The organism is Bhargavaea cecembensis DSE10 (assembly GCF_000348905.1).
GTDB classification, from domain to species: domain Bacteria; phylum Bacillota; class Bacilli; order Bacillales_A; family Planococcaceae; genus Bhargavaea; species Bhargavaea cecembensis.
In genome coordinates, this window is record NZ_AOFT01000001.1 from 57,672 (window position 1) to 115,342 (window position 57,671).

Sequence of the window (57,671 nt, forward strand, 5' to 3'; positions counted from 1 at the left end):
AGCAGAGGGCCTGATCCTGGAATTCGGGGTGGGGACCGGCAATCTGTCGGAGCGGATTCTCCGCCAAGGCAAGGAATTGATCGGATATGAACCGTCAGGGGAAATGAGGAAAATCTCGGTACAGAAGCTGCCCGGACTGACTGTCTTCGAAGGGGACTTCATCGATTTCCCGGTTACCGAACGGTCGCCAGATACGATCGTGAGCACCTATGCCTTCCATCACCTGACCGATGAAGATAAACGAACTGCGATCTCCCGTTATCACGAACTGCTCAGTGCGCAGGGGAAAATCGTGTTTGCAGATACGGTGTTTGCCGATGAAGAGGCGAAAGAGAAGATGATCCGGGATGCCTCGGACAAAAACTATACCCGCCTGGCGCAGGATCTGAAGACCGAATACTACACGACCATCCCGGTCCTGACCGGATTTTTCGAAGAAATCGGCTTCGATGTTGAATTTACCCGGAAGAACGGCTTTGTCTGGCTGATCGAGGCAGTAAAAAAGAGCTGACGCCAGCCTGCAGAATCCCAAAGACCATCGCAGAAAGGAGGATCCAAATGAATGTCGCAAAGAATGTCCACGAGCTCATCGGGAATACCCCGCTGGTGGAAATCAATTCGTTCCCGCTGCCGGACGGCGTGAGGCTGTTTGCCAAGCTGGAATTCATGAATCCGGGCGGCAGCGTCAAAGACCGCCTCGGACAGTATCTGCTCCGTCAGGCTTTCAGGGAAGGGAAGCTGGAAAAGGGCGGCACGGTCATCGAGCCGACCGCCGGTAATACCGGGATCGGCCTCGCAATAGCCGCCATCCGCTACGGTGTCCGCGCCATCTTCGTGGTACCCGAGAAGTTCAGCGTGGAAAAGCAGACACTCATGCGGGCACTCGGGGCTGAAGTGATCAATACCCCGACTGAACTCGGAATGGAGGGCGCCATCGCCAAGACCGGGGAGCTGCTTAAAGAAATCCCCGGATCCTATTGTCCGGGGCAGTTCCAGAACGCCTCCAACCCTGAGACTTACTACGAAAGTCTGGGGCCTGAACTGGTGGAGGGCCTGGACGGCAAAATCGATGTCTTTGTCGCGGGAGCCGGGTCCGGAGGGACGTTTACCGGCACGTCGAAGTATCTGAAGGACCGTCTCGGAAATGTGAAATGCGTCATCGTCGAACCGGAAGGCTCCATCCTGAATGGCGGCCCGTCGCATTCCCACAAAACGGAGGGAATCGGCATGGATTTCCTTCCGCCGTTCATCGATCGGGGGCTGTTTGACGCGATCCACACCATTTCGGACGAGGAGGCGTTTTCCCGATTGAGGGAAGCCGCAAGAAACGAAGGGCTACTCGTCGGCAGTTCTTCCGGGGCGGCCCTTGCCGCCAGCTTGAAAGAGGCGGCCATAGCACGCCCCGGAATGAATATCGTCACCATTTTCCCGGACAGCAGCGAACGCTATATCAGCAGCGGAATATATGAAGAGGTGATTAAACATGAGGAAGAAAACGCAGTTAATTCATGGCGGAGTTAGCCGGGACCCTTATACCGGAGCAGTCTCGATCCCGATCTACCAGGCCAGCACGTTCAAGCAGGATGGAGTCGGCAACTTCAAGTACGAATACGCGCGCACGGGCAATCCGACAAGGGAAGCACTGGAACAGCTGATCGCTGATCTGGAAGGCGGCGCGCGGGGGTTCGCTTTTGCATCAGGGATGGCGGCCATCACGGCAACCGTCCAGCTGTTCAGGTCCGGGGACCATCTCCTCGTGACAGATGATGTTTACGGCGGGACATTCCGGGTGATGGACAAGATCTTCAGCCGTTTCGGAATTGAAGTATCGTTCGTCGATACAAGTGACCCGGAAACGGTCAGACAGGCAATCCGTCCGGAAACCAGGGCGATCTTCGTGGAAACCCCGACCAATCCGCTCCTGAAAGTGACGGACCTGGCGGCCATTTCCGGAATCGCAAAAGAAAACGGACTGAAAGTGATTGTCGACAACACATTCAGCACCCCGTATTGGCAGAATCCGATCGAGCACGGCGCGGACATTGTCCTGCACAGCGCGACCAAGTATCTGGGCGGGCACAGCGACGTCGTCGCGGGGCTTGTCGTCGCGAAAGACGAACAGCTTGGAGAAGAGCTGCACTTTGTCCAGAACTCCACCGGAGGGGTGCTGGCACCCCATGACAGCTGGCTGCTGATCCGGGGCATCAAGACGCTCGGCATCCGGATGGAGGAGATCGAGCAAAACACCGCACAGGTCGTGCGCTTCCTTACGGAACATGAGGCAGTCGGGAAGGTATACTACCCGGGGCTGACGGACCATCCGGGCCACGATGTGCATCAAAAACAGGCGGGCGGATTCGGCGGAATGGTTTCCTTTACGGTTGAGAGCCAGGAAAAGGCGCTGTCGCTGCTGGAAAAGGTCCGCTACTTCACGCTGGCAGAGAGCCTGGGAGCGGTCGAGAGCCTGATTTCCATCCCTGCCCTCATGACGCATGCTTCCATTCCTGTGGAGCGCCGCCATGAGCTGGGCATCGAGGATGGGCTGGTCCGGATCTCAGTCGGCCTGGAAGATCCCCTGGACCTGATCGAAGACCTGGAGCAGGCAATGGCCACCAGCGAAATCCATGTGTGAGTGAACAAAACAGCGGAGACCCTCCCCGGAGCGGTCTCCGCTGTTTGTATGATGGTCCGCCAACCGGGGCAGGTTGAAGTGGTATACTGGGACTATTCAATTCAGCAGACAAAGGGGTATGGACATGGACAACATGATTGCAACCGACTTGGACCGCGTCCGCGCGGATTTTGAAACGAGCGAATTTTTCCGGCATCTCGGCCTTCGGATCACCAGGCTGGATGAAGAGGATGTCGAACTGTACCTTCCATATAAAAAGGAGCTGGATAATGTCCAGAGCACGGTGCATGGAGGCGTTTATATGAGCGTTCTCGATACGATGATGGGTCTGAAAATCCGCCAGATGGGCTTTGAAGCTCCTGTGACGATCCAGATGCAGACCCAGTTCCTCAAGCCGCTCATCGGGGAATCCATGACCGCGCGCGCGGCACTGATCAACCAAAACCGGAGTACCGTCCTGATGGAAGGAAAACTGTATAACCAGGCAGGGGAGATGATCGGCTATGCCACTGCCACATTCAAAGTATCCACGACAAGGAAGTGATGTATATGAAAACGATTCTGCTCACGGGCTTTGAACCGTTTCTCGACTATCCTGTGAATCCGACGATGCGGATTGCGGAAGAGCTGGACGGGACCACAGTCGGAGACTATCAGATTTGCACCCGCATCCTGCCGGTCGACTTTGCCAAGGCGTCCGCCAGGCTGATCGGGGTCATCCGCGAAGTGGAACCGGACGTCACGGTTTCCCTCGGGCTGGCTGCCGGCCGGTACAAAATCACTCCTGAACGGATTGCAGTGAACGTGAAGGACGGGGCGGCAGACAATGAGGGGCACAGTCCGGTGGACGAGCCGATTGAAGAAGAGGCGGCAGACGCCTACTTCTCGACGCTTCCTGTCCGCGGCATGGCCGATGCACTGCTTGAAGCCGGTCTCCCGGCTGAAATCTCCAACACAGCCGGCACGTATTTGTGCAACAACGTCATGTACGCCGGGCTTCACTACGCCAAAACGGAGAAACCGAAAATGAAGTCCGGCTTTATTCATATTCCTGCATCGCACGAACTGGCCATCCGTCACGGGAAAATCCCGAGCTGGAGCCACGGGGACCTGTTGCGGGGAGTCAGGATCTGCCTGGAGGTTATTGCAGGGGTATCAAAGGTTGAATGAGGCTTGCAGCCGTATCTTTCATCATCTTGAATACCCGTTTTGGCTGGCTCATACAAATTGTTACCCACATGGCGCACCACCGCGGACAGCTTCATTCGATGCTTGTGCGGATGGGAAAAGACCCCGGTATCCAATTGTTTGAATAGCAAGAAGCGGCGTTCCCCGATCAGTGGGGAATGCCGCTTTTTTCAACCATTCACTTTGCTTCCGGGAGCAGTCTGTGCAGCGGAGATCACGATCGTTATTGCTGAACCAAGCGGACGAGAAGATGGGCGAGTGTGTGCTGCTGTTCTTTGTCGGCGACTTTCCACAGCTGCTGGAGCAGATGCTCCTCGCGGTTCCGGGGTTCTTCATGTTTCATGAGGTAATTGGCGACCATTTCGGCACCTTTTGCAAGCTGTTCTTCGCTCATTCCCATCTTTTCGCCTTTATCCACCTTGTGCGAGAGGAATTGCTTGAAGCGGTTAAAGTTCTCGAGAATCTGGTCTTTTTCCTCGTTATCGTAATCCTGCATCTGGTTTTCAATCTGATTCTTGAATTGGTCCATGAAGGGGCTCCTTTCAGATTTCAGTCTTCTAATCAGTATTTCCCGGTCCTGACCAACTCAAACTCTCGTATGATGCAGAATGAGAGTTATAGTGTTCTGACGTCCCGGAATGCTGTCCCGTGCCTTTTTTCCGTGTCTGAAAGTCATGAAAGTCTGTTCCCGACAATGGAATTACAAAATCTGTTATGACTAAACTACCATTTTTAACAGAATGATAAAAACCTTTTGAATATTTATTCCTCCTATTCTACAATGAACCTATTATTCCGATGGATAGAGAAGGAGGGAATCAATCATGAAGGTTGGAAGCGTTTACACCGAGGGGCAGGCTGTTCCGAAGGAGGAGCGGCAGAAAGCGCCGGACCGAAAGGCGGATGTTGACTTTGTACGGGTCGCAGAAAGCAGCAGGTTCAGGACGCTGCTGGAGAAGAAAAAGAAGTTCGTCTTGCCATTGACGATTTTCTTTATGGTGTTCTACTTTGCCTTGCCGATCCTGACATCGTATACAAATGTACTGGAGAGGCCTGCGATTGGTGACATATCCTGGGCCTGGATCTATGCGGTCGCCCAGTTCATCATGACGTGGGTTCTTTGCACGGTGTACGTCAGGAAGTTCCATAAATTCGACAAGGACGCGGATGAAATTATCGAGACAGAGATCAAGGGGGGATAAGCTTGAGCACAACAGTCATAGTCCTGTTTTTATCTATTGTACTTCTTACATTGTTCATCACGTGGTGGGCAGCCAAGCGCACGACCACCGCGGGCGAGTTCTACACGGCCGGCGGGGGACTCACCGGCTGGCAAAACGGCCTTGCCATAGCGGGTGACTACTTGTCCGCCGCTTCATTCCTCGGGATTGCCGGGATGATCGCACTTTTCGGTTTTGACGGATTCTTTTATTCCATCGGCTTCCTGATCGCGTATCTTGTCGTGATGTTCCTGGTGGCGGAACCGCTCCGGAACCTCGGGAAGTATACGCTGGCTGATATGATCAATTCCCGCTTCGACGCGAAAAAGGTTCGTGCGGCTGCGGCTTTCAGCACGATCACCATCGTCATTTTCTATATGATTGCACAGCTTGTCGGCGCAGGTGCGCTGATTCAGCTTCTGTTCGGAATTCCTTACTGGATCGCCGTACTCATTGTCGGTGTCATGATGACCATCTATGTCCTGTTCGGCGGCATGACGGCAACAAGCTGGGTACAGATCGTCAAGGCGGTCCTGCTCATGCTCGGTACCGTCGTAATCGCGGTGCTCGTCTTTGCCCGCTTTGACTTCAGCATCATGACGATGTTCAGCGAGGTCAAGACGGCCACCGCACACGGTGAAGCGTTCCTGCAGCCGGGCCTGAAGTATACGGTACCGCTTGATACGATTTCACTCATGCTGGCACTGGTCCTCGGGACAGCAGGCCTGCCGCATATCCTGATGCGCTTCTTCACGGTCAAGGATGCCAAAACGGCGCGCAGCTCCGTTGTCACCGCGACTTGGATCGTCGGGATCTTCTATATCCTGACCATCTTCCTCGGCTTTGGTGCGGCAGCGTTTGTCGGCCATGAGGCCATCGTGGCGGCAAACTCTGCCGGAAACATGGCCGCACCGCTTCTAGCGGAAGCGCTCGGCGGGGACCTGCTGATGTCATTCGTCTCGGCCGTGGCATTCGCAACGATCCTTGCAGTAGTGGCCGGCCTTGTCCTGACGGGTGCCTCGGCATTCGCGCATGACATCTATGGCCAGATCATCAAAAAGGGACAAGCCACCCAGCAGCAGGAGATGAAGGCTGCCCGCCAGGCATCCCTCTGGGTATCGGTCTTCTCGATTCTCCTGGCGCTTGGCGCACAGTCACTGAATGTGGCCTTCCTCGTGTCGCTGGCTTTCTGCGTGGCGGCCAGCGCGAACCTTCCGGTCATCCTGTACACGATCTACTGGAAGCGGTTCAACACAACGGGTGCCCTCACGGCGATGCTGTTCGGCCTTGTCTCGGCACTTGTGCTCGTGGCAGTGAGCCCGAACGTCCTGTCGCCGGAAGCCGGTGCCGCGATGTTCGTCGGCGAGCCGCTCTTCCCGCTGACGAACCCGGCGATCGTCTCCGTGCCGCTCGGTTTCCTCGGCGGCTGGCTCGGAACCGTCCTTTCGAAAGAAGCGGACGCACGCCGCTTTGCAGAGGTGTCGGTACGCGCGAACACCGGATACCGTGAATAACACCATACAAAACAAGCCGCTCCCGCCGGAAAATCCGGCAGGAGCGGCTTTTATCTTTGCGATTGTGAAAATAGGGAGCAGCGGACCGGACCGAAGAGGTCAGGCAATGAAATCTTCCTCCGGAACTTCTTCCGGCTGTTTTCTCATGTAGTAGCGGCCCTTGGTCGCAATCGCGAGCACGACAGTCAGGATAGCGGCAAGGATGGCCGCGAAGAACGCTGCGGTGCTGGCGAGGAACTCTCCCATGAAGCCGAGGGCGGCGATGGTGCCGAGGACACTCGCGACAATCAGGGAAACGGTTCCGACCGGGTTCCACTTATACAGGTATTGCTGACGGGCCTCGTAGTAGAGCGGCCCGATTTTCAGCATCTTCTTCACGATGAGCGCATCGGCGACAAGCACCGCTGCCCAGGCGAGAAGGAAGACGCCCTGGAATGTCATGACGGCACCAAGATGGTCCACAATGCCGCCAAGCATAAGTACGATGGCAAGGATGCCTGCCACGACCACCCAGAAACGGCGGCCGGGGGTGAAGCGGAACATGTTCTCGAAGAAGTTCGAGAGCGACAGTGAAGCACTGTAGATGTTCGTCACGTTAATGCGGAGTTGGGTCAGCATTGTGAAGAGCGCGCCCCCGAGTCCGAGAAGCGTGACGATATAGACACCCGGGTTGGCTTCGCCGAGGCGGACGCCGAACCAGATGCCGAGGCCGCCCATGACGCCGAAGCAGAAAATCTGAGGGACGAATCCGATGATGATGGATCCCTTTTTGATGTCCTTCGGCTTCAGGAAGCGGGTGTAGTCAGATGCAAGCAGGGCGGTGAGCCCCATGATGCCGTGGTGCATCCCAATGCACGCGAGAAGCGCTGTGCCGCCGACCTGGACGCCATCCGGCATATATGTCCAGAACGAGCCTTCATAAACGGAAGGGGTAAAGAAGGAGAATGCGATCGCTGCGACCAGGAAGATGAAGAAGATCGGAAGCGACCATTTCTGCAGCTTGTCCAGCTGCTTGATGCCAAACCAGTTCAGTGGGATGACAATCGTCCCAAAGAATACGATGAGCACCCATTCGGGGATGGAAGGGAAGAAGGTGTAGACGGCGGCGACCAGGATCAGTCCTTCAAACGCAACGTACAGGATAAAGTTTGATGCGTAAATCAGGGATGTGAGCGAGGCGCCGATATAGCCGAATCCGCCGCCCCGTGACATCAGGTTGACGTTCATGCCGGATTTCGCCGAGAAATAGGCGATGAAGGAACCGAGGATGCCGGCGACGATAATCGCGTAGGCTGAGGAAATCAGGGCGTTGATGGCGCCGAACTGCAGGGCCATGACACTGCCCATCTGGAAGTAGAAAATCGCAGTGGCGATTCCGAATGTGATATTCGTGATGCTCAGCCATCCCATTTTCCGTTCGGAACGGGGGACGCGGTCCAATGAATAGTCGTCAGTATGTGCTTCTTGTGCCGTTGTCTGCTTGTCTACGGACACTGAAGTCATTGAATCACTCCTTATTCTGTTTGAGTTATGGATTTGGGTAAGACCACTCTCCCTATGTGATGATTTTCACAATCTGCAACTTGTCTAGCATAACAAATATTTTGCATATCGGCAAGCTGTCCTAAATCAGAACACGGCAAGGAAGCGGATTCCCTGCCGTGTTATCGATCAGATTTAATTACAGTGCCTTCAGCATGCCGCCGTCGATGACGATGGACTGGCCGGTGAGATACGTGTTGGCGCCGGAGGCGAGGAAAACGACGGCACGGGCGAATTCGTCCGGCTGACCGTAGCGTCCGATCGGGATTCCCTGTTTGGCTTTTTCAGTGACTTCTTCCTGTGAAACGCCGATGTTCTGGGCTCTCGCACTGTCCAATTCAATGATCCGGTCTGTTTTAATCCGGCCGGGACCGATTGTATTCACCAGGATATTGGATGCGGCATACTCGCGGGCAAGGGATTTCGACAGCCCGACCATGCCGGCGCGGAATGTGTTGGACAGGATCAGGCCGTCGATCACTTCCTTTGTGGAAGACGAGGAGATATTGATGATCCGCCCCCAGTTGTTTTCCTGCATGCCCGGCAGGACTTCGCGGATGGTGCGCGTATAGCTCAGCAGGTTCTGTCCGAATGCCCGGATCCAGTCTTCATCCTGCACATCGGCAAATCCGCCGGCCTTCGGTCCGCCGGTGTTGTTGATGAGAACATCAATCCCGCCGAACGTTTCACGCACTTTACGGAAGAGGCCGGAAATCTCTTCTTCTCGCGACATGTCGCACGGGTGGAAATGGATATTGTCATTCCCGGATTCCCGCTTCAGTTCCCCGGCTGTCTGCTCAAGAGATTCAGGGCTCCTGCTCGTCAGGAAGACGGCTGCCCCTTCATTTGCAAACTCCAATGCGATAGCCCGGCCAAGCCCTTTGCTGGAAGCCATGACCAGCACATGTTTGTCCTTAAGTTTAAGATCCATGAAATTTCCTCCTTTATCCCCGATAACCCGATTGTACCGGAAAGCGGCCGTTTCAGTCAGGATTCGTTCCATTTCGTCAGGACTGCCTTGAGCGGCGGGGGGAGGAGGAGTAAGATGAAAGGAAGTGATTTAACAAAGCGGGGTGACCGGTGTCCATGAAAAAAATCGTTCAGCTCGCGCTGATCTTCCTGTTTTATTTCTTCGGGGTGCAGGTCAAAGAATGGCTCAGTTTGCCGATCCCCGGCAGCATCATCGGACTTCTTCTGCTGCTCGTGTTCATCATCGTGTTCAAAAACCTTCCGGTGAATGCCCATGCAGACGGTGCATCCGTCCTGATCCGCAATTTCACGCTGTTCTTCATCCCGACCACGGTCGCCATCATCCTGTACCTGGACCTGTTCAGGACGTGGAATGCGATATCGTTTGTGACGGTGCTCGCGAGCACGCTTCTCACAATCGTCCTGACTGCCTGGGCGGTTGAACGGTCAATCGGGAAGGGGGAAGCATGATGAACACCGCGATTATCTACCTGTTCGGCGCGCTGCTGACGCTTGGTACATACGCAATCGGAATCTATCTTTACAAACGGTACAAAAAGACTTGGCTGCAGCCGATGATCGTAGCGACTGTCCTGATCGGGGCGTTGCTGCTATTGGCGGACATTCCGTACGAGACCTATATGAAGGGGGGCGAACTGTGGAATTGGCTTCTTGGGCCTGCAGTTGTTGCGCTTGCTTATCCGCTTTACTTTAATCTGCCGATGGTGAAGAAGTACTTCGGCCCGATTCTTCTCGGCGTGTTTGGCGGAGGGCTGTTCGGCCTCTTCAGCGGCTACCTGCTGACGAAGTGGCTCGGCGCAGATGCAGCAGTGGCCACTTCGACGATCCCGAAAAATGCCACGACGCCGATTGCGATTGAATTGTCCGAGATGGTCGGCGGCATCCCGTCGCTTACCGTCGTCTATGTCATGATCGCCGGCATCGGCGGGGCGGTCCTCGGCATTCCAATTCTCGACAAGATGGGCATCCGCCATCCGGTCGCCCGGGGTCTCAGTGTCGGCATCGGCTCACACGGATTCGGCACCGCGAAACTCTTCGAGACGAGCGATCAGGAAGGCTCCGTGAGCACGGTCGCCTATATCCTGACCGCGATACTGATTACAGCTGTTTGCACGCTGTTTTTCAGGTGAACAGCATAAAAAGCTCCATTCCGTCATCATCCGGAATGGAGCTTTTCTCTGTTGCAGTGCCCGGGAGTCAGAAAGCTCCTGATCCTCCGCCTCCGCCTCCCGTTCCTCCGCCTGAACTGTGCGAGGATGCGGAGGCCGAATACGCGGCGTGTTCACCTGCGACGGCAAAGGAGCGGTTCATGATCAGCGGGTCATAGGCGAATACGGCAGGCGACGGATCAGAGGCAGGCTGCCGTGTTTTTGCGAATCGGGCAAATGGCAGGTCGATGTCTTTGTTTTTCGTGCCGATGGCATAAATGTATCCCCTCAGCCGGTCTTCGCGCGGCATGGAGGTCCATTCTTCGGCTCCCGCATTCTTGAACTGTCCGGTAAAGGCCTGCCACTGCTCGCGGAGCAGATGGCCTTTTTCACTGAGCGGCCGGTAGAACGCGGCTCCGATCAGTGCGGCCAGTGCCAGCGGGATGGCAACGGCCAGATGGATCCAGGCTTCCCCGATGCCAAAGTAGATGGCTGTGCCGGCGAGGATGCTGCCGGTGAGGACGAGAAGGACGGATGTGCCGGGACGGGATTTTTTCAGACCGGCTTCTTTGAGCTCACGCGAGACGGTGCCGCTCCATTCCGCAACCCTGTTAAAGTACTCTCCGGCCTGCTCATCATCTTCGGTCCGTCTTTTTAGTTCTTCCAGGTCGAAGCCTCCGGTGCCGTCACCGAAGCTGTCGAAAAGGAAAGAACGGAAGATTTCTTCATGCTGATGTTCCGGCGCCATGTCAGTCTCCTCGAACCGGGTTTCGGATACTTGCACTACCTGGCCCTTCCGGATGAGGTCGAGAAGCGCGGCAGAAAGGCGTTCCGCTCCGGTGTCAATGGCGGGGGACATGAACTGCATGGCGGCCGGCATGCTGATAATCTCTTCGGGTGTCCTGAAGCCCGAAGCCTCGGCTTTATGCCGTGCTTCCGCCGATTTTCTGCGCGAGAGGTTCCATTCTCTCCAGAAAACACCGAGGAGGAGAAGGAAGGCTGCGGGAATGACGATGTTCCCGGCCAGGACAGCATTCCGGTTCCGTGCTTCCGCAGCTTTCTGCTCATCGGCAAGCCGTGTCCGTTCATCGGCAATCGTGTCGCGGATGGTCCCGGGAACAGGATTCAGGGAAGGGAACAGGGAGGCATCGAAGACGACACGGATATCCCCGTTTTTCCCCGAGTCGACATGGCCCATGTTAAAGCGGGCTGTGCCATCCGGCTCGGCTGATCCGGTACCCGCAGCCTCATCATAACCGATCAGTTCCGTTGCGGAAGACGGTTCCGGCGGTGCGACGGTGATCGTCATGTTGCCGTAATCCGATTCATTGCGGTCATCGAAAAACGGCCAGTAGAATTCTGCCCCGTCCTCATAAAGGGTCACCGCATCTTCAATTGCATACCGGAGTTCAACCGTTACGGTTTCGTCATTGCCTCCGCGAAATACTTTGTACACATTCCCGTCTTTCTCAATGCGGAGCGGCTGTCCGTCCTCCGATGCACTGAAACCGGAAATGGCGGTGCCCTCTTTTGGGATGAGCATCCGGGTCACCCCATTGAAATTACCATCAAACTGGTAAGTGTGGGATTCGGTCACGCTGACCGTTCCATTTTTGTCTGTTATGGCTTCGATCCTGCTATCCGTAATTTCGAAGTCAACAGCCAATGCGGCCGCCGGAAACAGGAACAGCAGAAGCGTCGCCATCAGGATGGTTCTGATCAGTCTGGTCATCACACCGCCTCCGTTTCAGTTCGGTTATCTGTTTATACGGAACAGGCAGCGCACAGGTTTCAGGTGCGGCTGAATTGCGGCTGATTGATCAGGAATATTCCGTCAATCTGAACATTCTCCTCTGTTCGACTTGTTTGCGCTTTCTTTCTACTGCTATAATGGCTTCAATCGATAGTTCCAAAGAACGGCTGACAAAAAGGGGGATTTTGTATGAAGAAGAAAAAATGGACGGCACTCGCGGCAGGAACCATGCTGAGTGCAATGGTGCTTGCTGCATGCGGCAGTGATGACGGCGGTTCTGCCGGGGGAGAAGGAGAAGGCGGGGGAGATTCGGAAAGTCTTGATACCCGGATCGTGACGATTGCAACCGGCGGTGCATCCGGCCCTTACAACATCATCGGAACCACGCTGGCAAGCGAGTATTCAGACGCATACGGCGTCAACTCAAAGCCGCAGACAACGGGCGCTTCCGTTGAAAATATCAACCTGATCAAGGAAGGCAAGGTAGAGATGGCATTTGTGATGAGTGATGTCCTCACGGAAGCGGTGGACGGCACCGGCAACTTCAGCGAACCGGTCGACCAGGTCCAGCAAATTGCCGCGCTCTATCCGAACTTTGTTCAGATTGTGACCACGGCGGACTCGGGCATTGAAACGGTGGATGACCTGAAGGGCAAGCGTGTGGCGGTCGGTGACCAGAACTCGGGTGTCGAAGTGAATGCCCGCAACTTGCTGGAAGGACACGGAATCACCTACGACGATATTGAAGTCGACTACCTTGGCTATGCCGAGGCGGCTGACGGCCTGCGTTCCGGACAGATTGACGCGGCATTCCTGACAAGCGGCCTTCCGAATTCCTCGGTTCTTGAGCTGTCGAAGAGCCTGGATCTGAGCATGGTCTCCGTCGATCCGGCAAAAGTGGAAGAGATCGCAGAAGAACAGCCATATTTCATCTCTATGGAAATCCCGGCGGATACATACGGCAATGAAGAAGCCGTTCCGACTGCAGCCATCATGAACGCCCTTGTCGTATCGTCCGAGCTGTCGGAAGACGACGTCTATAAACTGACACAGGAATTCTTCGATAGTCTGGAATCACTTGAGAACTCCCACCAGGCGGCTTCCGACATTTCTCTGGAGGGAGCACAGGAAGGCATGGTCGCACCTGTCCATCCGGGAGCGCAAAAGTACTATGACGAGCAATGAAATCCAAAAGCTTCATCTTCGGGGGCATAGCGGTCGTTATGCTCCTTCTTTCTCTTTCAATACGCGTTTCCGCCATCCGTGTCACCACAGATGGCTGGCAGGAGGACATTCCCGCCGACCGGTTTGAAGTCGGCTGGATCCACTCTGTGGAAAAAGAGCCGTGGTTTGAGACCTATGAAGTGCGTGACGGGAAGCTCTATCTCACGGAAACCCGGTTTAAGACATTCGGGGCAGGCGTTCCATCGGACGGGGAAATCATTCCGTCGGATGATGGCTTTGTCCATATGGCTCTTGAGCAGGAAATCGGAGAACTGACTATTTCAACATCTGCCAACGTCCGGACGACCCTATACACGGAAAAAGGCGACCGTCCTCTTTATGATCCCGGAGGGGAACGGTGGACGGTCAGAATCACACATCATCAGGTGCCGCTTTGGCGGCTGATCGGAGGTGCCCATCATGAGCGAAACTGAGAAAAAAGGAATTGCCGCGGAAACGGAGTTTCTGGATGAACAAAAGCAGGAAGCGCTGTTGGAGAAATTTGATGCAGATTCCAGGACACGGAAAATCAGCAAACGGACGGTTGTGCTGTTTATTTCGATTGTCGCCATTTTGTATTCGGTTTTTCACCTGTACACGACGTTTAATCCGATACCGGCGCTGCAGCAGCGCGCGGTACACGTGGCAGTCGGGATCGGGCTGATCTTTCTGCTTTACCCGATGACCAAAAAGCAGAGCCGCAGCCGGGTTCCCTGGCTGGACTGGCTGCTGTTCATCGGGGCCATTGCGACTGCCGGCTATCTGATTTCGCAATACACGGCCATTGTGACGACGAGGGGAGGAATCCCGAACACGGCAGACATCGTCATGGCCGTCGTGACGGTCCTGCTTGTTCTGGAGGCGGCACGACGGGTAACCGGCTGGATTCTGCCTGTGCTCGCACTGATTTTCCTTGCTTATCCATTCTTCAGCCATATGCCATGGGTACCGATCAGCATGGCAACCCGGCCGTTTGATCTGGGAGACATCTTCGGTCAACTTTACCTGAAGACGGAAGGGCTTTACTCGACGGCCATCGGTGCTTCCGTGAATTTCATCTTCCTGTTCATCTTGTTCGGCGCCTTCCTGGCCAAATCCGGGATGGGTCAGTTGTTTAATGACTTGGCGCTCGCTCTGGCGGGCCACAAACAGGGCGGGCCGGCGAAAGTCGCCGTCATTTCCAGCGGCTTCATGGGCAGCATCAACGGCGCAGCCGTGGCGAACGTTGTCGGGACCGGCGCATTTACCATTCCGATGATGAAGAAAATCGGCTACTCGAAGAACTTTTCGGGAGCGGTTGAAGCGAGCGCGTCTGTCGGCGGGCAGATCCTGCCTCCGATCATGGGCGCGAGTGCATTCATCATGGCCGAAACGACCGGCGTCGAGTACGGAACCATCGCTCTCGCCGCACTGATCCCGGCTCTCCTTTACTTCCTGGGCGTCATCATGCAGGTCCACTTCCGTGCGGGCCGCAGGGGGCTGAAGGGAATTCCAAAGGCGGACCTGCCACGCGTGAAAGAAGTGCTGAAGGAAAGAGGGCACTTGCTGCTGCCGATCCTGATTCTCATCTTCCTGCTGTACCGGGGAGTCCCGGTCGGCCAGACGGCGATTTATACCATCGTTGCGACGGTCATCATCGCGGCGATCCGGAAAGAGACCCGGATGGGCTTCAGGGATATTCTTGCTGCGCTTGACAGCGGTGCCCGGCAGTCGCTTTCGGTCATGGTTGCCTGTGCGGTGGTCGGCATTATCATCGGTGTCGTCAGCCTGACCAGCTTCGGGAATGTGATGACTTCTTCCATCGCAAGCCTAGGAGCAGGCTCCCTGTTCCTGACCCTGTTCTTCACCATGCTGGCATCAATGGTTCTCGGGATGGGGCTTCCGTCGATTCCGGCTTATATCATCACTGCGACAATGGCGGCGCCGGCTCTTGCGGAATTCGACATTCCGATCATCGTTGCGCATCTGTTCGTGTTCTACTTCGGGATCTTTGCCAATATCACACCGCCTGTGGCGCTGGCTGCCTTTGCGGGAGCCGGGATTTCCGGCGGGGATCCGATGAAGACGGGTTTCCATGCCCTGAAGCTTTCTTCGGCCGGTTTCCTCATCCCTTATCTGTTTGTCTATAATCCGGCCATGCTGATGCTGGATACGGAAGGCATCGCCACGAATGCAAGGGAGTTCGGGATGGCTGCTCCGGTTGATATCCTGCTGATCACGGCAACAGCAGTGATCGGGATCACCGCTTTAAGCGCCGCTATTGAGGGTTATTTCCGGACAGATATGAATCTGATTTTCCGGATTCTGCTCGGGGCAGGGGCCATCGGGATGATTATCCCGGAAACCTATTCCGATGTGATCGGCATCGTGATTGTCGGTGCGATCTTCGTCGTGAACTTCCTGAAAGAACGGCGGGAAAGCAGCCCGGCCACAGCCTGAGAATAGAAAATCAGTCATTTAGATCAGAGTTCCCCGAAACCGTTTGTCCGACCCGGGCATAACGGTTCCGGGGATTTTTCGTATGCTCCCTCACTAAAGCGCTGAACATTCTTCCGATCGGGCTGTCCTATTTAAGCATTCATTGTACAATGGGGAAAAGGGAGGGGTTGGAATTGAAAGCGCATACAAACGATTCGGCGGAAAGAGTGATTGCCTATACCGGAACGGAGCTGCATACGAAGGGGTGGCTGCAGGAGGCGGCGCTACGGATGCTGATGAACAACCTCCATCCGGATGTGGCGGAGCACCCTGACCGGCTTGTCGTCTATGGGGGAATCGGCAAGGCGGCACGCAACTGGGAAGCGTTCGATGCGATCGTCGCCGCGCTGAAGCGTCTGGAAAATGATGAGACACTCCTCATCCAGTCCGGGAAGCCGGTGGCCGTGTTCCGGACACACCGGGACGCGCCGCGCGTGCTGATCGCCAATTCAAATCTGGTGCCGGCCTACGCGGACTGGGAGACGTTCCATGAACTTGATCGCCGCGGACTCATGATGTACGGACAGATGACTGCGGGAAGCTGGATCTATATCGGCTCCCAGGGCATCGTGCAGGGGACGTATGAAACGTTTGCTGAGCTGGCCCGCCAGCATTTCGGCGGCTCCCTTAAAGGGACGGTCACACTGACGGCAGGACTCGGCGGTATGGGCGGGGCCCAGCCCCTTGCCGTTACGATGGCAGGCGGTGTCTGCATCGCGGTCGAAGTGGATGAAAGCCGCATCGACAAGCGGATCCGCACGCGGTACCTGGACAAAAAGACCGATTCCGTCGACGAAGCCATCCGCCTTGCAGAGGAAGCGAAGAAAGAGGGGAAGCCTCTCTCCATCGGACTGCTGGGCAATGCAGCCGACATCCTCCCCGCTTTGCTGGGTCAGGGATTCATCCCTGACGTGCTCACTGACCAGACCTCGGCGCATGACCCGCTGAACGGCTATGTTCCATCCGGTATGGATGCAAAAGAAGCAGAAGCACTTCGTGTGTCCGATTCCGACCGGATCGTGAAGCTTGCCAAAGCCTCGATGGCCCGGCATGTCCGTGCCATGCTCGGCATGATGGACAGGGGCGCGGTGACGTTTGACTACGGCAACAACATCCGGCAGGTGGCAAAAGACGAGGGGGTTGCGAGGGCCTTCGACTTCCCGGGATTCGTCCCCGCCTATATCCGCCCTCAGTTCTGCGAGGGCAGGGGCCCGTTCCGCTGGGTGGCGCTGTCGGGCGATCCGGACGACATCCGGAAAACCGATGAGGTGATCCTGCGGGAGTTCAGCGATAACGTGCACCTCTGCAACTGGATCCGCATGGCGCAGGAGAAGATCGAGTTCCAGGGCCTCCCGTCCCGCATCTGCTGGCTTGGATACGGGGAACGGGCCAGGTTCGGGAAAATCATCAATGACATGGTGGCGTCAGGCGAGCTGAAGGCGCCGGTCGTCATCGGCCGTGATCATCTCGACTCGGGTTCTGTCGCCTCGCCGAACCGGGAGACGGAAGCGATGAAGGACGGTTCCGACGCAGTGTCCGACTGGCCGATCCTCAATGCCCTCATCAATGCCGTCGGGGGGGCGACCTGGGTTTCCGTCCATCATGGCGGAGGCGTCGGAATGGGATACTCCCAGCATGCAGGGATGGTCATTGTGGCGGACGGAACAAAGGAAGCGGAGGCAAGACTGGAGCGGGTGCTCACGAGTGATCCCGGGATGGGCATCGCCCGCCATGCGGACGCGGGATACGACGATGCCATCCGGACAGCAAGGGACAAGGGTATCGACATCCCGATGCTCAGGAAGGAGGATCCGTCATGAGAAGACCTCTCTGGATTAAGAATGCGGCCCAGCTCGTGACCGTCGCAGGCGGCAAAGGACCAAGGTCAGGACCGGAAATGTCAGACCTCGGCCTGATCGAAGACGGAAGCGTCTGGATCGAGAACGGTAAAATCAAGGCAGTCGGTACGACCGCCGAGATGAATGCGCAGTTCGGGGAATGGGAGGAAGATGCGGATGTTATTGAGGCATATGGCAAGCTCGTGACGCCGGGGCTCGTCGACCCCCATACTCACTTCGTTTACGGAGGAAGCCGGGAGAAAGAATTTGAAATGCGGCTTGAGGGCGCTTCTTACATGGATATCATGAATGCCGGCGGCGGAATCCACGCGACTGCACGTATGACAAGGGAATCGACGGAGGAAGAGCTGTACGGGCAGGCGGAACGACGGCTTGATTCGTTCCTCCGTCACGGGGTGACTACGGTCGAGGGGAAGAGCGGCTACGGGATGGATCTCGAGACCGAGCTGAAGCAGCTTCATATCATGAAACAGCTGAACGAACGGCATCCGGTCGACATCGTGCCGACTTTCATGGGCGCCCATGCCATCCCGCCGGAATACAAGGGCAGGGAAGAGGAATTCGTCAGCCTGATCATCGATGAGATGATTCCCGCCGTGACATCGGAAAAACTGGCTGTCTTTAATGATGTCTTTTGCGAAATCGGTGTCTACACGCCCGAACAGTCCCGGCGTATTCTGGAAGCGGGCAGGCGGCACGGACTGATACCGAAGATCCATGCAGATGAAATCGAACCCTATGGGGGGGCTGAGCTTGCCGCAGAAGTCGGTGCCATCTCTGCGGAGCATCTTCTCAAAGCTTCCGACGAGGGAATCCGGAAGATGGCTGAAGCGGGTGTGATCGCCTGCCTGCTGCCGGCGACGGCCCTGTATCTGAGAGAAAAAGCTGCAAGGGGAAGGGAGATGATCGACGCGGGGGTCCCCGTCACCATCTCTACTGATTGCAACCCGGGCTCCTCGCCGACAACCTCGATGCCGCTTGTCATGAACCTGGCGTGCATCTCCATGCGGATGAGCCCTGCAGAAGCGCTTGTCGCGGCCACCATCAATGCTGCACACGCAATCGGAGTGCAGGACAAAGCGGGTTCAATCGAGCCCGGCAAACAGGCAGATCTCGTTTTGTGGAATGTGAAGAACTATCAGGAACTCCAATACCTGTTCGGCGTCAACCATGTCGGGGCCGTCTGGAAAAAAGGAGAAAAAGTCATCTGACCAGCCGGGTACACCCGGCTTTTAGCGTGGGACAAAAACAAAAAGCAGATGGCAGTCCGGTAAGCAGATGCTGCTTTTCACCGGTGCCGTCTGCTTGGTCATTCAGGCCGGACACAATAATTCCTTTTCCTGATCGAAAGTGCGCCGCATGATTTCTCTCTCGAGAAGCATAATGAAGCATTGGTTAAGCCCGTGTGCAATCGCCGTGAGATAGGTGTCAATAAGCTGATCGTCTGTTAGTCTGTCCAACTTGTTCACCTCCGGGGGATGATCACAGCCTGTGGACGCGGAGCGCAATTCCCACATTCACAATGTACCAAAGAACCAAATCGAGAACAACTGTTCCTTTATCCACAAAAACCGGTGGATAACCTGTTGATAGTGTGTGTGAATGGTGCCTCATTCCGCTTTCGGCAGTGTGGATGATGTGCATAGAGTTATCCACAGATTCTGGATAAGTCGGATTTTGTCGAAAAGTTTTCTGCCTTCGGCTTCATTTTTCCGCTTGCGGCAACATAGAATGGCAGGTTCATCTGAATCGTGCGAACCGGTATAATGGAGAGGCAATCATCTATCAGGCAGTGAATGGAGTGAAGGCAATGGAACAATTCCTGAACAGCCGGCAGGACGAGATGCTCGGCCTGCTGGAGCAGCTTGTCAATATTGACTCCGGTTCGCGGAATAAAGCGGGAATCGACAAAGTCGGAAGCATCCTGAAAGAAGCGTATGTCAATCTCGGATTTGACGTCCAGACCGTCAGCCAGGAGATCCAGGGAGACCACCTGATCATCCGGCACAACAATGCGAAGGACCCCGAAATTCTCATCGTCGCCCATATGGATACCGTCTTCCGGGACGGAACGGCGGCGGAGCGGCCGTTTTCGGTGAAGGATGGCCGTGCTTACGGGCCGGGAGTCATCGACATGAAGGCCAGCCTCGTCTCGCTCCTGTACGCGGTACAGGCCATTCAGGACAGCGGCCGCCCGGGTCTGGATAATATCGAGATTCTTCTCACAAGCGACGAGGAGATCGGTTCGATCACGAGCCGTCCGATGATCGAGGCCCATGCGGAAGGAAAAAAGGCCGCTCTTATTATGGAACCCGCACGCAAGGATGGCTCGCTCGTCAGCGCCCGCAAAGGCGGGGGAGATTACACGATCCGTGTACACGGCGTAGCCGCGCACTCCGGCATCGAACCCGAAAAAGGGCGCAGCGCCACGGAAGAGCTTGCCCATAAGATCATCAAACTCCATGCCCTGACTGACTACAATGAAGGCATCACCGTCAATGTCGGCATCATCCGGGGCGGAGATGCGGTGAACGTCGTCACACCGGAAGCGGTCGGCTATGTGGATATCCGCACGACGAAACTGTCCCAGGCGGAACCGCTTGACCGCAAGATCCGCGATATATGCGCGGTACCTGACGTTGAAGGAACTGCCATTACGGTCGAGGGCTCCATCGACCGGCCGCCCATGGAACGCACCGATGGGACGGCCAGCCTGATTGAACTGATCAGAGGAATCGGTGCAGAAATCGGAATTGACGTGACTGACACTGCCACAGGCGGAGGAGGCGATGCATCCTATACGTCGGCTGCCGGGATTCCGACAATTGACGGGATGGGCCCTGTCGGCGGGAATGCCCACCGCGATGATGAATATATGGAAGTTGCCACATTCGTTCCGCGCTGCCGCCTGCTGGCCGAAACCATCGTACGGCTGTCGGAAAGAAGCTGAAAGTTTCACAGATAAAAGGACCGCACCCGGAAATCCGGTTGCGGTCCTTATTCATCATCAGCGGCGCTTCGACATGCGGCCGAGCAGGAAGGCTCCGGCAGCGAGGGCGATGACACCATTGGTCTTTGGCGTGAATACCTGCTTCGCGACAAGGTTCAGGTTCTGCGGTCGCTCAGCAAGGCGGCGCATAAAGTAGCCGTACCAGTCTTTGCCGAACGGGACATACGTCGTGAAATTGTAGCCTTCAGATGCAAGTTCGTGCTGCATGTCGCGGCGGAACCCGTACAGCATCTGAAACTCAAATTTATCTCTCGGAATATTGTTTTCTTCCGCGAATTTCTTCACATGGCCGATGATGTGGTGGTCATGGGTGGCGACCGATGTGAATTTACCATGGAGAAGGTGGTATTCAATGAGTTTGATGAAGTTGCGGTCGATCTCTTCCTTCTCCGTATAGGCGACGTTTGCCGGCTCCTTGTAGGCACCTTTCACGATGCGGAGACGATAGTCCTTATAGTCGCGGATATCGTCCTCGGCGCGGTGGAAGTAGGCCTGGATGACGGTGCCGACATTCCCATAGTCTTTGGAAAGTTCGTCCAGAATGTCAAACGATGGCTGGAGGCGGCCATAGTCTTCCATGTCGATGTTGACGAACATGTCATACTTTGCGGCCGCCCCGACGATTTCGCGCAGGTTGGAAAGGGCAAAGTGATAGTCGATGTCCAGGCCGAGCTGGGAAGCCTTTAGTGAGATATGGGCATCGACGCCGGCCTCATGGATCGCTTCCACGACGCCCAGGATCTGATTTTTGGCGGCGGTCGCTTCTTCGCGGTCATGGACGAATTCCCCGAGGTTATCTACAGTGGCGGAAATTCCGCTTTTATTTAATTCTTTTATGGTTTCAATGGCTTCATGAATATCCGTACCGGCAACGACACTTTGCGCGCCGAGCTGAAGGCCGTATTTTTGTGCGGCTGCGTTCAGGAACTGATTCTGGGAAAGACCGATAAAGAATTCTTTAAGCATGTCAACGGCTCCTTGCCATAAATAATAGATTCGACATAATTATATCATTAGTTCGTCTTGTATGGGCTTTCATTCGCTAACTTTTTTTGCCCCCATAAGAAAAACTCCCCGTTGTCGGGGAGTTGGGTGAAAGTATTTTTTGCGCCAGTAGACAAACGCGATTTATCAGTGCAGGCCGTGGGCGACCATGGCATCCGCAACCTTTTTGAATCCGGCGATGTTGGCACCGACCATGAGGTTGTTCTTGAATCCATATTGCTCTGCCGTTTCAACACAGTTTTTATGGATATCGATCATGACACGGTGAAGTTTCTCGTTCACTTCCTGTTCAGTCCAGGAATAGCGCATGCTGTTCTGTGACATTTCCATCGCGGAAACTGCAACGCCGCCGGCATTGGCAGCTTTTGCAGGGCCGTAGAGGATGCCGTCCTCGAGGAACAGGTCGATCGCTTCCTGGTCGCACGGCATGTTCGCGCCTTCAGCAATTGCAATCAGCCCGTTCTCGATCAGTTTGGCAGCGGATGCCTCATCGAGTTCGTTCTGTGTGGCACATGGCAGAGCGATTTCGCAAGGGATGGACCAGATATCCGCGCAGCCTTCCGTATAGGTGGCATTCGGGTGGAACAGGATGTAGTCCTTGATGCGGCGGCGTTCAACTTCCTTCAGCTGTTTGACAGTTTCGAGGTTGATGCCGGCAGGATCATGGATATATCCGTTCGAATCGCTGCAGGCAACTACTTCGGCGCCGTATTCGATTGCCTTCTCCATGGCATAGATCGAAACATTTCCGGAACCTGATACGACGGTCGTTTTGCCTTCCAGGTCCAGGCCGTGGTGTTTCAGCATCTCAACGGTGAAGTAGACGAGGCCGTAGCCGGTTGCTTCTTTCCGGCCGAGGCTGCCGCCGCTTTCCGGGTCTTTTCCGGTGAAGACCCCAGCTTCGTAGGCATTCCTCAGGCGCTTGTAATGGCCGAACATGTAGCCGATCTCGCGCTTGCCGACCCCGATGTCCCCTGCAGGAACGTCTGTATCCGGCCCGACATGCTTGCTCAGCTCGGTGATGAAGCTTTGGCAGAAGCGCATGATTTCACGGTCCGTCTTTCCTTTCGGGTCAAAATCGGCACCGCCTTTTCCGCCGCCGATCGGGAGGCCGGTCAGCGCATTTTTAAAGATCTGTTCAAAGCCCAGGAATTTGATGATGCTGTCGTTGACGGAAGGGTGGAACCGGAGCCCGCCCTTATACGGTCCGAGCGTGCTGTTGTACTGGACACGGTAACCGCGGTTCACATGGACCTTCCCATTGTCGTCTTCCCACGTCACCCGGAATGAAATGATCCGTTCGGGTTCCACGATCCGTTCCAGAATACCGTCCCGGATATATTCCGGATGTTGTGCGAAGACGGGGCGGAGGGAGTCGAAGATCTCGCGGACCGCCTGGAGGAATTCCTTCTGTCCAGGATTGCGGCGTTTGACGAGTTCGAAGACCTGGTGGACATAATCATTTGCGTTGCGCCGTGCCTCTTCCTTAACGTCTCTGACCATCTGCATGTTGCATCATTCCTTTCCTGGAACCGAAAAAAGGAACCGACAGGGATTCCTAGTTCCTTTCCGTCTATGATTTCTCAGAAAAAAGCTATGAGTCTGATTTCATAATTATACACAGACGATGAATCGTTTTCAATACCGAATTTTCGGATTATGGCAGTTAATAGCAATTGTTCAAACAATATTCACAATCTTGGCGCCTAATCTTCTTGCCTGTTCAGGATGCGCATGGTGAGGCTTTTCACGTCGACTGCCGTTTTCTCGCTGACAACGTCCTCCAAAATGACATCCCGGAAATAAGCGACGCTCTTTTTCAGCGGCATCTCCAGGATCTTGGTGAGCGCAATCTCGTACATCTGGATAAAGTCGGGCTCCGTGTTGCCGCGCTTGAGTTCAGCGTACGCCTCATAGAACTGGTCCAGTTTATCGGCCAGCTCAAGAAGCCGGCCTTCCAGCGTGCCGTCCTTGCCTTCCTTCATCCGATGGAAGAAGACGGCCTGGAACTCTTCCGGGATTTCCCGAGAGATGAATTTCTCCATCATCTTTTCTTCGACTGTGGCAAGCATCTGTTTGAGTTCCGGGGAGGAATGCTTGACGGGCGTCTTGATGTCTCCGATAAAGACTTCTGCGAAATCATGGTTGATTGTTTTCTCGTAAAGTGATTTCCAATCGACGTCCGAGCCGCCCATCTCTTCCAGCGTTCCGAAGAACATGGCATATTGGGCGACTTTCCAGGAATGTGCGGCCACATTGTGCTCCTCGAACTTGAACTTTCCCGGTGCGCGGATTATCCTTTCGAGATCGTTCATGCTGGTGAAAAACTTATGGATGCCCATGCTGCTTCCTCCTTTCTGTGTTGTAGGTTTCTGTAGTTTATTCTTGCCGGTTTCCGGTATATAAAAACGCCGCCCGGTCCGGACGGCGTTTTTGTATGTTTATTTGTCCGTTGCATCCTGTGCGACGAGGACAAGACGGCCTTCGTCGAGTATTTTCTCGTACTCATCAGCTTCCTGCTGGGAGAGCCCGACGCCCTCGAATTCCGCACGGAGCTCATCGCCGCGTTTTGCGACAAGGTTTTTCATGCCCTTGAAGAACCCGGTGTCACCCATGCCTGCCGTCTCGACATCGAGCGCTTCCGCAAGATCTTTTTCACGGTCATCAGAATGTGCGAACAGGTAAATCTGTTCCTTGTCATATCCCTGTGTCACAAGCTTATCGATTTCCTCACGCGCCTGCACGCCATTTTCTACAGTAACCACTTTAGCCATTTCGAATCCCTCCTGAGTGTCATTCAATCATTCATGGTTATCTTTACCCGCACAACTTATGCCTAAACAGCAGACTCATCTTCGAGCATAGCGGTGATCTGCTTCCTCAGTTTGGATAGGATGCGTTCACGGCGCTTTTTGATGCCGGGAACGGTGATGCCTGACAGCCGTGCGCATTCGGCATAAGGCATACGCTCCACAAACAGCCTGGACAGGAGGAGGCGGTCATCTTCCGGCAGGCGGATAAAGGCCTTTCTCAGCAGCGGAAGCCGGCCGTCAGGGAGCTCCATGTCCGCTTCACTTGAGTGCCCGCCGGACAGGGCTTCAAGGATTTCCGGGCCGACAGCGGAAGCCGTTTCTGCATGCCGGCTTTCTTTTTTCAGTTCATCCAGCATCGCACCGCGGATCGTCCGGTATGCAAACGGTGCGAAATGGCCCCGTCCGCTGTCATACCTCTCCGACGCCAGGCAAAGCGCGAGGCGGGCCGCCTGCCGGAAGTTATCATGATCGCGGCGGATATTAAGTTGGCGGAGCATGGCGGAGATCATGGGTTCATACTGCAGCAGGAGGTCTTCGGTATTCAAATTCTTCGTCATGGGTCGGCCTTTCAGGCCGTGCACGGCGCAGCGTTTTCCCGGGTATGTTCAGCCTACTGAAGCGAGGGACTCCGGTCGAACGGGCTAATCCCTATGTCAAATGCCCAAAATCCAATTTTGCCTGGCCCGAATTTGAATTTTGCGGCATCCGAACACCAAAATGGAATCTACTTATGTGGGAAAGGACCTATTTTTGCGGTTGGACGGCGGTTCAAAATTAAAATTCGGCAGTCCCGCAAAAAAAAGGAAACGGTTAGCGAAGCGGCATACGGGTAATAGAAAAACAGAATGAATATGGAAGAAAGGACGGATCAGATGGATATTCAAGTTCAATCGTTTTTCCTGAAAGAGGACGGACAGATACCGAATAACCCGACACTGCCGGTCATTTTCTACCAGAACGCATTTGACGGGGAGGACGGTGGACGAAGCCCCGAAGAGATCGAGGCGGCATTCAACAGCCATGGCTGGACAAACAGCTGGACAGGCGGCGTCTACGAGGAACTCCACTATCATTCCAATACACACGAGGTTCTTGGCGTCCGGCGGGGCACCGGGACCATCCTTGCAGGCGGGGACTCCGGACAGCGCCTGGACGTCAAGCCCGGGGATGTGGTCCTGCTTCCTGCCGGGACGGGTCATATGAAAGTTGAATCCACCGATGACTTTGAAGTGGTCGGGGCCTATCCCGACGGGGCGGATCCGAATATGATGAAGCGCGATCCGGCGAAAGCAGCCCAGGCAAAGAATACGATCAGCAACGTCGGCATTCCTGAACGGGATCGGGTCTTCGGGGAGGATGAACAGAGCCCGATGCGCCATAAGTGGGTGAAATAACAGTACTCAGGGGGCTGTCCGAAAACTAATATTCAGCACATGATATAGCAAACGGCATGGACGCCGGGAGCCTCCTCGAAAATGCTTCGCATTTCCTTTGTGCGAGGCTTATTCGAGGAGGCTTTTCTGTCCTGCAGAAAAAGCCGGGCTGTCGAGACCCCTGCGCTGCCGCGCAACGCTTCGCGCTGCACGCAGATGCCAATCTTCGTATTGGCATCGGCTCGGCGCCGGCCCGCGGTAAGCGACCACTTTTGCGACCAAAAGCGAAAGCGTTGGTCAGCAGAGTCCGTGCCGTTTGCTGTTTTTATCGCGTTAATGACTTTTTGGACTGCCTCTTTTCTGTTGGAGCGCAAGGATGAAGAGAAAGGGAAAAAGCCGTATAATAAGAGAAAAGGGCAGTAAAGGGGGGAGCATCATGGAGGAGCGGGACAAGCATGCGGCGGGCCCATACCCGGATTGGCCGGAGGCGGGAGGCTGGCTTGCACGGCGCAAAAAGCGGGCGGAACTTCTGGATTATTATTATCCGAAAGGGCAATATGAAAAAGAGGCGAGGCGCGAAATGGCATCCGTGCTCGCGGAATTCGAAGAAAAGTTCCGGCGCTGGTACCCGGCCCTGCCGGACTCCGGGTACTCGGCCCTTCACCACGGAAAACCACGGCGCCACAGTCGCGGGGAGGATATCCGTGAGGCGGTGAAGCTGTACCGGGCCAAAAATGTCGGATACGGAAAGCTCAGCAGGATCCATGATGCGCTTGACTTGTATTACCTGATGGAAGCACAGTCCGGCTATTACAAACAAGAGATTGACAAGGCTGCCCAGGCACAAAAGTGGATCGGGGAAGACCATTTCGGGGAATTTTTCCCCGAGGTCGCCGAATGCATGCAGGAGCGGCTGAGAGGACTGGTCAGGAGCGGATTTGATACGCTTCTGAAACTGCAGGAGCGCCAGCGACAGGCCGAACAGACCGTACAGCGCCTTGTGGAGGGGAAGGGTGCTCTCTGGGCACGGGCGGCAGAACTTGCAAGCGATATTCTCATGTACCCGGTCAGGCAGATGGGCAAGAAAAAGTAAATAACGAAAAGCCGGCTGCTGGCCCGATTCCCGGGACAGCCGGCTTTTTTCTTAGGGAAAATTGCAGTCCAATGCAGTGAATGATTATTTATCCGCGTGTATCCTTGCCTGGCTTTCCTGTTCCTCTTCAAACTCTTTGCGGGCATCTTTGACAACCTGCTGCAGTTCATTTTCCGGTACGCCCCGCAAGTAATAGGCAACCGCAGCTTTGCCGATGGCGTAGGTGCCCCCGCTGGCAATGGTGGCGCTGAGTGCCGAGCCGGCTCCGGGGAAGACGAGATTCGCAAACTTGGAGCCTTGCTGGGCGACCATGCGGAGGGTGAAGCCGGTGGCTCCGATCCCGCCGAGTGAGACGAGCAGGTCCCTCGCAGTCTTGAATTCCAGTTCGCGTCCGGACAGATAGGCGATGATCATCATCAGCATCGACTGGAGGGTCAGCAGGACCGCGATATCCGAAGCGATGATCGGACTGAGGGCAACGGTGGCACTAAGGGCGGAGAAAATCCGTATAAAGCGCTCAGCGATCCGGGTCGCCACCCGGTTCAGCCTTACGGTCAGGCCAAGATGGATCGCTGCCCGGACATCCAGGCTTTCCTCCAAAAAATCCAGCAGTTCCTCGATCCCTTTCCGCCCGTCAAAGGCCATTTCGGGGTTTTCCTGCCCGCCATCCCCGGGCCCGCCGGGTTCCCGGTCCCACTCGATATAAGAGGAGACGGGGAGGATGGCGGTTGCGTCCAGCCCATATTTGCTGAAGATGCGCTCCAGCTGCCCGGTTTTCTCCCCGATCAGTTTAAGCTTTTCTTCCGGATACCGGTCAGGTTCCTTGATGCGTGATGGGTTCAGCTCGTCGATATGTGTCAGGATCGCCACAAGCGGAAGGTCTCCGCCGGTCTTTTCCATCAGCTGTTTGGTGACGAGGACATCCTTGTCGATATGCGCCCGCTCCGTCGCTTTCTGCAGAAATAGGAGCGCATCCGGACGGAACTCGCGGATCACCCCTGCAAGCTCATCCTCCGCTTTTGTATCGAAAGTTTCCGATTCGCCGATGCCGCGGGTGTCGATCACTTCAAAGTAAACCTGGCCGTCCGACTCGTAGGTGAACCGGCGTGCTTTTTTCGTGCCGATCTCCACATCACTGACTTCGGCCAGGTATTTGCCGCTCATCGCATTGATGAGGCTGCTTTTGCCGACTCCGGTCCGGCCGACCAGCACGAAGCGGGGAGGGCGGGGATTTTTAAGCCCTTCCAGCAGGGCATTCAGGTCTTCATCGTCCGTGATGGCATCGATCAGTTTCCGCCGCTGCTTTTCCGAAATCAGGTTCCCCGGCACCTTGTCGGCGAGCTGTTCTATGTAATTGTTCAGGTTTCCGATATGGCTCAGGCGTTTTTGCATCTCCTCAAACTTGGGGTTCACCATGAACTCTCCTTCCGTATTTGGCGGTTGTTATTTCATCTATACCCCCGGGCATGGCGGCTGAGACATCGGGCAGGGACGAAAAAGAACCTCCGGCAAAGTTGCCGGAGGGCCGGGAAGCCATCTTTATAGAGACACATCTTGGGGAGGCTGTCCTTTTTTGTTCATGACCCGCATGGCATCGGGCTGGACTTTCAGAATGACGAGATTTGGATCGTCCGGGCCGTCAAAATAACCTTCGAGTGCCTCATTCCAGACTTTGTCGATGAGGCCTTCATCATCCGTGACCTCGGCAGTGCCCATGATCTCCAGGTAGTCATCGCCGAAGCCCTCGCCTTCATAGCCGATCAGGATATGCGTATGCGGGTTGGCCTCGAGTTCGTCGACCTTGTCTGTCTGTTTCGAGGTGGCCGTGTATAAAGTGAAGCCATCGTTGAAAAATGTCATGTATCGGGTGAACGGCTTGCCGCCCTGGACGGTGGCCATTGTGCCGACCATGCTTTCGTCAAGTATTTTCTGTGCAGCTGCTTTTGCATCCATCCGGATCCCTCCCGTATTTGGAATTCCTTTTTTACTATTCCCCTGGAGAATCCAAATAAACAGTGAAGAAAGCGGGGAGAAGGTTCACTTTTTCCGGTCTTCGTAGAACACCTTGAAATTCGGATCAGGGATGCCGACGCCGAGCTCCCGGGCTTTATAGTCACGGAGCAGTTCAAAGAACCGCTTGCTCAGGAACAGAAGGACGACCAGGTTGATGAATGTCGGGATGGCAGTCGTGATATCGGCGAAGTACCAAACGTATTTGCCCGGAAGCTCGTAGTATACCGCATAGATGACGAGGAGCAATCCCGGCAGCGGGTAAACAAGCTGGAAAAATCTCAGTACTTTGCCTTTCAGTGATGCCTGCTCCGGCTTCCCGAAAACTTGGCGCAACAGAATCTCATAATAGGTGTACCAGCCGGTTGTCGTCGTCAGGCCGAACAGGAAGACGGAAATCGTGATGATGTATCGGCCGGTTTCACCGATGCCCTCCTCAAAAGCGGCAAGCGTTAGCGATGCGCCGTCCAGACCGCTCGACCACATGCCGGTGATGATGATCGTGAAAGCGGTCACCGAACAGATGACGATTGTATCGATAAAGACTTCCGCCGCGCCCCACATGCCCTGTTTGACCGGATGGTCGGTTTTTGCAGTGGAATGGATCATCGGGGACGTTCCCCAGCCGGCTTCGTTGGAGTAGACAGCGCGTGCAACACCCATCTGGATGACCTGTGCAACAGCCGCGCCCGTGAACCCGCCGACAGCTGCCATGCCGTTAAAGGCACTGTCGAAGATCAGGCCGAATACAGGGAGGATATCTCCTGCATTGGAGAAGATGATATACAGTCCCGCAACAAGATAAAACAGGCACATTGCCGGGATGAGCTTCGCAGCGGTCTCGCCGATCCGCTTGATTCCGCCGAGAATAATCAGATAAATGCCGATTACATAGATCATTGACGAAGGAATCAGCCCGAATCCGAATGAAGAATCGATCGCCTCGGCGACCGTGTAGTTCTGAAGCGTAATGAAGAAGGTGGAGAAGATCCCGAAGCCGAACAGGAAAGCAGGAATCCACCAGAACTTGAAGTTCCGCTCCTCCCCGAGCCCTTTCTGCATGTAGTAGGTCGGTCCGCCATACGGATCGCCTTTTTCATCCGTGCTCCGGTAATGGACCGCGAGGGTGACCTCGACCATCTTCGTCATCATGCTGAAAAGCGCGGTCAGCCACATCCAGAAGACGGCTCCGGGCCCGCCGACGGCAATCGCCGTCGCGACACCCCCGATGTTCCCGACACCCACACTGCCGCCGATGGCCGTGCTCACGGCCTGGAACGGTGTCAGAATCCCCTTTTCCGATTTGGAGCGCTCACGTTCCCCTTTCGAGAAGACTTTGCCGAATGTTGCCTTGAAGATATGCGGCAGATGGAGAATCTGGAAGACCTTGCTTCCGACAGTGAAATACAGTGCCACGAAAAGGACGGTGAAGATGAGCGGCAGCCCCCACAGCCACCCTACGATTTTTTCCAGTAACAGATCCACGGACATTCCTCCTCAGTTCATCGATTTTTCAAACCTATGTATCCTCCTCCCGTAGATAGAACCTATCATAGCGTGATTCGGAACGAAATAATAGATTCTTTAGATAATTGGATGTAAAAAACATCCCCGCACACCAAGGGGTGCGGGGATGAAGGGTTATTCCTGAGTATACAGAGAGATGACTTTCGCCGCATGCGCCCGCTTGGCGTGACCTTGCGGGTTGAAGTTTCCGTCTTCATTGCCGGTCATGAAGCCGAGCTCATAAGCGGCATTGACTTCCTCTTCGAACCAAGGGGAGACGGAGTCACCATCCAGATAATCCGCTTCTGCCGTGGCTTTGTATGGCTTGCCGATCTTCACGGAGTATGCCCGGACGACCATCGCCGCCATCTGTTCCCGGCTGATCAGGTTGGCCGCTCCAAAGTTATCCGCGGTGCGGTTCGTGATGCCGGCCCTGATGGCGAGATCGAGTTCTTCATCGAACGGAAGGGTGCCGTCGCTCAGGCCCAGGGAACGGACCGTCATGGACATGAACTGCCCGCGCGTAATCGGCTTTTCAGGTCCGAACGTCCCATCCGGGAAGCCTTTGACAATCTTCATCGAAGTGAGGTGGTCGATAAAGGACTTCGCCCAGTGGCGGTCAGTCACATCCGGGTACGACTTGATCGGTTCAGGGGAAGGGATGACCTTGCCGCCGAGCTCGAACGTGAAGATTCCGAATCCGTCTTCATCCGTCTCGCCGGTGTATGTGATGTTGTCTTTCGCATATTTCTCCGCTTCGGGACTGGACTTGAATGTCAGGACCGGGTCGCCCTCAATCGGTGCGATGGACCAGTTGTTGTCTGCGGAAGGGTTGATTTCCTTTTGCTCCGTAATGTAATCCATGAGCACCTGCCGGTTTTCTTCAGCGGAGTCGACAATCAGCGGTGCATCCGCGACATGAGGGAAGTTGCCGCTCTGTCGGTAGTTGTTCATGACGACGACGAATTCTTGGGTCTCGTCTACCGGCTTGCCGTCATATAGAAGGCTGGCAACGCGGGTTTCTTCTGCGTCCGTGCGGTTGCCGTCGGCATCGTACTTGGCAGGTTTTGTGATGTCGAACTGGTAGGTCAGGCCGTCGATGACATCATAGTTATATGAGCGGAAGTCAGGATTCAGGAGTTCCTGTGGTCCCTCCGCATCCGGATCGATCGTATTGAAGTTTGCCGCGACGCGGTCGAGGTAGTCACGGATCTGGCTGCCCGTCAGCAGGATCGCTTTCAGGGTGTTGTCGTAAAGGTACAGATCTGCGGCGCTTCGGATGGTCAGGTCGCCGGCAGCAATATCGGTGTAATCTGCAGCCCCGTTGCGCCCGGCCTTGAACGGCGCACCGACAGAAAGGATCGGCGTGTCTTTGTATTCAGGGGCGTTGAGTTCGATAAAGTCCTTGGCATAGGCTTTCTGTGCTTCCGTCACGATCTGGATGGACGGATCGTCCTGTACCAGGGCGAAATAGCTGTGGATCGGTGAAGTGGTCGTGCCGATTTTTGTTTCCGTATAGTCGACAGTCGCTTCATGATACGGCTTGATCTCTTCCGTGAATGACTCCTGCATGTCGTAATCCTTGACTGCACGGACTTCCGAGCTTCCGTCTGTCACTTTCCAGCCGTCACCGTCCGGCTCGATGGTCAGGTCGATGACGCCGAGGTACTCGCCGCCGTATCCTGCTTCAGTGGCCGGGATGCCGTTGATGGTCCCTTTTTCCTCATCGATCGAGGCGACGACGTCATCCCCGTCCATGAAATTGGAACCGAGCGTGCCTCCTGGGGGAGCAGGGAAGATATCATGGGCATGGGAGAAGGTGATTGCATCGACGCCATCCACCTGGCTCAGTGGAAGGATGGCGTTCTCGGCACCCGTGCCCGCCTCGGCAGACTTGTCAAATCCGGAGTGGGCCATCGCGATGATGACATCCGCGCCTTCTTCCTTCATCTCCGGGATGAACTTCTCTGCGGATTCCGTGATGTCCTTCGAAATGACTTTGCCATCAAGATGGGACTTGTCCCAGTTGACGATTTGCGGTGCGACAAAGCCGATGTAGCCGATCTGGATCGTATGGGTGTTGCCGGCTTCGTCGGTCACTTGCTTGTCAACGACCCGGTATGGCTCGTACATCAGTTCATCATTGTCCGGATTGTCATCCCCGTCGTCTTTGTACACATTGGCGCTCAGGAACGGGAAGTCCGCCTTGCTGTAGGTCTGTTCCAGGAAGTCGAGCCCATAGTTGAACTCATGGTTGCCGAGCGTGGCAGCGTCGTAGTCCATCAGGTTCATGAGTTTGATGACAGGGTGCTCCTCATCATCCCCTACAGGATTGACCGTTGCATAGTAAGTGCCGAGCGGTGTTCCCTGGATGGTGTCCCCGTTGTCGACGAGCACCGAGTTTTTCACTTCCGAACGTGCCGCCTCGACTGCCGACGCCACTTTCAGGAGGCCGAGTTTCTCATTGGCGGCACCCTTGTAGTAGTCGTAGCTGTAGAGGTTGCTGTGTGTGTCGGTCGTTTCAAGAATCCTCAGCTTGACGGCTTCACCCGGATCTTCCGCCAGAACATTGACGGGGGAGGGGGAGGCAAACAGCATTCCGGCTGACAGCAGCAGCGCTCCGGAAACCTTGACGGCCTTTCTAGATTGGTTCATCCATCGATCCTCCGTTTCAGATAATTGAAATCCCTTTCATTCTACCATTTTCTCCATGTTAACGTCCCGTAAAGTTTGTATATTTATGATAAAGAAAAAGTAACTTTTTCCTCATAAAATAGCCGTAATGTAAGATAACTTAGTTCGAGATATATGGAAGGAACAAGAAAATGAAAATGAATCTTTAGGCCCTGTTTGAATTTGGGGTTACTTACCTTTCTTCCGTTGAAGTGAGCCTAAAGTGGGTATTCGGAGGCAGGAGTTTGCAAAAAATACGGCCGGAAGAAATGGGCGATGCCGTCTGGCAGGTGAGTGTTCGGGGTCTTTCGGCATATGGCAGGCAGGGGGTCCGTCCAGAGTGTTTTTGACAACGCTGTGACCGAATGGTATTCAATAAGAGGAAAGTTAGGAGCAGAGTCCGGGACTTGGGTGCCGGATTTTGGCGACGACTTGATTTTTTATGAAGCGCACGAATTGCCATTCGCAACTTTTTGCCTGTGGCCGTGAACGGAAATACCTGCATCCGCAGTTATTTTAATATGAAAATTTGAAAAGGAGATGGATGAAATGTCAGGAATTATTCGCGTAACCCCTGCTGAACTGGAAGCGATGTCCAACCGCTACAACAGTGAATCCAGTGAGGTGTCGGCACAGATCGGCCGCCTGGACGGCATGATTGCTGAACTCCAGTCTGCATGGGAAGGGGCTTCCAGCCGGGCATTCGCAGAGCAGTACGAGCGCCTGAAGCCACACTTCATTGACATGCAGGACCTTCTCTCTGAAATCGCTGTACAGCTGAACCGCACCGGCCACGCCCTGCGCGATGCGGACGAGCAGATTGCAAGCCAGATCCGCGGCTGATAGCCGGGCGGAAAAAGTTGAGCGCCTTTCAAATTATCCGGAAGGCGCTTTTCCTTCATTTATCAGGAGGTCTTGATATGTACATCGAAGTCACTGTGGATCTGTCCAAGTACGAAGGAGGCGTCTTTGACCTCCGATTGTCGGATTACCACACATTCAAGAAACTGGCGGATATTGCACGGGAGGCGAAAGGTGTCACCAGGCACCAGCGTGAAGGCCACTGGGTCAGGGTCGTCAATAAAAACAGGACCTATCCGGGACATCTGACAATGGCGCATTGCGGCATCACGTCCGGAGACCGGCTGGAAATCCTCTGATGGATGCAGCAATGGGATAATGGCATGAACAAGGCAAAGGAGCATCACTGAAATGGCCAATCGAACACAGACATATATGGAAACGCTGCTGGATGCCGTGGTCCGGCACGAGGAACATCAGAGTTCATTCGTTTTCCAGACGGAACGGATCGGCCTGAAGAACGAGGCCGAAATCGCATTCCTCGGGTCCGCAGATCCGGTCATCCGGAAAACGATAGAAATCGATGGGGACGAACTGACCATCACGGCAGCCTTTCCGGAGCGGTTCCGGCGATTCACTTCCATTCATGAGGAAGACGAGAAAACCAGATGGATTTTTGCCGGCCGCCTTGCGGAAAAAGCCAGATTGAACGGTGACGGACGGCTCCAGCCGGTCATCTGTCCGGAGAACATCGTTTTCGGCAGCGGGATGGAACCGCATTTCCTGCACTGGGGAGTGGAGGGCAGCCTGCCGCCCGCAGAAAAGGATCCCGGGCGTATCTGGCTGGAAACCCGTGCTGCCGCAGCGGCGGCGGTCGACAGCAGCCGCCCGTTCGAAGACTACCTGAAGCACCATGAGACGCTCGACCTGAACCCGCGCACGCAGGCAATTATGCGGGCGGAAACCCCGGATGAACTCCTGGCGCACATCGATGGGGTGATCCGGTCCATCGACATGCAGGAACAGATGAATGTCCGCCTGCCCCGGAAAAAGTGGAAGCTTGCCAAGATCTTCAGCATCACGGCAGGCATCCTGCTTATTCCGTCCATCGCACTCGCCGGTTATACATTCGCCTACGAGAAACCGAAGACCGAAGCGATCACGGAGGCCCATGAGTCCTACATGACGATGAAATACAGCGATACGGTGACGCTTCTCTCCAAGTACGATGTGGACGGCCTGCCGTATGTCACGCTTTACGAACTGGCAGACGCCTACGTCATCAATGAGCGCCTGACCGAGGAGCAGAAGGATAACATCCGGTCGAACATCACGCTGAATACGGATGAGGATTATCTGAAGTACTGGATCTACATCGGGCGTGACGAAGGGGAAGAGGCAGTCGACCTGGCACGTGCGATGGAAGACCCGGTCCTCCTCGCTTATGCCCTTGCGGTACGCCAGGAAGAAATCCGTTCGGACGACAGCCTTTCCGGTGAGGAAAAGCAGGAGATGATCGGCGAGATCGACCGTGAACTTGAGGAGATCCGCAAGGCGATGGAGGAATTGGACAAAGCCGAGGAAGAAGCGGAAAAGGCGGATGGCGCGTCCAAAGACGGGCCGGGCAAAGAGGCTGAAGCCGACTCGGAAGCAAAATCCGATGAATCATCTGCTGAGACAAAAGAAGCGGATGCAGAGAAAGCCGGAGAAGCACAGAAAGCCCAAGAGGAAGAGGCACCGGATTCCGGAGAAACCCCCGAAACGACCGAAACGCCGTCTCCGTGAGCCTGCCGGAGGGCAGAAAGAATAGAAGGTGAAACCATTGCAGCAACTTTGGGTCCATTACGCGGAACATGTCCAGCGGATCGACTTCAATGAATACACAGTAAAGCGGATGACCGTCGGCCCTGCCGTCGGGGACAGCATCACGGTGCTGGATTATCCGTTTGTCAAAGGCGCCTTCCGGCTGGAAGGCGGGGAAGACGGCTTTTCCGTGCGGGACGGCCAGGGACAGGTCGGCTACCTGACCATCGGCAGTCCGGTCTCGATCACGCAGAAGGGACGTGTGCTGACGCTTTCGCTGCGTCCGGCCCCGAGGCGGAGCCATACATATTACATCGGTTATAAAGACCATCTCACATTCGGCTCCGGAGATCCCGAGGCTACTGTGAACCTCATGCAAAAAGCAGGCGCGGGAGACACCGGGAGGCGCTTTGCCCTCCTGAAGGGAGGCGGCAGGTGGTACGCGGATGTGGAGTTCGGCTGTCCGTTTTATCTGAACGGGAAAAAACAGTCCGGCTCCATGCCTCTCAAGACCGGGGACGTCATTTTGTGGCTGGGTATGCAGATCCGGCTTACCGAAAAGGATGTGATCGAGCTATCCGGCCCGGATCCATTCACGGCGGACCTGCCGGAATTTGAGGCCCCGGAATCCGAAGTGATGAAATCCTACCCGGTCTACCGCCGCACGCCCCGGCTCGTCTATGAAGCGCCGGATGACAAAGTGTCGCTGTCCTTCCCGGTGCAGGAACAGACCGATGACGGACGGGGGCTCTGGCTGGTGATCCTGCCTCCGCTTGTCATGCTGATCGTGATGTCGCTCGTCGTGATCTTCATCCCGCGGGGACTGTTTATCATCATATCGATTTCGATGTTCATCGTGACGCTGATCACGTCGACCGCCCAGTACTTCAGGGAGCGCAAGCGACGCAAACTGCAGGAGGAAAAACGCCGCAGGGTCTACACGGCCTACCTGGAGAATATGCGGGAAGAACTCCATGAACTGCGCGGCAAACAGGAGCGGATGCTCCGGTATCACTATCCTGCTTTCTCTGAGCTGAAGCGGATGACGGATGGCCTGTCCGGCCGTATCTGGGAGAAAACCCGGGAAAACGGGGACTTCCTGCATTTCAGGCTGGGCACGGGCAGCGTCAAGGCAAGTTACAGCCTGAACCTTTCCTCCGGGGACCTGGCCAACCGGGAAGTCGATGACCTGATCGAACAGTCGAAAAAGATGGAGGAAGTGTTTAGCGAGCTGGACAATGCCCCGATTACGGCTGATCTTTCGAAAGGCATCATCGGCCTGTTCGGGAAGGAAGACGTCATCCGGAAAGAGATTGCGCAGATTGTCGGGCAGCTTTCCTTTTTCCATAGCTACCATGATGTCCGGTTCATCTATATCTTCGAAAACAGCCAGTATGACCAGGTTGAATGGATGAAGTGGCTGCCGCATTTCCAGTTGCCGCACATGCACGCCCGTGGACTGATCCACGATGAGCGGACGCGGGACCAGCTGCTCGGTTCTCTATACGAGATCCTGAGGGAGCGCTACCACCATGAAGACAGGGGCAAAGTCGTGTTCACGCCCCATCTCGTGTTCATCGTATCCGACTACAAGCTGATCGGGGAGCATGTCATCCTTGAATACCTGGAGGGGAAAGACCACGAAGCGCTTGGCATTTCCGTTATTTTCACGGCAGGGGCCAAAGAGCGCATCACGGAAAACGTCCATCTGCTTGTCAGGTACGTCAATGACCGTGAAGGGGACATCCTCATCCGGGACCGTGTTGCATCCGATACCAGGTTCCGGCTCGATGGCTACGAACCGGAAGGAGACGAGCGGTTCGCTAGGACCCTCCGTACGCTGGACCATCAGGTCGGCATGACGAATTCCCTGCCGGAATCTGTCGGGTTCCTCGATATGTATGACGTCACCGATGCCGATGACCTTCCGATCCTGGAAAAGTGGGAGACCAATCAGTCGGCGAAATCGCTGGCGGTGCCGGTTGGGTACAAAGGCCGCGATGATTTGTTGGAACTGAACCTTCACGAGAAAGCCCACGGGCCGCACGGACTCCTTGCCGGTACGACCGGTTCAGGTAAGTCCGAGTTTCTCCAGACCTATATCCTGTCGCTCGCGGTGAACTTCCACCCCCACGAGGTGGCGTTCCTGCTGATCGACTACAAGGGCGGGGGCATGGCGCAGCCGTTCAAAAACATCCCGCATCTCCTCGGCACGATCACGAACATCGAGGGGAGCCGGAACTTCAGTTTGAGGGCGCTTGCTTCCATCAAGAGTGAGCTGAAGCGCAGGCAACGGCTGTTCGACCGGTACACCGTCACGCATATCGACGAATACACATCGCTTTATAAAAACGGTGTGGCGGAAGAGCCGCTTCCGCATCTGTTCCTGATTTCTGACGAATTTGCCGAGCTGAAAAACGAGGAGCCGGACTTTATCCGGGAACTCGTCAGTGCGGCGAGGATCGGGCGGAGCCTCGGCGTCCACCTGATCCTCGCCACCCAGAAACCGGGCGGCATCATCGACGACCAGATCTGGAGCAACGCGCGCTTCCGTGTCGCGCTCAAAGTCCAGGACGCGACAGACAGCAAAGAGATTCTGAAAAACGGCGACGCGGCGGCCATCACGGTCACCGGGCGCGGCTATCTCCAGGTCGGCAACAACGAAGTGTACGAACTGTTCCAGTCTGCCTGGAGCGGGGCGCCTTATCTCACTGAGACGTATGAGGGAGAGGATGAAGTGGCGATCGTCACCGACCTCGGACTCGAACCGCTCACCGGCCTGTCCGTCTCCGACGGAAGAAAAAGCAGCCTGACCCAGATCGAGGCGGTCACCGCCAAGATCGGGGAGGCGGCGAGAGCCGCCGGTGCCGGGCGGCTGTCGAGCCCATGGCTGCCGCCGCTTGCCGGACGGATCACTTCGGAAGAAGCCGGTCCGTTCCGCGGCAAAGGATTTGCAATCGGCATCGCCGACGAACCGGAAAAGCAGAGTCAGTACCCGGTCGGATACGATCCGGATACGGACGGGAATGCGGGCGTGTTCGGATCGCCGGGCTACGGCAAATCCTATACGCTCCAGTCGCTCATCCTTGGCATCGCCGGCATGAAGTCTCCTGAGGAAGCCAACTTCTACATGCTCGACTTCGGGAACGGTGCCCTCCTTCCGCTACGCCAGCTGCCGCATACTGCGGATTACCTGACGCTGGACGATGAGCAGAAGCGCGACAAGCTGATCCGGCTGATCAAGAACGAGATCGCCCGCCGCAAAGCCGCATTCCAGAAGGCAGAAGTGAGCACGATCGCCATGTACAACCGGATCGCGGAAGATCAGTTCCCGCTGATTTACCTGGCAATCGACAACTACGACATTATCCGGGACGAGATGGAAGAGCTGGAAATGCAGATGAACCAGTTCGGCCGCGACGGTCAGTCGCTCGGCATCCATGTCCTGATTGCGGCCACGCGGCCGATGTCCGTCCGCCAGACGCTCATGAACAACCTGAAAGTGAAAGTGGTCCACTACCTGATGGATTCTTCGGAGATGTACGGCATCGTCGGCAGGCCGCCATATACGCCTGAGCCGGTCCCGGGCCGCGCGATCCTCAAGAAGGAAGAGGCCCTGTTCATGCAGATGTTCCTGCCTGCGGACGGCGGAGACGACTTCACCGTTCTGGAAAGCGTGAAGGAAAAGGTCCGGGGACTGAAGGAGCGCTATGCGGATTACGGAAAGCCGCAGCCGATTCCGATGCTGCCTGCGGAGCTTACTCTGGAGCAGTTCCAGGATATGGCCGCGGGAACAGGCGGACCGGGCATCGTGCCTGCCGGCCTGGACGAGGAAGCGGTCCGTCCGGTTGCGATCGACTTCAACCGCAACCGCCATCTCCTCATCATCGGTCTGGCCCAGCGCGGCAAGACGAACATGATGAAGGTTCTGATCCGTGCGGTCCGCGCCCAGGATACCGGGCCGGTCGCCGTATTCGACTCGTTCGACAGGGGACTTTCCGCATTTGCGCAGGATTCCCGCATTACCTATGCCGACACGAAAGAAAGCCTGGAAGCCTGGATTGCGGAAGCGGAGCAGCACTTTGCAGAAGCGGAGGCGGCCTATGTCGCCTCGATCCGGGAGCCCGGGGCCCAGGTGGAGACAGTGCCGTCCTATCTGTTCATCGACGGCTACTCGAGATTCCTCCAGACTGCGGATGCCCGCATCCAGGACCGCCTCGCGAAACTGATGAAAAACTATTCACACCTCGGCTTCAATGTCATCGTTTCGAGTTCCAATGCGGAGATCTCGAAAGGCTATGACGCATTCACCAATGAACTGAAACTCGTCCGGCAGGCCCTCGTGTTCATGAAGAAATCCGAACAGACCATCCTCAACGTTCCGTACGAGCGGAAAGAGGAAGAGCTGCCGGCCGGATTCGCCCACTATATTCTGAACGGCAAGAGCGCAAAGATCATGACCCCGTTCTGTCTGATGGAGAAGGAGAAAGTACGATCATGAAAAGAAATTACAAGAAACCCGCAGCGATCATCATCGGGCTCATCGTCATCCTGGCACTTCCGGTCGCGTTCTTCGGGTTCATGTCCGGAAATGTGATGTCATTCGCGGACGCGCCGGAGCGCACGATCGCCGTCGTCAACGAAGACCTGGGCAGTGACCGCGGGGAAGAGCAGGTCGAGATGGGCAGGGAAGTCGTGTCCATCCTGTCGGAAGACTCATCCTACGAATGGACAGTGACGGGAAGGGGAGCGGCCGAGAACGGCCTGAAGGCCAACCGCTATGACGCCGTCGTCTACATCCCGTCCGACTTCTCGGAAAAAGTGATGTCCTATGACGAAGCCAACCCCGAGAAGGCAGAGTTCTCCTACCAGGTCCAGAGCCAGAAAAGCGGCAACATGAAAGAGACGATCATCGAGGAAATCGACCGCGCGACGGACCGTGTAAACAGCCGGATCGCGACGCTTTACTGGAGCTATGTCGCCTCCGAGATGGACCACATCAAAAAGGAATTCAACGCGATCCTTGATAAGGAAAGCGAGTTCCTCGATGCGATGGTCGCCTACTATGAGCCGGGCGCAAACGCCCTGGCCGACCAGATGCAGCGCCAGCGCGAACAGGTGGAACAGCTCCGCCAGACCGTCGGTGACGTACACCAGGGCCATGATGAGCGCATCAGCAGCGTCGAGACATTCAGCAACGAACTCACGAGCTTCATGGGCCATGTCGCGGACTATAAAACATTCCAGCTGGCCCAGCGCAGCATTCTTGAAGAACTTCAGGGCGTCAGCATCGCGAAGGTACAGGAAGCGGCCGCCAAGCAGACCGAACAGTTCCAGCAGACACTCAGCGAGCTTGAGGAAAACAATGCACAGCTTGCGGCGGAACTGGAGAAGGTCAACGAGCAGATCGCAGTGAACAAAGAGAAGTTCGACGCGCTCGAGCAGATCCGTCAGGAAAAGGCAGCCAAGCAGGCCGATGAAATTCTGGCCGCACAGGGCACCGCAATCGAGCGCTACAATGACTCGATCATCGGCAGCCTTCAGAAAAAGATCCAGGAAGGTGCAGGATCCGCTGTTCCGGAGGCGGGAGGTCCGGAAGGGCTTCCGGCCAAGGAAGAGCTGGCATCCGCAAAGGAAACGCTTGAACAGCAGGCATCCAAGCCAACTGAAAATCAGGTGCCGTCCTTTGAAGAAGAAAAGGCGGGCATCAGTGAGCTGGCCGCTTCCATCGAAGGACTGAAGGAACAAATTGCGGCCGAGCAGCCGGAATCCCCGGTTCTTGCAGAGCTGGACGGGGCTGCCGGGAAACTCGCCGGCATCACCGAAGCGCTCAACGAAAAGACCGCCGCCTTCCAGGGGGAAGGCGGTTCCGAGGCGGAGGCCGCAAAGACTGCTTCCCATCTGTACAACAACCTGTACAAGGCGTATGAAACACTCCAGAATGCCTATGCGTCCGCACGGCATACGCTGGACGAATATCCTTCCGACACGGTCGCGGTCGTCCGGGAGATCGAGAAGAAGGAAGCGGGCCTGCTGAAGCATGAGGGGCTGTCGCCGGAGAGGAAGAAGTCCCTTGAGGAGCTGTTCGCCAAGTCGCCGAATTCCAAAGATCTGGATGCGCTCCTGACTTACCATGCCGCACTTGAGCAGCTTGGTTTCGCACTGGACCAGGGCGTCCAGCGGGAGGGGGCACTGAAGGATGAAGTCCTGAAAGATGAAATCATCCAGACGCTCACGCAGGACATCGCCGCACTCGGTGAGGAAGAAATGGTTGCCTGGGAGACCGTAGGTGAGGGCCTTCCGGAGACATCTGCCCGCGTGGAAGAATGGAACTCTTCGTTTGCCGCCATCATGGCAGGCTACGAAAAATCTGTGGGCATCCAGCATGCCGAACTCCTCCAGGACTTATACGGCCTGGAAGATCAGGCATCCGCCATCCTGGCTCAGATCCAGAACCCGGGCAACGCCATTCCGGGCGGAGAGCCGGAGCCGGACGGTTCCGCAGGACAGGTGGCTTCCACACAGGCCACGATCGGTTCCCAGCTGATCATGCTCAGCAGCACGATGAGCGCCGTGGCGGACCGGCAGGACAGCATCGTCAGCTATGCCGCCGACCTCCAGGGCAAGGCCGACGGTTTCGAGCAATCGACGGATGTGTTCAGTGACCGCTGGCAGCAGAATATTGAAGCCATCCAGGCTTTCAATGAGGACGTCAGAGGCTTCCTCGACAACACCTATGTGGACGGCCAGGAAAACGGCTACGTCTTCGACCACTTCATCAACCCCCTCAGCGTAAGGGGAGAAGCGGTCGCAGGCGAAAACATGGAAAAGGTCCCGCCGGTCATCCTGTATGTCATCATGCTGATCTCGAGCCTTGCAATCGGCTACTTTGGCCACCGGATCAAGGACGGCACGCCGCTTCTGCGGACGGCCATGCCGGCACTTCTCGGACTGATCAGCGGGCTGATCATCAGCCTGTACAGCGTCAACATGTATGTGCTCAATGACCATCGTGCCATTGAGTGGACCATCTTCACCATCCTGGTCGTCATTGCAGGCTCCGCGCTTGTGACGGCTGCGCTCGATGCCGGAGAGACGATCGGCTGGATCGCGGCGATCGTCCTCATGGCAGTCTACATCGCGCCGCTCCTCATTCTCGGTGTGCCGGAAGCGAACATTCCGGACCTTCTGTCTCCGGTCTACCTGTCGATCAAGTATGACCCGGTGACCCTCTTTGACACCGGGGCGGCCATTGCCGGAATCGCGGCTGTGCTGTTCCTCGTGGCCGTGTATGCGGTAAAGCGCTGGAAAAGCAGTGAAACCGCAGGGGAGGAAGAGGCGTATGAAGCATAAGCGCAATCTTGCGCTTGTCCTGCTTGCAGGAACCGTCATTGCCGCACAGCCCGTATCAGCAGACGAACCGGAGGAAAATCCGGCCGAAACATTGGATCCATTTGAATACAAGGAACTCGAGTTCAGGAAAAAGACGGAATATCTCCATGACCGCGGTCAGGTCGAGATGAAAAACACCATCTCTGAAGCGCAGATCAATCTCGACTTCTCGGAAGAAGTCCGCATCCCGTCACCGATCGAAGTCTCAGAACTGTTCCTTGAGCCGGGCAGGTCCGAAACCGGCACGGCCGCCGCCAAAGCGGCTGAGCTCGGGCTGTTCACGGAAGAGGCCCCGGTCTCCGAAGAAGCCGCCGCCAAAGAGCCGCAGCAGGCTGCGGAGGAGCAGTCAGAGGGCACACCGGTCCGGAACTGGATCTTCATCGGCGTCATTGTACTGGCAGTCGCAGGGCTGTTCGCCTTCGTCGTTCCGGCCCTTCTGAAGGGCGGGGGCGGCGGTGCACAGCCGGAGAGAAGAAGAAAAGAAACGGAGGGGAACATTGCATGATTGGCTACTACCTGATGCTGATTGAGCTGAAAAGGCAGCAGATCCGGCGGCTGAACACATGCCAGGGGGAACTGCAGGGGAAACAGGGCGAATTCCAGCAGAATGAGCCGAAGTGCATGGAGCCTGAACTGACAACGAAGACGTGGCACGGAAACCTTGCCACGGCCTTTGATGAAATCCGGGAAACGGGCATCAAGACTCCTTACCAGGACGTGTCCGGCCCCCAGTTTGATGCGGCCTATTCGGCCATCTCCGCAAAAATTGCGGAGCTTGAAGCAGAAATCGCCTCGCTTGAGGCCATTGTCGCCCAACTGCGGGCTGCAGAGGCTGCGGCAAGAGCAGCCAATTCCTGATAAGGAGGATCACCGATGACAGAAATCAAAATGGTCTATGATGAAATCCATCCCGTGATCGATGAGCTGTCGGGCAAGGCAAATGCACTGGACCCGTCGGCCCCCGAACCGATCTCGGGCAATACGTTGGATGTGGCCGACAAGCTGAACGAGCTGATGACGCATCTTGAGCAGATGCTGATCCGTTACAGGACCGTCCTTCAGACGAATATCGAGACCACAAAGAACTCCGTGGAGTTCATGGAAGAGACCGACAACCAGGTGGCCACTGCCATCGACGGAAGCGGCGGATCCTCCGGCGGCCCGGCGCCGCACAGGAACGGTCCTGTGCCGATCCGGTAACCGGGGGAGGAGAATCCGATGAAGATATTGGACGTCACACCGTTCCAGGAAGGGCTGTCCCGGAATCAGGAAACACTGACGCGCATACAGGAAGAGATGGATGCCATCCGGACCGCTGCCCAGCAGCTTTCCGACCTGGGCGATTCCCTGACCGGAGAGGGCGGAGAATCGATCAAAGCCTTCTACCGGGAATGCCATCTGCCGCTGCTTGAGACATTCGCGGATTTCAAGAGCACGTTTGAGACGACGATGAACAGCATCAAGTCTGCACAGGAAACGCTCGAGCCGGCACCCGACGGCTACATCAAGGAGAGCTTTTTAGAAGGGGAAGTCGAAACCGGCCTGACCACCATCTCAACGACCACCACCAACCTGACCTCGGACGCAAACGGCATCATGGACTCCGTCGCCGACATCGTGGCACTTCCGCATCTGAACGACAGTGAAGTCCAGGAGGGTGTTCGGGACGCCAGGAAGAAGAAGGATGACACGGTCACAGACCTGAATGAGTTTGATTCCACGCAGACGAATTCGCTGACCTCCATTGAAAATGACATTCTTCGGATGGAGCTGTGGGTGCTGGACCTGGAAGGCGCCATGCAGGACGGCCTGTCTCCGGTGGACTTCCCGGCGGAAGATTGGGCGGCCTTTGCAGAGATGCATCCATTGAACACCGGCCAGAACCACGTGCCGATCGAAACAGAGACGGTTGAGGACAAGGAAGAGTCCGGAGAGTCCGGGGATGTTGCAGGCACAACTGTCAATATGGCGAGTCTTTCAAATGCAGTCCAAACAGCATCGAAGGTCGTCGAAGAAGTGAATAAGGGCGAAGGCTTTATGTCTGCTTTTGCTTTGATCAGAGCGGGCCGGCATGGAGGCATATCCACCTCACAACATCCTCTTTCGAAAGGGGGGACCGGTTACCGTATCAACGCGACACCAAATGCGATGCAGCGACTTAATATACCGTATAGTCCGAAGGATGTGCGTGACGGTCAGGTCATGCTGAAATATGCGACAACCAAACCTGGACAGAGCGGATGGTCCTCAGCGGGTGAAAGGGCTAAACAGGCTCACCCGTCATTGGAGCAGTTTGCGGGAACCAAGACCACACCTGGTCAGAAAGCAAAGGTTGTAGGAACAGCAACGCTTAAGGGAACGACCGGGGCTTTCAAAGACCTGGTGGACGTCAAGGGGATCAGGGACGAATTCAAACGAGTTCCGCAGGGTGGCAAAATTAATGCGGCAAGCGGAATTATCCGTGGGGCCGGGAAAGCGCTTGGTCCTGTAGGTGCAGCCTTCAGCTATAACACGAACTACCAGAATGCCGCGGCCAGCGGTCTCACCGGAGCAGAAGCCCATGCAAGGGCAGCAAAGGACACAGCCATTGATACGGCAGTCGGGGGAGCTGTTCAGGCAGGTTTCACTGCAGCCGGGACCGCACTAATTCCGATTCCGGGCGTTGGTACTGCTGTCGGAATGGGGCTGGGTATACTGGCAAACGCAGGTCTCAACATGGAGATTGGTGATTCAGGAAAATCTGCAATGGATCATATAAAGGGTTGGTTCAGTTGATGGAGGACAGAAAATGAACAACTTGGATTACGGAAAATTTGCTGTCCTACGAAGACCGCTAGAGTCCGGTCTGCAAAGTCCTATGAACTTGTCCGGAATCCTGGTGTTAGGAGCATTTTTACAAGCTGGATTATACGCCTTGGAATTTTATGTAGTCGGATATTCCACTGCTCATCCTTTTAAAACGGAGATCCTTAAGTGGCACTTTTGGATTAGTGTAATTTTAGTCGTGCTAGGCGTCGTTTTTGCGATTCCTTTTGTGTATAGGAAGTTAGAGAGATCCCAGTATTTGATCAGTATTTTATACTCCCAAAACCTATTTGGTGTTTCTGCTTATATCTTGGCATTATTTGCTGTCACAGACATCGATGCCGGTTTATCCGATGATTCGATGATGACATTCACCGAGGTGACCTTGCTTACAAGTATTTTTGTATTTGTGCTGACGTTCTTTCGGTATATATGGAAAATCAGGAAAGGAGATTACCGCCTAGGCTCAAGAAGTGAACAGATACGAAAGAAGTTCGAATATAAGTCCTCCTTGCCTGCGGCTACCGTTGCCGGTCTTGGCCTCTTCTTTATCCTCCAATATGTTTTGAGAAACCTGGGATTAGGAGATCCAAACCAGCTCATCATCATTTTCATTGGTTTTGCTGTGTTTTACACGATGTGTTTTGTGCTTCCGGAGCAACTCATCATTTTGTACTGCAAACTGCGTTTCAGAAGCTTCAACTTTGAGGGGCGCCCATTTTTGGATGAACCAGCAGATAATGGAGATGAAGAAGAAGCGAGAGCACTATTTGGTGATTCGTATCACAAATAACAAATGATCTTCTTAAGAGAGAAAAAGTCATAATTGGACTCACCCATATGCAGGGAGTGCTAAGGGGAAATTCTAAGTGATGAACACCTCCCCATCTCAAGATTCAGAAGAGATTTCTATTATATTCAGAAGACCGCTTGAATCAGGTCGCCAAAGTCCGGCCAACTTAGCAGGGAATTCCTGTTCTATGTGATGCTATTCATTTTGCCGGAGCAGCTGGTGATCCTTTACTGTAAATTCCGATTCAAGAATTTTAACTATTACACGAGATAATCATTAACAAAAACATCCGGAAAGGGAAGTGGGGACATGGCGATTGAACGGCGCCCGCTCGTCTTTGATCACGTGCTGACGTATCGGACGGAACAGCGGAAAACGGACTGGCAGGAACCTCTTGGTCTGCTGGAGTCATTCGTGCTCGACAAAGGGGTCTACAAGAACGGGCCGGCTTTCTTCACATTCGTGCCGGAACCGGAAGATGAATCAACTGGCACCTTCACCTATTATCAGCCGGTCAACGGTCCGCTGGATACCGGAGGGGACAATGGCTTCGGATACGAGGCGCGTTTCCATTCCGGGGATGCGCTGGTCATGCGCCAGGCGGAGCAGGAAGCCGACTTTGACGCGGCTTACGTAAAGGTTCAGGACGCTGCCGTACAGGAAGGGCTTGTCCTTGGCGAAACGTACTACTGTGTCCTGCTCGATGTGTATGGAGACATCATGATCGACCTTGTCGTACCGCTGGAAGGCGGTCGTGCAGAATGATCGTTGCTGAAAACCGGTCCATCAAACACCGCAACATCGTATCCAAACTGTACAGTTTTGTTCCGGCAGAAATCGGGATTGCCCTTGAAGATTTTCGGGGCATTCTGGAACAGCACGGCGTGACTCCTGACGGCAGGCTGTTCTTTTCAATGCTGAGTGAACCGACGGCCGATGTGATGACGGCGGAACTGTTCATGGGGATTGAAGAAGGCGACATCACGCTGCCGCCTGAGGAGGAAGTGATGTTCCGGAGCTATTTCGAAATCCGCAATCTCCACACGATCCGGCTCATGGAGGATATCGACGCTCAGTCACAAGTGGCTTATTGGGAACTTGCCAAACATGTGGATGCCGGAGGATATCATCAGACGACACCCGTGTTCGTGGAGTATAAGCAATCCCCGCAGGGCGGTACTTACGTGGAAATGAGTGTCGGTGCTGTACGTTGAAAGGATGGTCAGGCTGTACATGGAACCTCTGAAGATCCAACTGCAGAAATACGACGAAGGCGGAATCATTGACCCGGGAGCAGAGGAGCTTTATGCCGGTCTTGAAAAGTGGGCTGCCGAGAATCCTGATGGCGGAATCGAACAGGATTTCAGCATACAGGTGCTCGGGATAACGGCGAACTCATCGATGCTGTTTGTCGCGATCAACCGGCTCGGCATTCCTGTAAAGAATGTCTCATTTGTCTACTCTCTTGGGGTGCGGGGCGGAGAACGGATCTGGAACCGGGTCCGCATTCACCTTTCTGAAGATCAGATAGGCATCATCATGCCGAACCGGGCCATGCCGTTCCTCCTTGATCTTTCACCGGAACAGGAGGCGCTGTTCGACCGGATGACGGAAAGCAATCAGATCGGGGAGTTGGAATTCTTTACATACGACCGGGCAGAGTAACGTCTGGAGGGGAAAAAGAACTGCAGGTGAACCGGAGAATACCGGTGGCTGCAGTTTTTCTTAATTTGGTCGTTGTTAAGGGCTGGTTTCATTAAGGAGGAAACACCTTTGCTCCAAGAGGTAGAGGTGCTTGTGAGAGGGTTAGAGATATGAATAACACTAAGCAAATTGAAGACCAGAGAAACTACGCTGCCCTCCGCAAACCCCTAGAATCAGGAAGGCAAAGCCCCCAGAACCTTGCGGGTAATATGGTGCTGGCTGCAGTTCTCCAGGGAGGACTGTATGCTTTGGAGTATTATGTCTTTGCTTATGCAACCGACCATCCATGGAAGCGTCAGATTCTGACGGGACATTTTTGGTTCACCGCTATTTTGATAGCCCTGTCATTGATTTACTCACTGCCTGTTGTGTATAGGAGAAGCGAGAAAGTGCAGTATTTGGTCAGTATCTTGGTTTCTCAGAACTTGTTTGGAATCACATTTTATATCTGTGCACTTTTATTAATAGCAGAGGAGACAGATTCTTCAGCCGAATCGATGATTACCTTCACCTGGATGAGCCTGACGTTCGGCCTATTAGTGTTTCTGCTGGTTTTTGCAAAGTTCATCAGGAAAATCCGGCGGGGAGATTATCGGGAGGGGTCCCGTCAGGCAGCCATGCGTGAAAAGTTCGAGTATAAAAGTTATCTCCCCGGTGCAACTGCTGCCGGACTCGGGATATTTTTCATCCTGCAATATGTGATCAGGCAAAACGGATGGAAGGATTTTGACAGCCTCGTCTTTGTTCTTATCGGTTTTGGCTTATTCTATGTGATGCTATTTGTCCTGCCGGAACAATTGGTCATCCTGTATTGCAAGTTCCGGTTCAAAAGCTTTAACTACTACACCAAATGAACATTCCAGTCCTTATCGCTTAGACGGGACGTTTACGCTATCCTTTCTGATATTCAGGAAAACATGGTCGGTTGAAAGGCGGGTAGCGCGTGAACAGTAATGACTTTGAAGTATTGAGAAAGCCGTTTATCTCGGGCAGGCAGAGTCCGTCCAAATTGGGGAGCATCTTGCCGCTGGCAGCAGTTGCCCAGACGGGTTTGTATGCGCTGCAGTATTGGGTCACATCCGCTCAAACCGTACACCCTAAAAAAGATGATATTTTGCAATGGCATTTCTGGATCACAGCCCTTCTCGTGGCCCTGTCATTGATCTATTCCATCCCGCCGGTTTATCGCAAGTTTGAAAGGGGACAATATCTAATATCCATTTTGGTTTCACAGAATATCTTTGCAGTGAACGGATATCTTATCGCTTTGTTTATTCTGGGCCTGAATGGGACAGGGGTTTCACCACAGCGCCTGATGATGATTACTTGGATTACGTTAGGAATAGGGGCGGCTGTCCTGCTACTTTCGGCTTTTCGGTTTTGGCGCAAGCTGAAAGAAGGGGCTTACCGTGCAGGAACAAGAGCGGATCAGGCAAGGGAGAATCTCGAATACCGATCCTATTTGCCGATAGCTATAGCTGCGGGTCTCGGCATTGTCATCACCATACAGTCCTACATCCGAGCAACCGGCCTTGCGGGGCTCAATGAAATGACGGCAATTATTCTTGCGCTGGCAAGCTTTTATGTCATGCTCGTTGTTCTTCCGGAACAGCTCGTTATTCTTTACTGCAAGTATTGCTATCCTGAATTTAACTTCTATATAAATTGAACAATTAAATTGAAGATGATAAGCATGGTTGCTTGCAGTGGAGGCGCGGACTCCTGCGGAAAAGGAAGGGCGGAAAGACCCTGCAAGGGGCTTGATGCCTTCCCCGCGGAAAGCCTGCGCCGGAACGTAAAGCAACTGCACACTATGGATGTTAATTTGTTTAATCGATTCTATATACTAAGATTTTCGCTTTCATACCATGACTATCGGAAATGCCAAAAGCACCGTGCGGAAAAATCCGCGCGGTGCTTTTGTTCGGAATTCGCTATTGGATGCCCTTCTCGGAATGGACCGCAATGAGCAGAATGGCCTCGGTGTCTCCGATGTTTTTCACAAAGTGGGGCACGCTGGCGTTCCAGCTGAATGAATCGCCTTCTTCGGCGATGACCGAGTCCTCCCCCTGTTCAGCCAGGACGGTGCCTTTCAGGACGACGTGGGCCTCTTCGCCTTCGTGGGCGATCGCTTCGCCGGTCGAGGCGCCGGGCGGCAATTCGACGTGCATCATCCGGAGGCCGCTCTGGGAAGTGAGGTGTTCGATCTTGATGTCATTGAACGACGTGTACACCCGCTCGGCTTTCCTCACGACTTTCATATGCTCCTTTTTCTCAAGAAGCAGGTAGGGGAGCGGGACATCAAGAAAAGCCGCGATGGCATGCAGCGTATTGAGGGAGGGGGAAGTGTGGTCGTTCTCGATGTTGCTGATGAACCCTTTGGACAGGCCTGTCTGCTCGCTCATCTGTGCAATCGTCAGTCCTTTCCGTTTGCGGATTGTCCGTATTTTGGATCCGATTTCCATTTCCAGCCCTCCCTGAAATCTTGATATTGCCTAGTATCGTAACACGGATAAATTGACGTTATCCATCATACAGTGTTATTTTATAGAAAACAAATATTCATGTAAGAATACTTTATCCAAGTATCATCCCATTAGAATGACCAATCTAAGATAAATTTATTGATGTGAAGGAATGATTTTTATGGTCCAAGCAAAGCTGGAAACCAAAGTTCTGAATGTCCTGAAAGATAAAATCCAAATGATCAATACCGGTGAAGGTGCCATCTACCTCGTGGGCCCGATCCGGCTGCCTGCGAACCTGTACGGTGAGACTGTCGTGTTCCAATGGTATTGCTGGCTGAATCAATGCCAGGTGACCGAGGACTATCAGGAAATCATCGATCAGCTATCCTCTGCAAATCTCGCGGAATACCAGCAGTCGAGCGTCCTTGTCTACGGTGATTTTGAACATGCGGATGATGCGCTGATCCGGCTGCATTCCATCTGCCATACGGGTGACATCTTCGGCAGCAAACGGTGTGACTGCGGCTATCAGCTCAAGCAGTCCATGAAGAATATTGTGGATCATGGAACGGGTGCCCTCTTTTATCTTGCGAATCATGAAGGCCGCGGAATCGGCCTGTTTTCCAAGGCGATGGCTTATGTGCTGCAGGAGCATGGCTACGATACCGTGGAAGCGAACGAAAGCCTCGGATTTGTCGATGACTCCAGGAACTATGACGATGCGATCCGCGTCCTGAAGACACTGAGGGAAAAGCCGGTCACCCTCATGACGAACAACCCGAGAAAACTGGAGGCCATGCAACAGGCCGGCCTTCCGATTTCCGGACGCCAACCGTTATGGGGTGACCGATCCGAGTTCAACGAAAAGTACTTGCAGACCAAGGTCCGGCGATCCGGACACTTGGAGGGAGGCCCGCTAGATCCAGATGACCAACCATGAATTTTATATGAAACTGGCGCTTGAAAATGCCCGTGCGATGAAAGGGCAGACCGATCCGAACCCGCTTGTCGGTTCAGTCATCGTCAATGACAACCGGATCGTGGGGATCGGGACACACCTGAAGGCGGGCGAACCGCATGCGGAAATCCATGCCCTACGGATGGCCGGGGATAAGGCAAAGGGCGGGACCATCTACGTCACGCTGGAGCCGTGTTCCCATCATGGCCGGACTGGGCCTTGCGCAGTCGCCATCGTGGAAGCGGGAATCCGCAAAGCCGTCATCGCCACACTTGACCCCAACCCGGTCGTCGCCGGAAATGGCGTCAGAATTCTGGAGGAAGCTGGGATTGAAGTGACGGTCGGTGTCATGGAAGAGGAATCCCGCAGGATGAATGAAGTGTTCAACAAATTCATCGTGACACAAAAGCCGTTCATCACGATGAAAGCGGGCAGCACACTGGACGGAAAGATTGCGACGCATACAGCAGACAGCAAATGGATCACGTCTGCAGAGGCACGCAAAGATGTCCATCAGCTTCGGAATGAACACCAGGCGATCCTGGTCGGCGTCAATACGGTGATCGAGGATGACCCCGAACTGACGACAAGGATCCCAAACGGCCGGAACCCGATCCGCGTCATCCTGGATTCCACACTCCGGGTTCCGCTCGAATCCAAAGTGGTTAAGGACGGGCAGGCTGATACCTGGATCTTCACTGCACAACATTATGACCAAGAGTCCAGGAAGGTTTTGGAGGAAAGAGGGATTTCGGTTTATCCGACTTCGGGAGCCGAACGCGTTGACCTGGATGACGTCCTCCGCATTCTTGGTGAACAGCTTGTCTCCTCTGTCCTGGTCGAAGGGGGAGGCTCGATCCATGCGGCCTTTCTTGAAAAGCGGCTCGTGGATAAAGCCGAGATATATCTGGCCCCCAAACTGATCGGCGGTGCTCAGGCGCCGACATTCCTTGAAGGCACCGGCATCGGACTGATGCGTGATGCCATCGAGCTGGACGATCTCGAGATCACGAAGATCGGGAAAGACTTCAAGTTTACGGGCTATCCGAACTACAATACGGAACAAATGAGGGAATCTGATTGAAATTCGGTTTTGATATCGATGACACACTGATCAACCTGAGGGAGCATGCCTTCCATCTGTACAACCGGAAATTAAACCGGGATGTGGACATCTCCCTTTTTCATGAATTGGACAAAGTGGAGATCCACGAACTATTCGGCATGACCGCCGAAGAAGGCGGAAAGATGTGGAGCGGGTCCCTTGAAGAGATCTATTACACAAACTGCCCGCCGTATCCGGAAGCCGCAGAAACGCTTCAGAGGCTGGAAAAAGAGGGGCATGAGATTTACTATATAACGGCCAGGCCAAAGGAACACGGAAAGCGCACGATGGAATGGATGATCCAAAACGGCTTTCCGGTCCGGGAAGACCGGTTCTTTTATGGCATGAATGATGAGGACAAGGTCCATATTATCAAAGAACTGGAACTGGACTATTACTTTGATGACAAGCCTGCTGTGCTGGAAACGCTTAGCGGCCGGCCGCTGAACGTGTTCGTGAAAAACCAGTCCTACAACCGGCATTTGAACATCCCGAGGATCAATGACTGGTCGGAGCTGTTCGACCTGCTGACAGAGGAAAAATAAGGGCAAATCAGAAAAGGCACCTCCCGCATTGATGCGAGAGGTGCCTTTTTGGATCATCCGATAATCTCCCATTCCCGTTCTGCCGCGATGTTCCGGAGGCCTGCCTCCGGCCGGACAGCGACAGGGTTTCCGACAAGTTCAAGCACCGTCATGTCGGACAGCGTATCGCCGAACGCGGAGCTTTCTTCCCAGGCAACCGGAGAGTCGCCGAGGGCGGCGAGGATGCGTTCATTTTTCCGTTCGCTCCGGATATGGTAAATATTCGTCCGTCCGTCATATGTATTTCCGGAATACGGGATGTCGGTGCCGATGACGTCATCAAATGGCAGGTCCCTCACGGCCTCAAGCAGGAGCGGAGTGAAGGCACCGGAAACGAGCATGACCCGGTCTCCGGCTTCCGCGTGGTCACGTACCCGCCGGACGACTTCCGGATTGAATCCGCTCCGCATCGCTGCGGCCATCTCGCCAAAAAAGCGGGTCAGCTGTTCTTCCGCAAAGCCCGAAAAAGGGGCGAGATAGGCCTGCATGGACTTTTCCCTCATTACGGGCGAGGGGACGAGTTTCATCTTGTAGCCCGTATATACAGGCAGGATGCGTCTGAAAAACTTTCCGTAGAGTCTTCCGTATTCGGGATGATGCTTGAGATGGCTCATCATAAAGTCAAATGTCTCGTTCTGGTAAAGTGTCCCGTCAAAGTCGAAGATCGCAACGCGCATGATTCGGACCGTCCTTTCCTTTCCGGCGAGCGGATCCCGTTTATCCGGAGAACTGATATTCCTTGAGCAGGTTTTCAAGCTTCAGCGCGAAGCCGACATTGCCGAAGACTTTCAGCTTGCCGGTCATGAACGCGGCCATGCTGTTCAGGTCGCCTGTCAGCAGCTTGCGGAAGTGCTTGCCGCTCAACTCGAGAGTGCAGGAGGGTTCACCTGCGATCCCGGGAAAAATCTCTGCCCGGCCATGGTCAAGCAGCAGCTGCCAGCGGGTGACTTCGCCTTTTTCATCGATGATAAATTCATATCGGACATGTTCGTCCTGAAAAGGCTCCGGTTTGGCCTCCAGTTCCTGTCCGATCTTTGCCCAGATCTCGTCAAGCGAGAGGGCATTTAGCGGATTGCCCATGTTCATGCCCCCATCTTAGTAGTCGATACTTATCCATCTTAGGGAATCCGGTACATTTTGGCAATCCTTCAGAAACCGCCAAGCGTGTTGCCGACAATGGTGCCGATATAGTTACCGATTATATATCCCATTGTGCCGACGAGCATGACGGGGACGATCAGGTCTTTCCAGCCTTTAGCGATCGCCATGGCAGCAGCGGTGGTGGGCCCGCCGATGTTGGCGTTGCTCGCCACGATCATTTCCTCCAGGCTGAACTTGAACAGTTTGCCCACTCCGAACGTCACCACCATGTTGGCCAGCACCATCAGGAAGACGAAAATAAGCAGGAGCGGGGCGTTCTGGATCAGGAGCGGCAGGGAAGCCGGTACACCGATGACGACAAAGAAGATGTAGATCAGATAGGTCCCGATCTCCTGGGCACCGTTCAGGCTGTCAAAGAATTTGGGCATAAGGGTGACCGCGGCAACGGTGACCGTTGTCAGCATCAGGTATTTGTCACCGAGAAGGCCCCCGAGAAGCTGCCAGCCGGCGCCTTCATCCGGAATGATCGAGCCGAAGATTTCAGCGATCTTGAATGAGACCGCCACAATGACAAATGCGCTGCCGGCGGAGAGGGCAATGTCTTTCAGAGAAATCTCCTTGCGCTGCCAGTAAGAGGCGGCCAGTGTCCCGTCTTCGTCACCGGCGGACTGCTCGACACGGTCGATATGCGGAGCAGGGAAATTCCTCCGGAAAAAGCCGATGGCAGGGATGGCGATCAGGACGAAAAAGTAAAGCGCCATCATCAGGTTGTCCGCGACAATGGTGGACGACAGCATGCCCTCGCTCACATCAAACTTTGCTGAAAGTGCGGCCAGGTTCACGCTGCCGCCGATATAGGAACCGGTCATGACCGCGGTGATCTTGGACAGCTCCGGAATAAAGGAACTAAGAGCGAAAAAGGCGAGATACGCGCCGATGACTGTACCGACAGAGCTGATCAGGAACAGGATCAGCAGCCGTCCGCTCTCATTCCAGACCCTCTTCAGGTTTGCCTGGTAGAGAAGGAGAGGGATGGCGAGCGGAATGACGTAGGTCCATACGGCGTCGTAGGCCGGGGCATCGGTCGGAATAATGTTCAAGTTGGAAAGAATGAGTGCGCCGGCCAGCGCAATGATGGCTCCTGTCACTTTCGATGCCCATTTGTATTTTTGTTCGAGATAGATGCTTACGGCCGCCCAGCCGGCAAGAAACGCCCAGAGCAGCCAAGTATCCTCAGGTTTGATCAATGTGGTTTCCATGCGGCACCTCCTTTTGTTCCCACTATTATAAAGGAACTGGAGAACGGGAGGGAGGGGCCGGGGGGAGGAGAAGGGAGGACAATAGTCCTGAAAAACAGAAAAGACCGTAAAGTGACTGATTGTGCACTTTCGGCCCATTGCTTGATGGTATCTGTCTTCTTCCTACAGGGGAGAGAGAAGCTTCAGGGACAAGGCTGCCGTGACCTCTGCTTTCGATTGTCCTTTTTCCCCTTCCTCCGGAACACAGTTCTTGAGTGTCACGAGGTCTCCTTCTTTCAGATTCAGGACCGCCATTTTGAATGCTTCCTGCTGTTCCGCCTTGATCAGGCACTCTGACGCAGAAATTTTCTCGCCGTTTACATGGACGGCCCAAAGGCTGGGTTCCCCGGCTGAAAGGACAAGAATCATTTCATAAAGGCCGGTCCGGCTGACTTTAATCGAAGTTTTTCGGCCTCTGATGGAAAAACCCTGTGAGAGGACAGATTCCGCGTTGAATCTGACCATGGTTCCCTGGCCGACCTGCTGGCCGGAGAGGGTGGAAAGGAAGGCGTATTCCGCAATTCCTCCTGCCGGTCCCTGTACACCCTGTGGTCCTTTAGGTCCCCGGACTCCTTTGGGTCCCTGTGCACCGGGTTGACCGGGAGGCCCTGGCGGTCCCGCCGGTCCGGCGTCGCCTGAATCCCCTTTGGGGCCCTGAATGCCTGGAGGGCCCTCCGGACCCCGGTCTCCTTTGGGTCCCTGTGCACCAGGTTGACCGGGAGGCCCTGGCGGTCCCGCCGGCCCGGCGTCGCCTGAATCCCCTTTGGGGCCCTGAATGCCTGGAGGGCCCTCCGGACCCCGGTCTCCTTTGGGTCCCTGTGCACCGGGTTGTCCGGGAGGCCCCGGCGGTCCCGCCGGCCCGGAATCGCCTGAATCCCCTTTGGGGCCCTGAATGCCTGGAGGGCCCTCCGGACCCCGGTCTCCTTTGGGTCCCTGTGCACCAGGTTGACCGGGAGGCCCTGGCGGTCCCGCCGGCCCGGAATCGCCTGAATCCCCTTTGGGGCCCTGAATGCCTGGAGGGCCCTCCAGGCCGGGTTCACCTTTGTCACCCTTTGGCCCCTGTTTACCTTCGGGCCCGGGTTCACCCTGAAGCCCCATTTCTCCCGGGGGACCCATCGGCCCCTCCGGGCCCTGCAAACCTTGCGGTACCGGAGGGCCAGGTTCCCTCCTCATTCCTGTGAAGCCTCTGCGATGGCGATTACTACGGGGAGATTCCGTATCCTGCACTTGCAATCCGGCGAGTCCGGCAGGCAGGAGGAAATCTGTCGCTTCAGTGTGTTTCCTGCGGTGATGCCGGCCGCAGATGGGGCAAGGCAGCCGCTGGCCGCCGCCCCCGGATGATGGTTTCTCCATTTCCGCACCTCCCTCGTGACAGGCTATGCCACGGGCGAATGTCCGGCACGGCAAAAGTCCCGGGATGAGATTGATTTGGCCGGATGTTCCGGATAGACTGAGAAAGAAAAAAGGAGGGGCAATATGAAAATCACCAAAGCAACCATTCATGCGGTCCGCTTCCCGCTCCGGGAACCGTTTATTGTCTCCTATGCGGCTTACCCGGACATGCCGGCAGTGATCTTGAGGCTGGAAACGGACTCCGGGCTTGTCGGATACGGCGAGGCGGTGACGGACGAACATGTGACAGGGGAATACTTCCTGTCGGCCTATGAAATACTGAAGCATCTTCTCATTCCGGAAGTCATCGGGGAGAACCCGTTTGATATCGAGCGCATCCACCGCAAGATGGATGCAGCGGTTTCGGGAAATCCGGCCGCCAAGGCCGCCGTCGATATCGCCTGTTACGACCTGATGGGGAAAGCGGCCGGACAGC

Annotated in this window: 55 protein-coding genes (2 of these 55 cut by a window edge); 36 read left to right on the forward strand and 19 right to left on the reverse strand. The window is 55.1% G+C overall.

The window, feature by feature from the left end; all coding sequences use genetic code 11:
• The 5 genes from C772_RS00280 to pcp all read left to right on the forward strand — a co-directional run.
• Positions 1-511, forward strand: the 3' portion of a protein-coding gene (locus C772_RS00280) for a class I SAM-dependent DNA methyltransferase (protein ID WP_008296462.1). The gene continues 131 nt to the left of window position 1, outside the view; the window shows 511 of its 642 coding nt (coding positions 132-642); its start codon lies off the left edge, out of view; the stop codon is at positions 509-511.
• Positions 512-558: 47 nt separating this feature from the next.
• Positions 559-1,521, forward strand: coding sequence for a PLP-dependent cysteine synthase family protein (locus C772_RS00285; RefSeq protein ID WP_008296463.1), 963 nt, complete (start codon positions 559-561; stop codon positions 1,519-1,521).
• The gene (locus C772_RS00290) at positions 1,484-2,632 is read left to right on the forward strand and encodes a bifunctional cystathionine gamma-lyase/homocysteine desulfhydrase (RefSeq protein WP_008296465.1); all 1,149 of its coding nucleotides are present in this window, start codon (positions 1,484-1,486) and stop codon (positions 2,630-2,632) included. Before C772_RS00285 ends, C772_RS00290 begins: the two co-directional genes overlap by 38 nt.
• Before the next feature lie 124 nt (positions 2,633-2,756).
• On the forward strand, positions 2,757-3,176 hold the full coding sequence (locus tag C772_RS00295) for a PaaI family thioesterase (RefSeq protein WP_152419654.1): 420 nt from the start codon (positions 2,757-2,759) through the stop codon (positions 3,174-3,176).
• A gap of 5 nt (positions 3,177-3,181) precedes the next feature.
• Complete coding sequence (gene pcp / locus C772_RS00300) at positions 3,182-3,802, forward strand: pyroglutamyl-peptidase I (protein ID WP_008296467.1); 621 nt, start codon at positions 3,182-3,184, stop codon at positions 3,800-3,802.
• 241 nt (positions 3,803-4,043) lie between these two features.
• Here the strand turns inward: pcp and C772_RS00305 are convergent, their stop codons facing one another.
• Positions 4,044-4,349: a DUF3243 domain-containing protein gene (locus tag C772_RS00305; protein WP_008296469.1), complete on the reverse strand. Its 306-nt coding sequence runs from the start codon at positions 4,347-4,349 to the stop codon at positions 4,044-4,046.
• A 295-nt stretch (positions 4,350-4,644) separates the two neighbouring features.
• On the opposite strand from C772_RS00305, the gene C772_RS00310 reads away from it, so the two are divergent.
• Together C772_RS00310 and C772_RS00315 are read left to right on the forward strand one after the other, a co-directional pair.
• A complete protein-coding gene (locus C772_RS00310; protein WP_008296470.1) occupies positions 4,645-5,022 on the forward strand; it encodes a DUF485 domain-containing protein in 378 nt (125 codons plus the stop codon).
• A 2-nt stretch (positions 5,023-5,024) separates the two neighbouring features.
• Entirely contained in the window at positions 5,025-6,554 is a 1,530-nt protein-coding gene (locus C772_RS00315) for a solute symporter family protein (protein ID WP_008296471.1), read from the forward strand.
• A gap of 99 nt (positions 6,555-6,653) precedes the next feature.
• Here the strand turns inward: C772_RS00315 and C772_RS00320 are convergent, their stop codons facing one another.
• Both C772_RS00320 and C772_RS00325 read right to left on the reverse strand, forming a co-directional pair.
• Positions 6,654-8,057, reverse strand: a complete 1,404-nt coding sequence (locus C772_RS00320; RefSeq protein ID WP_008296472.1) for a purine-cytosine permease family protein — start codon at positions 8,055-8,057, stop codon at positions 6,654-6,656.
• 178 nt (positions 8,058-8,235) lie between these two features.
• A complete protein-coding gene (locus C772_RS00325) occupies positions 8,236-9,027 on the reverse strand; it encodes an SDR family oxidoreductase (RefSeq protein ID WP_008296473.1) in 792 nt (263 codons plus the stop codon).
• Positions 9,028-9,182: 155 nt separating this feature from the next.
• Between C772_RS00325 and C772_RS00330 the strand changes: the two genes are divergently transcribed.
• Complete coding sequence (locus C772_RS00330; RefSeq protein WP_008296474.1) at positions 9,183-9,536, forward strand: CidA/LrgA family protein; 354 nt, start codon at positions 9,183-9,185, stop codon at positions 9,534-9,536.
• Entirely contained in the window at positions 9,536-10,216 is a 681-nt protein-coding gene (locus C772_RS00335; RefSeq protein WP_008296475.1) for an LrgB family protein, read from the forward strand. Before C772_RS00330 ends, C772_RS00335 begins: the two co-directional genes overlap by 1 nt.
• 67 nt (positions 10,217-10,283) lie before the next feature.
• Here the strand turns inward: C772_RS00335 and C772_RS00340 are convergent, their stop codons facing one another.
• Positions 10,284-11,966, reverse strand: a complete 1,683-nt coding sequence (locus C772_RS00340) for a DUF2207 domain-containing protein (protein WP_008296476.1) — start codon at positions 11,964-11,966, stop codon at positions 10,284-10,286.
• A 210-nt stretch (positions 11,967-12,176) separates the two neighbouring features.
• Between C772_RS00340 and C772_RS00345 the strand changes: the two genes are divergently transcribed.
• The 5 genes from C772_RS00345 to hutI all read left to right on the forward strand — a co-directional run bounded on the left by C772_RS00345 (position 12,177) and on the right by hutI (position 18,759).
• Complete coding sequence (locus C772_RS00345) at positions 12,177-13,172, forward strand: TAXI family TRAP transporter solute-binding subunit (protein WP_008296478.1); 996 nt, start codon at positions 12,177-12,179, stop codon at positions 13,170-13,172.
• A complete protein-coding gene (locus C772_RS00350) occupies positions 13,169-13,645 on the forward strand; it encodes a DUF1850 domain-containing protein (RefSeq protein ID WP_008296479.1) in 477 nt (158 codons plus the stop codon). Before C772_RS00345 ends, C772_RS00350 begins: the two co-directional genes overlap by 4 nt.
• Positions 13,632-15,650: a TRAP transporter permease gene (locus C772_RS00355; protein ID WP_008296480.1), complete on the forward strand. Its 2,019-nt coding sequence runs from the start codon at positions 13,632-13,634 to the stop codon at positions 15,648-15,650. The genes C772_RS00350 and C772_RS00355 overlap by 14 nt, the downstream gene beginning before the upstream one ends.
• Before the next feature lie 149 nt (positions 15,651-15,799).
• Complete coding sequence (gene hutU, locus C772_RS00360) at positions 15,800-17,509, forward strand: urocanate hydratase (RefSeq protein ID WP_051059371.1); 1,710 nt, start codon at positions 15,800-15,802, stop codon at positions 17,507-17,509.
• Positions 17,506-18,759: an imidazolonepropionase gene (hutI, locus tag C772_RS00365; protein WP_008296482.1), complete on the forward strand. Its 1,254-nt coding sequence runs from the start codon at positions 17,506-17,508 to the stop codon at positions 18,757-18,759. Before hutU ends, hutI begins: the two co-directional genes overlap by 4 nt.
• 102 nt (positions 18,760-18,861) lie before the next feature.
• Here the strand turns inward: hutI and sda are convergent, their stop codons facing one another.
• Positions 18,862-19,065, reverse strand: a complete 204-nt coding sequence (gene sda / locus C772_RS16235; protein ID WP_081607080.1) for a sporulation histidine kinase inhibitor Sda — start codon at positions 19,063-19,065, stop codon at positions 18,862-18,864.
• 293 nt (positions 19,066-19,358) lie between these two features.
• Between sda and C772_RS00370 the strand changes: the two genes are divergently transcribed.
• Complete coding sequence (locus tag C772_RS00370; RefSeq protein WP_008296483.1) at positions 19,359-20,498, forward strand: M20 family metallopeptidase; 1,140 nt, start codon at positions 19,359-19,361, stop codon at positions 20,496-20,498.
• A gap of 57 nt (positions 20,499-20,555) precedes the next feature.
• Here the strand turns inward: C772_RS00370 and C772_RS00375 are convergent, their stop codons facing one another.
• The 5 genes from C772_RS00375 to C772_RS00395 all read right to left on the reverse strand — a co-directional run bounded on the left by C772_RS00375 (position 20,556) and on the right by C772_RS00395 (position 24,933).
• Positions 20,556-21,524 carry a proline dehydrogenase family protein gene (locus C772_RS00375; RefSeq protein WP_008296484.1) on the reverse strand — a complete coding sequence of 323 codons (969 nt, stop codon included), beginning with the start codon at positions 21,522-21,524 and terminating at the stop codon, positions 20,556-20,558.
• Between the two features lie 165 nt (positions 21,525-21,689).
• On the reverse strand, positions 21,690-23,072 hold the full coding sequence (gene gdhA, locus C772_RS00380; RefSeq protein ID WP_008296485.1) for an NADP-specific glutamate dehydrogenase: 1,383 nt from the start codon (positions 23,070-23,072) through the stop codon (positions 21,690-21,692).
• A gap of 197 nt (positions 23,073-23,269) precedes the next feature.
• Entirely contained in the window at positions 23,270-23,905 is a 636-nt protein-coding gene (locus C772_RS00385) for a YfbR-like 5'-deoxynucleotidase (protein ID WP_008296486.1), read from the reverse strand.
• 99 nt (positions 23,906-24,004) lie between these two features.
• Positions 24,005-24,337 (reverse strand): general stress protein, encoded by a 333-nt coding sequence (locus tag C772_RS00390; RefSeq protein ID WP_008296487.1) that lies wholly within the window; start codon positions 24,335-24,337, stop codon positions 24,005-24,007.
• A 62-nt stretch (positions 24,338-24,399) separates the two neighbouring features.
• On the reverse strand, positions 24,400-24,933 hold the full coding sequence (locus tag C772_RS00395) for a sigma-70 family RNA polymerase sigma factor (RefSeq protein ID WP_008296488.1): 534 nt from the start codon (positions 24,931-24,933) through the stop codon (positions 24,400-24,402).
• A 315-nt stretch (positions 24,934-25,248) separates the two neighbouring features.
• On the opposite strand from C772_RS00395, the gene C772_RS00400 reads away from it, so the two are divergent.
• Positions 25,249-25,770 (forward strand): cupin domain-containing protein, encoded by a 522-nt coding sequence (locus tag C772_RS00400; RefSeq protein WP_008296489.1) that lies wholly within the window; start codon positions 25,249-25,251, stop codon positions 25,768-25,770.
• 415 nt (positions 25,771-26,185) lie between these two features.
• Positions 26,186-26,842, forward strand: a complete 657-nt coding sequence (locus tag C772_RS00410) for a hypothetical protein (RefSeq protein WP_008296490.1) — start codon at positions 26,186-26,188, stop codon at positions 26,840-26,842.
• A gap of 84 nt (positions 26,843-26,926) precedes the next feature.
• Here C772_RS00410 and C772_RS00415 read toward each other — a convergent pair whose 3' ends face one another.
• The 4 genes from C772_RS00415 to C772_RS00430 all read right to left on the reverse strand — a co-directional run bounded on the left by C772_RS00415 (position 26,927) and on the right by C772_RS00430 (position 33,013).
• Entirely contained in the window at positions 26,927-28,258 is a 1,332-nt protein-coding gene (locus C772_RS00415) for a GTPase family protein (protein ID WP_008296491.1), read from the reverse strand.
• Positions 28,259-28,381: 123 nt separating this feature from the next.
• Positions 28,382-28,795, reverse strand: coding sequence for a pyridoxamine 5'-phosphate oxidase family protein (locus C772_RS00420; RefSeq protein ID WP_008296492.1), 414 nt, complete (start codon positions 28,793-28,795; stop codon positions 28,382-28,384).
• A gap of 84 nt (positions 28,796-28,879) precedes the next feature.
• Positions 28,880-30,337, reverse strand: a complete 1,458-nt coding sequence (locus tag C772_RS00425; protein ID WP_008296493.1) for an alanine/glycine:cation symporter family protein — start codon at positions 30,335-30,337, stop codon at positions 28,880-28,882.
• Positions 30,338-30,493: 156 nt separating this feature from the next.
• Complete coding sequence (locus C772_RS00430) at positions 30,494-33,013, reverse strand: bifunctional 2',3'-cyclic-nucleotide 2'-phosphodiesterase/3'-nucleotidase (RefSeq protein WP_008296494.1); 2,520 nt, start codon at positions 33,011-33,013, stop codon at positions 30,494-30,496.
• 567 nt (positions 33,014-33,580) lie between these two features.
• Between C772_RS00430 and C772_RS00435 the strand changes: the two genes are divergently transcribed.
• The 15 genes from C772_RS00435 to C772_RS00505 all read left to right on the forward strand — a co-directional run bounded on the left by C772_RS00435 (position 33,581) and on the right by C772_RS00505 (position 49,998).
• Positions 33,581-33,874, forward strand: a complete 294-nt coding sequence (locus C772_RS00435; protein WP_008296495.1) for a WXG100 family type VII secretion target — start codon at positions 33,581-33,583, stop codon at positions 33,872-33,874.
• Between the two features lie 77 nt (positions 33,875-33,951).
• Positions 33,952-34,191 (forward strand): EsaB/YukD family protein, encoded by a 240-nt coding sequence (locus C772_RS00440; protein ID WP_008296496.1) that lies wholly within the window; start codon positions 33,952-33,954, stop codon positions 34,189-34,191.
• A gap of 52 nt (positions 34,192-34,243) precedes the next feature.
• Entirely contained in the window at positions 34,244-35,617 is a 1,374-nt protein-coding gene (essB, locus tag C772_RS00445; protein ID WP_008296497.1) for a type VII secretion protein EssB, read from the forward strand.
• 37 nt (positions 35,618-35,654) lie between these two features.
• On the forward strand, positions 35,655-40,136 hold the full coding sequence (essC, locus tag C772_RS00450) for a type VII secretion protein EssC (protein WP_008296498.1): 4,482 nt from the start codon (positions 35,655-35,657) through the stop codon (positions 40,134-40,136).
• Positions 40,133-42,988: a type VII secretion protein EsaA gene (gene esaA / locus C772_RS00455; RefSeq protein ID WP_008296499.1), complete on the forward strand. Its 2,856-nt coding sequence runs from the start codon at positions 40,133-40,135 to the stop codon at positions 42,986-42,988. Before essC ends, esaA begins: the two co-directional genes overlap by 4 nt.
• Positions 42,978-43,532 carry a type VII secretion EssA family protein gene (locus tag C772_RS00460; RefSeq protein ID WP_008296500.1) on the forward strand — a complete coding sequence of 185 codons (555 nt, stop codon included), beginning with the start codon at positions 42,978-42,980 and terminating at the stop codon, positions 43,530-43,532. The genes esaA and C772_RS00460 overlap by 11 nt, the downstream gene beginning before the upstream one ends.
• On the forward strand, positions 43,529-43,885 hold the full coding sequence (locus C772_RS00465) for a YwqH-like family protein (RefSeq protein WP_008296501.1): 357 nt from the start codon (positions 43,529-43,531) through the stop codon (positions 43,883-43,885). Before C772_RS00460 ends, C772_RS00465 begins: the two co-directional genes overlap by 4 nt.
• 15 nt (positions 43,886-43,900) lie before the next feature.
• Complete coding sequence (locus tag C772_RS00470; protein ID WP_008296502.1) at positions 43,901-44,227, forward strand: YwqI/YxiC family protein; 327 nt, start codon at positions 43,901-43,903, stop codon at positions 44,225-44,227.
• Between the two features lie 18 nt (positions 44,228-44,245).
• Positions 44,246-45,802 carry a ribonuclease YeeF family protein gene (locus C772_RS00475; protein ID WP_008296503.1) on the forward strand — a complete coding sequence of 519 codons (1,557 nt, stop codon included), beginning with the start codon at positions 44,246-44,248 and terminating at the stop codon, positions 45,800-45,802.
• 13 nt (positions 45,803-45,815) lie between these two features.
• Positions 45,816-46,625: a hypothetical protein gene (locus C772_RS00480; RefSeq protein ID WP_008296504.1), complete on the forward strand. Its 810-nt coding sequence runs from the start codon at positions 45,816-45,818 to the stop codon at positions 46,623-46,625.
• A gap of 309 nt (positions 46,626-46,934) precedes the next feature.
• Positions 46,935-47,390 (forward strand): hypothetical protein, encoded by a 456-nt coding sequence (locus C772_RS00485; protein ID WP_008296505.1) that lies wholly within the window; start codon positions 46,935-46,937, stop codon positions 47,388-47,390.
• A complete protein-coding gene (locus C772_RS00490; RefSeq protein ID WP_008296506.1) occupies positions 47,387-47,839 on the forward strand; it encodes a DUF5085 family protein in 453 nt (150 codons plus the stop codon). Before C772_RS00485 ends, C772_RS00490 begins: the two co-directional genes overlap by 4 nt.
• Before the next feature lie 19 nt (positions 47,840-47,858).
• Entirely contained in the window at positions 47,859-48,290 is a 432-nt protein-coding gene (locus C772_RS00495; protein WP_008296507.1) for a hypothetical protein, read from the forward strand.
• Positions 48,291-48,439: 149 nt separating this feature from the next.
• Entirely contained in the window at positions 48,440-49,183 is a 744-nt protein-coding gene (locus C772_RS00500) for a hypothetical protein (RefSeq protein WP_008296508.1), read from the forward strand.
• Between the two features lie 89 nt (positions 49,184-49,272).
• A complete protein-coding gene (locus C772_RS00505) occupies positions 49,273-49,998 on the forward strand; it encodes a hypothetical protein (protein WP_008296509.1) in 726 nt (241 codons plus the stop codon).
• Positions 49,999-50,263: 265 nt separating this feature from the next.
• Here C772_RS00505 and C772_RS00510 read toward each other — a convergent pair whose 3' ends face one another.
• Positions 50,264-50,794: a helix-turn-helix domain-containing protein gene (locus C772_RS00510; protein WP_008296510.1), complete on the reverse strand. Its 531-nt coding sequence runs from the start codon at positions 50,792-50,794 to the stop codon at positions 50,264-50,266.
• 181 nt (positions 50,795-50,975) lie between these two features.
• On the opposite strand from C772_RS00510, the gene C772_RS00515 reads away from it, so the two are divergent.
• Genes C772_RS00515 through C772_RS00525 form a run of 3 tightly spaced genes read left to right on the forward strand, consistent with a single transcriptional unit; the run spans position 50,976 to position 53,405 of the window.
• On the forward strand, positions 50,976-51,737 hold the full coding sequence (locus C772_RS00515) for a GTP cyclohydrolase II (protein WP_008296512.1): 762 nt from the start codon (positions 50,976-50,978) through the stop codon (positions 51,735-51,737).
• Positions 51,724-52,839, forward strand: a complete 1,116-nt coding sequence (gene ribD / locus C772_RS00520; RefSeq protein ID WP_008296514.1) for a bifunctional diaminohydroxyphosphoribosylaminopyrimidine deaminase/5-amino-6-(5-phosphoribosylamino)uracil reductase RibD — start codon at positions 51,724-51,726, stop codon at positions 52,837-52,839. The genes C772_RS00515 and ribD overlap by 14 nt, the downstream gene beginning before the upstream one ends.
• Positions 52,836-53,405 carry a 5' nucleotidase, NT5C type gene (locus tag C772_RS00525; protein ID WP_008296515.1) on the forward strand — a complete coding sequence of 190 codons (570 nt, stop codon included), beginning with the start codon at positions 52,836-52,838 and terminating at the stop codon, positions 53,403-53,405. The genes ribD and C772_RS00525 overlap by 4 nt, the downstream gene beginning before the upstream one ends.
• 53 nt (positions 53,406-53,458) lie before the next feature.
• On the opposite strand, the gene C772_RS00530 is transcribed toward C772_RS00525, so the two are convergent.
• The 4 genes from C772_RS00530 to C772_RS16770 all read right to left on the reverse strand — a co-directional run bounded on the left by C772_RS00530 (position 53,459) and on the right by C772_RS16770 (position 56,308).
• Positions 53,459-54,121, reverse strand: a complete 663-nt coding sequence (locus C772_RS00530; protein WP_008296517.1) for an HAD family hydrolase — start codon at positions 54,119-54,121, stop codon at positions 53,459-53,461.
• Between the two features lie 40 nt (positions 54,122-54,161).
• Entirely contained in the window at positions 54,162-54,524 is a 363-nt protein-coding gene (locus C772_RS00535; RefSeq protein WP_008296519.1) for an SCP2 sterol-binding domain-containing protein, read from the reverse strand.
• Between the two features lie 68 nt (positions 54,525-54,592).
• On the reverse strand, positions 54,593-55,804 hold the full coding sequence (locus C772_RS00540) for a DUF819 family protein (RefSeq protein ID WP_008296522.1): 1,212 nt from the start codon (positions 55,802-55,804) through the stop codon (positions 54,593-54,595).
• A gap of 162 nt (positions 55,805-55,966) precedes the next feature.
• Positions 55,967-56,308, reverse strand: a complete 342-nt coding sequence (locus tag C772_RS16770; protein ID WP_235046353.1) for a hypothetical protein — start codon at positions 56,306-56,308, stop codon at positions 55,967-55,969.
• 1,011 nt (positions 56,309-57,319) lie between these two features.
• Between C772_RS16770 and C772_RS00550 the strand changes: the two genes are divergently transcribed.
• Positions 57,320-57,671 carry the 5' end (the start) of a mandelate racemase/muconate lactonizing enzyme family protein gene (locus tag C772_RS00550; protein ID WP_008296527.1) on the forward strand. Its footprint extends 761 nt past the window's final position, so 352 of the gene's 1,113 nt are visible here — the first part of the coding sequence; it begins with the start codon at positions 57,320-57,322; the stop codon falls past the right edge of the window.

Bases quoted from the DNA above. Each gene is read 5' to 3' on its own strand.
- gdhA (WP_008296485.1), bottom strand. From the start codon at position 23,072: ATGCAGATGGTCAGAGACGTTAAGGAAGAGGCACGGCGCAACGCAAAT.
- C772_RS00370 (WP_008296483.1), top strand. From the start codon at position 19,359: ATGGAACAATTCCTGAACAGCCGGCAGGACGAGATGCTCGGCCTGCTG.
- C772_RS00355 (WP_008296480.1), top strand. From the start codon at position 13,632: ATGAGCGAAACTGAGAAAAAAGGAATTGCCGCGGAAACGGAGTTTCTG.
- hutU (WP_051059371.1), top strand. From the start codon at position 15,800: ATGGGGAAAAGGGAGGGGTTGGAATTGAAAGCGCATACAAACGATTCG.
- C772_RS00285 (WP_008296463.1), top strand. From the start codon at position 559: ATGAATGTCGCAAAGAATGTCCACGAGCTCATCGGGAATACCCCGCTG.
- C772_RS00415 (WP_008296491.1), bottom strand. From the start codon at position 28,258: ATGGTGAACCCCAAGTTTGAGGAGATGCAAAAACGCCTGAGCCATATC.
- C772_RS00395 (WP_008296488.1), bottom strand. From the start codon at position 24,933: ATGACGAAGAATTTGAATACCGAAGACCTCCTGCTGCAGTATGAACCC.
- C772_RS00430 (WP_008296494.1), bottom strand. From the start codon at position 33,013: ATGAACCAATCTAGAAAGGCCGTCAAGGTTTCCGGAGCGCTGCTGCTG.
- C772_RS00385 (WP_008296486.1), bottom strand. From the start codon at position 23,905: ATGGGCATCCATAAGTTTTTCACCAGCATGAACGATCTCGAAAGGATA.
- hutI (WP_008296482.1), top strand. From the start codon at position 17,506: ATGAGAAGACCTCTCTGGATTAAGAATGCGGCCCAGCTCGTGACCGTC.
- C772_RS00295 (WP_152419654.1), top strand. From the start codon at position 2,757: ATGGACAACATGATTGCAACCGACTTGGACCGCGTCCGCGCGGATTTT.
- C772_RS00470 (WP_008296502.1), top strand. From the start codon at position 43,901: ATGACAGAAATCAAAATGGTCTATGATGAAATCCATCCCGTGATCGAT.
- C772_RS00320 (WP_008296472.1), bottom strand. From the start codon at position 8,057: ATGACTTCAGTGTCCGTAGACAAGCAGACAACGGCACAAGAAGCACAT.
- C772_RS00290 (WP_008296465.1), top strand. From the start codon at position 1,484: ATGAGGAAGAAAACGCAGTTAATTCATGGCGGAGTTAGCCGGGACCCT.
- C772_RS00460 (WP_008296500.1), top strand. From the start codon at position 42,978: ATGAAGCATAAGCGCAATCTTGCGCTTGTCCTGCTTGCAGGAACCGTC.
- C772_RS00350 (WP_008296479.1), top strand. From the start codon at position 13,169: ATGAAATCCAAAAGCTTCATCTTCGGGGGCATAGCGGTCGTTATGCTC.
- C772_RS00480 (WP_008296504.1), top strand. From the start codon at position 45,816: ATGAACAACTTGGATTACGGAAAATTTGCTGTCCTACGAAGACCGCTA.
- C772_RS00335 (WP_008296475.1), top strand. From the start codon at position 9,536: ATGAACACCGCGATTATCTACCTGTTCGGCGCGCTGCTGACGCTTGGT.
- C772_RS00530 (WP_008296517.1), bottom strand. From the start codon at position 54,121: ATGCGCGTTGCGATCTTCGACTTTGACGGGACACTTTACCAGAACGAG.
- C772_RS00420 (WP_008296492.1), bottom strand. From the start codon at position 28,795: ATGGATGCAAAAGCAGCTGCACAGAAAATACTTGACGAAAGCATGGTC.
- C772_RS00500 (WP_008296508.1), top strand. From the start codon at position 48,440: ATGAATAACACTAAGCAAATTGAAGACCAGAGAAACTACGCTGCCCTC.
- C772_RS00510 (WP_008296510.1), bottom strand. From the start codon at position 50,794: ATGGAAATCGGATCCAAAATACGGACAATCCGCAAACGGAAAGGACTG.
- C772_RS00435 (WP_008296495.1), top strand. From the start codon at position 33,581: ATGTCAGGAATTATTCGCGTAACCCCTGCTGAACTGGAAGCGATGTCC.
- C772_RS00490 (WP_008296506.1), top strand. From the start codon at position 47,387: ATGATCGTTGCTGAAAACCGGTCCATCAAACACCGCAACATCGTATCC.
- C772_RS16770 (WP_235046353.1), bottom strand. From the start codon at position 56,308: ATGGTCAGATTCAACGCGGAATCTGTCCTCTCACAGGGTTTTTCCATC.
- C772_RS00340 (WP_008296476.1), bottom strand. From the start codon at position 11,966: ATGACCAGACTGATCAGAACCATCCTGATGGCGACGCTTCTGCTGTTC.
- C772_RS00485 (WP_008296505.1), top strand. From the start codon at position 46,935: ATGGCGATTGAACGGCGCCCGCTCGTCTTTGATCACGTGCTGACGTAT.
- C772_RS00310 (WP_008296470.1), top strand. From the start codon at position 4,645: ATGAAGGTTGGAAGCGTTTACACCGAGGGGCAGGCTGTTCCGAAGGAG.
- C772_RS00540 (WP_008296522.1), bottom strand. From the start codon at position 55,804: ATGGAAACCACATTGATCAAACCTGAGGATACTTGGCTGCTCTGGGCG.
- C772_RS00475 (WP_008296503.1), top strand. From the start codon at position 44,246: ATGAAGATATTGGACGTCACACCGTTCCAGGAAGGGCTGTCCCGGAAT.
- C772_RS00345 (WP_008296478.1), top strand. From the start codon at position 12,177: ATGAAGAAGAAAAAATGGACGGCACTCGCGGCAGGAACCATGCTGAGT.
- C772_RS00330 (WP_008296474.1), top strand. From the start codon at position 9,183: ATGAAAAAAATCGTTCAGCTCGCGCTGATCTTCCTGTTTTATTTCTTC.
- C772_RS00400 (WP_008296489.1), top strand. From the start codon at position 25,249: ATGGATATTCAAGTTCAATCGTTTTTCCTGAAAGAGGACGGACAGATA.
- C772_RS00515 (WP_008296512.1), top strand. From the start codon at position 50,976: ATGGTCCAAGCAAAGCTGGAAACCAAAGTTCTGAATGTCCTGAAAGAT.
- C772_RS00535 (WP_008296519.1), bottom strand. From the start codon at position 54,524: ATGGGCAATCCGCTAAATGCCCTCTCGCTTGACGAGATCTGGGCAAAG.
- C772_RS00305 (WP_008296469.1), bottom strand. From the start codon at position 4,349: ATGGACCAATTCAAGAATCAGATTGAAAACCAGATGCAGGATTACGAT.
- C772_RS00440 (WP_008296496.1), top strand. From the start codon at position 33,952: ATGTACATCGAAGTCACTGTGGATCTGTCCAAGTACGAAGGAGGCGTC.
- esaA (WP_008296499.1), top strand. From the start codon at position 40,133: ATGAAAAGAAATTACAAGAAACCCGCAGCGATCATCATCGGGCTCATC.
- C772_RS00465 (WP_008296501.1), top strand. From the start codon at position 43,529: ATGATTGGCTACTACCTGATGCTGATTGAGCTGAAAAGGCAGCAGATC.
- C772_RS00495 (WP_008296507.1), top strand. From the start codon at position 47,859: ATGGAACCTCTGAAGATCCAACTGCAGAAATACGACGAAGGCGGAATC.
- essB (WP_008296497.1), top strand. From the start codon at position 34,244: ATGGCCAATCGAACACAGACATATATGGAAACGCTGCTGGATGCCGTG.
- C772_RS00375 (WP_008296484.1), bottom strand. From the start codon at position 21,524: ATGCTTAAAGAATTCTTTATCGGTCTTTCCCAGAATCAGTTCCTGAAC.
- ribD (WP_008296514.1), top strand. From the start codon at position 51,724: ATGACCAACCATGAATTTTATATGAAACTGGCGCTTGAAAATGCCCGT.
- sda (WP_081607080.1), bottom strand. From the start codon at position 19,065: ATGTGGGAATTGCGCTCCGCGTCCACAGGCTGTGATCATCCCCCGGAG.
- pcp (WP_008296467.1), top strand. From the start codon at position 3,182: ATGAAAACGATTCTGCTCACGGGCTTTGAACCGTTTCTCGACTATCCT.
- C772_RS00390 (WP_008296487.1), bottom strand. From the start codon at position 24,337: ATGGCTAAAGTGGTTACTGTAGAAAATGGCGTGCAGGCGCGTGAGGAA.
- C772_RS00325 (WP_008296473.1), bottom strand. From the start codon at position 9,027: ATGGATCTTAAACTTAAGGACAAACATGTGCTGGTCATGGCTTCCAGC.
- C772_RS00410 (WP_008296490.1), top strand. From the start codon at position 26,186: ATGGAGGAGCGGGACAAGCATGCGGCGGGCCCATACCCGGATTGGCCG.